Source organism: Psychroserpens damuponensis, from assembly GCF_000826655.1.
GTDB classification, from domain to species: Bacteria; Bacteroidota; Bacteroidia; order Flavobacteriales; family Flavobacteriaceae; genus Psychroserpens; species Psychroserpens damuponensis.
Window position 1 is genome coordinate 114,559 of record NZ_JXJO01000004.1, and the last position, 57,671, is coordinate 172,229.

50 protein-coding genes and 1 pseudogene (2 of these 51 only partly in view) are annotated in these 57,671 nt (G+C 32.7%); 22 read left to right on the plus strand and 29 right to left on the minus strand.

Annotation, left to right across the window (positions count from 1 at the left end):
* Positions 1-62 carry the 5' end (the start) of a UDP-N-acetylmuramate--L-alanine ligase gene (locus TD29_RS02895; RefSeq protein ID WP_040278782.1) on the minus strand. Its footprint begins 1,294 nt before the window's first position, so 62 of the gene's 1,356 nt are visible here — the first part of the coding sequence; its start codon is at positions 60-62; its stop codon lies off the left edge, out of view.
* An 81-nt stretch (positions 63-143) separates the two neighbouring features.
* Positions 144-1,097 carry a tetratricopeptide repeat protein gene (locus TD29_RS02900; RefSeq protein WP_040278783.1) on the minus strand — a complete coding sequence of 318 codons (954 nt, stop codon included), beginning with the start codon at positions 1,095-1,097 and terminating at the stop codon, positions 144-146.
* A 283-nt stretch (positions 1,098-1,380) separates the two neighbouring features.
* On the opposite strand from TD29_RS02900, the gene TD29_RS02905 reads away from it, so the two are divergent.
* Positions 1,381-7,812 carry an alpha-2-macroglobulin family protein gene (locus tag TD29_RS02905; protein ID WP_040278785.1) on the plus strand — a complete coding sequence of 2,144 codons (6,432 nt, stop codon included), beginning with the start codon at positions 1,381-1,383 and terminating at the stop codon, positions 7,810-7,812.
* 101 nt (positions 7,813-7,913) lie between these two features.
* On the opposite strand, the gene TD29_RS02910 is transcribed toward TD29_RS02905, so the two are convergent.
* The 8 genes from TD29_RS02910 to TD29_RS18155 form a co-directional block, all read right to left on the minus strand.
* Positions 7,914-8,657, minus strand: coding sequence for a LytR/AlgR family response regulator transcription factor (locus TD29_RS02910; RefSeq protein WP_040278786.1), 744 nt, complete (start codon positions 8,655-8,657; stop codon positions 7,914-7,916).
* A complete protein-coding gene (locus TD29_RS02915; RefSeq protein ID WP_040278787.1) occupies positions 8,654-9,718 on the minus strand; it encodes a sensor histidine kinase in 1,065 nt (354 codons plus the stop codon). Before TD29_RS02915 ends, TD29_RS02910 begins: the two co-directional genes overlap by 4 nt.
* Before the next feature lie 37 nt (positions 9,719-9,755).
* On the minus strand, positions 9,756-10,307 hold the full coding sequence (locus tag TD29_RS02920; protein ID WP_040278788.1) for an STM3941 family protein: 552 nt from the start codon (positions 10,305-10,307) through the stop codon (positions 9,756-9,758).
* 72 nt (positions 10,308-10,379) lie between these two features.
* Positions 10,380-10,895 (minus strand): hypothetical protein, encoded by a 516-nt coding sequence (locus TD29_RS02925; RefSeq protein ID WP_040278789.1) that lies wholly within the window; start codon positions 10,893-10,895, stop codon positions 10,380-10,382.
* 654 nt (positions 10,896-11,549) lie between these two features.
* Entirely contained in the window at positions 11,550-12,095 is a 546-nt protein-coding gene (locus TD29_RS02930; RefSeq protein ID WP_040278790.1) for a mycothiol transferase, read from the minus strand.
* 84 nt (positions 12,096-12,179) lie between these two features.
* Complete coding sequence (locus TD29_RS02935) at positions 12,180-12,704, minus strand: DUF4136 domain-containing protein (RefSeq protein ID WP_040278791.1); 525 nt, start codon at positions 12,702-12,704, stop codon at positions 12,180-12,182.
* 259 nt (positions 12,705-12,963) lie between these two features.
* Entirely contained in the window at positions 12,964-13,962 is a 999-nt protein-coding gene (gene obgE / locus TD29_RS02940) for a GTPase ObgE (protein WP_040278792.1), read from the minus strand.
* A gap of 38 nt (positions 13,963-14,000) precedes the next feature.
* Positions 14,001-15,110, minus strand: coding sequence for an adenylate kinase (locus tag TD29_RS18155; protein ID WP_084203382.1), 1,110 nt, complete (start codon positions 15,108-15,110; stop codon positions 14,001-14,003).
* 164 nt (positions 15,111-15,274) lie between these two features.
* On the opposite strand from TD29_RS18155, the gene TD29_RS02950 reads away from it, so the two are divergent.
* From TD29_RS02950 to TD29_RS02965, 4 genes are all read left to right on the plus strand, one after another.
* The gene (locus TD29_RS02950) at positions 15,275-16,429 is read left to right on the plus strand and encodes a 5-(carboxyamino)imidazole ribonucleotide synthase (RefSeq protein ID WP_040278793.1); all 1,155 of its coding nucleotides are present in this window, start codon (positions 15,275-15,277) and stop codon (positions 16,427-16,429) included.
* A 2-nt stretch (positions 16,430-16,431) separates the two neighbouring features.
* A complete protein-coding gene (gene purE / locus TD29_RS02955; RefSeq protein WP_040278794.1) occupies positions 16,432-16,914 on the plus strand; it encodes a 5-(carboxyamino)imidazole ribonucleotide mutase in 483 nt (160 codons plus the stop codon).
* A gap of 185 nt (positions 16,915-17,099) precedes the next feature.
* Positions 17,100-17,933, plus strand: coding sequence for a hypothetical protein (locus tag TD29_RS02960; protein WP_152611448.1), 834 nt, complete (start codon positions 17,100-17,102; stop codon positions 17,931-17,933).
* 2 nt (positions 17,934-17,935) lie between these two features.
* The gene (locus tag TD29_RS02965) at positions 17,936-19,972 is read left to right on the plus strand and encodes a M3 family metallopeptidase (protein ID WP_040278796.1); all 2,037 of its coding nucleotides are present in this window, start codon (positions 17,936-17,938) and stop codon (positions 19,970-19,972) included.
* 69 nt (positions 19,973-20,041) lie between these two features.
* On the opposite strand, the gene TD29_RS02970 is transcribed toward TD29_RS02965, so the two are convergent.
* Entirely contained in the window at positions 20,042-20,635 is a 594-nt protein-coding gene (locus tag TD29_RS02970) for a hypothetical protein (RefSeq protein WP_040278797.1), read from the minus strand.
* A gap of 190 nt (positions 20,636-20,825) precedes the next feature.
* Between TD29_RS02970 and TD29_RS02975 the strand changes: the two genes are divergently transcribed.
* The 9 genes and pseudogenes from TD29_RS02975 to TD29_RS03020 all read left to right on the plus strand — a co-directional run bounded on the left by TD29_RS02975 (position 20,826) and on the right by TD29_RS03020 (position 26,154).
* Positions 20,826-21,329, plus strand: a complete 504-nt coding sequence (locus tag TD29_RS02975) for a GbsR/MarR family transcriptional regulator (protein WP_040278798.1) — start codon at positions 20,826-20,828, stop codon at positions 21,327-21,329.
* Between the two features lie 55 nt (positions 21,330-21,384).
* Positions 21,385-21,663, plus strand: coding sequence for a hypothetical protein (locus tag TD29_RS02980; RefSeq protein WP_040278800.1), 279 nt, complete (start codon positions 21,385-21,387; stop codon positions 21,661-21,663).
* A gap of 41 nt (positions 21,664-21,704) precedes the next feature.
* Positions 21,705-22,058, plus strand: coding sequence for a hypothetical protein (locus TD29_RS02985; RefSeq protein ID WP_040278801.1), 354 nt, complete (start codon positions 21,705-21,707; stop codon positions 22,056-22,058).
* A 22-nt stretch (positions 22,059-22,080) separates the two neighbouring features.
* Positions 22,081-22,494, plus strand: a complete 414-nt coding sequence (locus TD29_RS02990) for a hypothetical protein (RefSeq protein ID WP_040278802.1) — start codon at positions 22,081-22,083, stop codon at positions 22,492-22,494.
* 370 nt (positions 22,495-22,864) lie between these two features.
* Positions 22,865-23,689 (plus strand): thiol-disulfide oxidoreductase DCC family protein, encoded by an 825-nt coding sequence (locus tag TD29_RS03000; protein WP_040278804.1) that lies wholly within the window; start codon positions 22,865-22,867, stop codon positions 23,687-23,689.
* Positions 23,689-24,591 (plus strand): TIGR01777 family oxidoreductase, encoded by a 903-nt coding sequence (locus TD29_RS03005; RefSeq protein ID WP_040278806.1) that lies wholly within the window; start codon positions 23,689-23,691, stop codon positions 24,589-24,591. Before TD29_RS03000 ends, TD29_RS03005 begins: the two co-directional genes overlap by 1 nt.
* A 124-nt stretch (positions 24,592-24,715) precedes the next feature.
* Positions 24,716-25,201: pseudogene (locus tag TD29_RS18760) on the plus strand (DUF2071 domain-containing protein).
* Between the two features lie 146 nt (positions 25,202-25,347).
* The gene (locus tag TD29_RS03015) at positions 25,348-25,899 is read left to right on the plus strand and encodes a sigma-70 family RNA polymerase sigma factor (RefSeq protein ID WP_040278807.1); all 552 of its coding nucleotides are present in this window, start codon (positions 25,348-25,350) and stop codon (positions 25,897-25,899) included.
* A gap of 3 nt (positions 25,900-25,902) precedes the next feature.
* Positions 25,903-26,154: a hypothetical protein gene (locus TD29_RS03020; protein WP_040278808.1), complete on the plus strand. Its 252-nt coding sequence runs from the start codon at positions 25,903-25,905 to the stop codon at positions 26,152-26,154.
* Here TD29_RS03020 and TD29_RS03025 read toward each other — a convergent pair.
* The gene (locus TD29_RS03025; RefSeq protein ID WP_316931847.1) at positions 26,137-26,754 is read right to left on the minus strand and encodes a UbiA prenyltransferase family protein; all 618 of its coding nucleotides are present in this window, start codon (positions 26,752-26,754) and stop codon (positions 26,137-26,139) included. The two genes, TD29_RS03020 and TD29_RS03025, sit on opposite strands and share 18 nt — an antisense overlap.
* 338 nt (positions 26,755-27,092) lie before the next feature.
* Here TD29_RS03025 and gcvP point away from each other — a divergent pair, with 338 nt between their 5' ends.
* On the plus strand, positions 27,093-29,945 hold the full coding sequence (gcvP, locus tag TD29_RS03030) for an aminomethyl-transferring glycine dehydrogenase (protein WP_040278812.1): 2,853 nt from the start codon (positions 27,093-27,095) through the stop codon (positions 29,943-29,945).
* A gap of 106 nt (positions 29,946-30,051) precedes the next feature.
* Positions 30,052-31,110, plus strand: a complete 1,059-nt coding sequence (locus TD29_RS03035; protein ID WP_040278813.1) for a 3-oxoacyl-ACP synthase III family protein — start codon at positions 30,052-30,054, stop codon at positions 31,108-31,110.
* Here the strand turns inward: TD29_RS03035 and TD29_RS03040 are convergent, their stop codons facing one another.
* Entirely contained in the window at positions 31,111-33,177 is a 2,067-nt protein-coding gene (locus TD29_RS03040) for a T9SS type B sorting domain-containing protein (protein ID WP_084203376.1), read from the minus strand.
* 172 nt (positions 33,178-33,349) lie between these two features.
* Here TD29_RS03040 and TD29_RS03045 point away from each other — a divergent pair, with 172 nt between their 5' ends.
* Both TD29_RS03045 and TD29_RS03050 read left to right on the plus strand, forming a co-directional pair.
* The gene (locus tag TD29_RS03045) at positions 33,350-33,877 is read left to right on the plus strand and encodes a methyltransferase domain-containing protein (protein ID WP_040278816.1); all 528 of its coding nucleotides are present in this window, start codon (positions 33,350-33,352) and stop codon (positions 33,875-33,877) included.
* A 58-nt stretch (positions 33,878-33,935) separates the two neighbouring features.
* Positions 33,936-34,793, plus strand: a complete 858-nt coding sequence (locus tag TD29_RS03050; RefSeq protein ID WP_040278817.1) for a glycosyltransferase family 2 protein — start codon at positions 33,936-33,938, stop codon at positions 34,791-34,793.
* A 50-nt stretch (positions 34,794-34,843) separates the two neighbouring features.
* On the opposite strand, the gene TD29_RS03055 is transcribed toward TD29_RS03050, so the two are convergent.
* Together TD29_RS03055 and pafA are read right to left on the minus strand one after the other, a co-directional pair.
* Positions 34,844-35,653, minus strand: coding sequence for a DNA/RNA non-specific endonuclease (locus TD29_RS03055; protein WP_040278818.1), 810 nt, complete (start codon positions 35,651-35,653; stop codon positions 34,844-34,846).
* Positions 35,653-37,305, minus strand: a complete 1,653-nt coding sequence (pafA, locus tag TD29_RS03060) for an alkaline phosphatase PafA (protein ID WP_040278820.1) — start codon at positions 37,303-37,305, stop codon at positions 35,653-35,655. The genes TD29_RS03055 and pafA overlap by 1 nt, the downstream gene beginning before the upstream one ends.
* A gap of 190 nt (positions 37,306-37,495) precedes the next feature.
* Between pafA and TD29_RS03065 the strand changes: the two genes are divergently transcribed.
* Together TD29_RS03065 and TD29_RS03070 are read left to right on the plus strand one after the other, a co-directional pair.
* Positions 37,496-38,236 carry an MlaE family ABC transporter permease gene (locus TD29_RS03065; protein ID WP_040278821.1) on the plus strand — a complete coding sequence of 247 codons (741 nt, stop codon included), beginning with the start codon at positions 37,496-37,498 and terminating at the stop codon, positions 38,234-38,236.
* The gene (locus tag TD29_RS03070; protein WP_040278822.1) at positions 38,233-39,000 is read left to right on the plus strand and encodes an ABC transporter ATP-binding protein; all 768 of its coding nucleotides are present in this window, start codon (positions 38,233-38,235) and stop codon (positions 38,998-39,000) included. The genes TD29_RS03065 and TD29_RS03070 overlap by 4 nt, the downstream gene beginning before the upstream one ends.
* Here TD29_RS03070 and TD29_RS03075 read toward each other — a convergent pair.
* The 8 genes from TD29_RS03075 to TD29_RS03110 all read right to left on the minus strand — a co-directional run bounded on the left by TD29_RS03075 (position 38,997) and on the right by TD29_RS03110 (position 51,034).
* Complete coding sequence (locus TD29_RS03075; RefSeq protein ID WP_052466956.1) at positions 38,997-40,490, minus strand: DUF389 domain-containing protein; 1,494 nt, start codon at positions 40,488-40,490, stop codon at positions 38,997-38,999. The two genes, TD29_RS03070 and TD29_RS03075, sit on opposite strands and share 4 nt — an antisense overlap.
* A 3-nt stretch (positions 40,491-40,493) precedes the next feature.
* Positions 40,494-41,576, minus strand: a complete 1,083-nt coding sequence (locus tag TD29_RS03080) for a mannose-1-phosphate guanylyltransferase (protein WP_040278824.1) — start codon at positions 41,574-41,576, stop codon at positions 40,494-40,496.
* Positions 41,577-41,599: 23 nt separating this feature from the next.
* On the minus strand, positions 41,600-42,208 hold the full coding sequence (locus TD29_RS03085) for a SprT-like domain-containing protein (protein WP_040278825.1): 609 nt from the start codon (positions 42,206-42,208) through the stop codon (positions 41,600-41,602).
* A gap of 8 nt (positions 42,209-42,216) precedes the next feature.
* Positions 42,217-46,299: an FG-GAP-like repeat-containing protein gene (locus tag TD29_RS03090; protein ID WP_084203377.1), complete on the minus strand. Its 4,083-nt coding sequence runs from the start codon at positions 46,297-46,299 to the stop codon at positions 42,217-42,219.
* 180 nt (positions 46,300-46,479) lie between these two features.
* Positions 46,480-47,010, minus strand: coding sequence for a RidA family protein (locus TD29_RS03095; protein WP_040278826.1), 531 nt, complete (start codon positions 47,008-47,010; stop codon positions 46,480-46,482).
* A 280-nt stretch (positions 47,011-47,290) separates the two neighbouring features.
* A complete protein-coding gene (locus tag TD29_RS03100) occupies positions 47,291-48,037 on the minus strand; it encodes a hypothetical protein (RefSeq protein WP_040278827.1) in 747 nt (248 codons plus the stop codon).
* Between the two features lie 469 nt (positions 48,038-48,506).
* Positions 48,507-49,487, minus strand: a complete 981-nt coding sequence (locus TD29_RS03105; protein ID WP_040278828.1) for a PLP-dependent cysteine synthase family protein — start codon at positions 49,485-49,487, stop codon at positions 48,507-48,509.
* Positions 49,488-49,795: 308 nt separating this feature from the next.
* Positions 49,796-51,034, minus strand: a complete 1,239-nt coding sequence (locus tag TD29_RS03110; protein ID WP_040278830.1) for an ABC transporter permease — start codon at positions 51,032-51,034, stop codon at positions 49,796-49,798.
* Positions 51,035-51,043: 9 nt separating this feature from the next.
* Here TD29_RS03110 and TD29_RS03115 point away from each other — a divergent pair, with 9 nt between their 5' ends.
* A complete protein-coding gene (locus TD29_RS03115; protein ID WP_040278831.1) occupies positions 51,044-52,318 on the plus strand; it encodes an exo-beta-N-acetylmuramidase NamZ family protein in 1,275 nt (424 codons plus the stop codon).
* A 137-nt stretch (positions 52,319-52,455) separates the two neighbouring features.
* Here the strand turns inward: TD29_RS03115 and TD29_RS03120 are convergent, their stop codons facing one another.
* The 6 genes from TD29_RS03120 to TD29_RS03145 form a co-directional block, all read right to left on the minus strand.
* On the minus strand, positions 52,456-53,115 hold the full coding sequence (locus tag TD29_RS03120; RefSeq protein ID WP_040278832.1) for a hypothetical protein: 660 nt from the start codon (positions 53,113-53,115) through the stop codon (positions 52,456-52,458).
* Positions 53,116-53,412: 297 nt separating this feature from the next.
* On the minus strand, positions 53,413-54,285 hold the full coding sequence (locus TD29_RS03125) for a glycerophosphodiester phosphodiesterase family protein (RefSeq protein ID WP_040278833.1): 873 nt from the start codon (positions 54,283-54,285) through the stop codon (positions 53,413-53,415).
* Positions 54,285-55,124, minus strand: a complete 840-nt coding sequence (locus tag TD29_RS03130; protein ID WP_040278834.1) for a sterol desaturase family protein — start codon at positions 55,122-55,124, stop codon at positions 54,285-54,287. The genes TD29_RS03125 and TD29_RS03130 overlap by 1 nt, the downstream gene beginning before the upstream one ends.
* Positions 55,125-55,127: 3 nt before the next feature.
* Complete coding sequence (locus tag TD29_RS03135) at positions 55,128-55,574, minus strand: hypothetical protein (RefSeq protein ID WP_040278835.1); 447 nt, start codon at positions 55,572-55,574, stop codon at positions 55,128-55,130.
* 42 nt (positions 55,575-55,616) lie between these two features.
* Entirely contained in the window at positions 55,617-56,516 is a 900-nt protein-coding gene (locus TD29_RS03140; protein ID WP_152611449.1) for a hypothetical protein, read from the minus strand.
* A 7-nt stretch (positions 56,517-56,523) separates the two neighbouring features.
* Positions 56,524-57,018: a YkgJ family cysteine cluster protein gene (locus tag TD29_RS03145; protein ID WP_040278838.1), complete on the minus strand. Its 495-nt coding sequence runs from the start codon at positions 57,016-57,018 to the stop codon at positions 56,524-56,526.
* A 56-nt stretch (positions 57,019-57,074) separates the two neighbouring features.
* Between TD29_RS03145 and TD29_RS03150 the strand changes: the two genes are divergently transcribed.
* Positions 57,075-57,671: the 5' portion of a class I SAM-dependent methyltransferase gene (locus TD29_RS03150; RefSeq protein WP_040278840.1), read on the plus strand. It continues 108 nt past the right edge of the window; 597 of the gene's 705 nt are visible here — the first part of the coding sequence; the start codon lies at positions 57,075-57,077; the stop codon falls past the right edge of the window.

The following is a 57,671-nucleotide window of genomic DNA, read 5'->3' on the forward strand; positions in this document are numbered from 1 at the left end:
TGAAGTGCTAAGGCGAGATTGTGCATAGCGCTTCCACCAATAGCTATAAAATGTACGTTCATGTGTTGAGTTTTCTAGACGTTCAAATATACTAATTGAAGCGTGAAGTATAAAGTGTAAATCGATAAGTTTTAATGAGAAGTTTACAAGGTTTGGATAGTTGATTTTTCGGTTTTAAAAACATCAATATCTGGTAAATCTGTAATTGCTTTATTGATCCATTCTAAAGCATCTTCTTTATTGTTTTTGTATTTATAAATCTGAGCCAATCTATAATAAGCCCAAGCCTTAGGAACACCATCTTTGGCCGAGTAATTTTCAATATAAACCAGCAAACACTGCTCACCTTTTTCTAATTCAATATTATACTCTGCACACACTTTTCCTATTTGATAATGCATCGCATTTCGTTGGTGCTTTTCTCCCGAAGCTTCTAAATTACCTATGGCTTTAGTGGGCTGTTTTTCTTTTTCGTATAAGTTGGTCAATTTATCGTAACAGGTTAATGAACCACCAGTTTCTATGGCTAATTTATAATATTTCTCGGCTAATTCTGGTTCATCATCATATTCATAAATGTAGCCTTTTGCCAAATAGCCATCAACTTTTGAGAGTGCTTCTAATTCATTGGCATATTTAAACGATTTACTTTTACTGCCGCCAACAATGCCTGGCAATTGCATATATAGTTCTACCAAAGCCCATCGTGTATCAATATGTTTAGGATCTAATTCGGCAGCTTTTAAAAAAGCGTCTTTTACATCTCCAATAATACCAAGTGCTTTAAATTTACTTACACTTAAGGCTTTCATCCCTAAAGCGCCTCCATATTTGTAATGAAAATTAGCATGGTTAGGCTTCCATTCTACTAATTTTTCATACTGAACAATAGCTTCATCCCATTTTTTTTGATGACCATAAGCATCGCCAAACAGCTCCACACCTTCTATATCATTTGGATGATTTGTAACGTATTTTGAAAGTACTTGTTCTGCCTTTTTAAACTCTTTAGTATCTATGAGTTTTTTGGCATCATCTAATGAGGTTTGTCCTAATGCTAAAACAGGAATTAGAAATAGAAAAATAAAATATTTCATGTGTCTTTAATAATTGTTTTTTTTTAAAATTATACAAGCTATTTAGCAATACTCAAATATTAATCGATTGCTATTTAAAGCACGCTTGTGCTGTAAACCTACTTACGCAAAAAAGATACCAAAAGATTTTAAATTTTAAAATGGTATTGTTTTTGATTTTCAAAACGTAAAGATAACTCGTTTACTATTAAAATTGTTAACTTCACTCAACCAAACAAAACAATCACTCAATTATTGTTTTCTGCGGAAGAATAAAGGAATAATTTTCCAAAAATTTTAAATTATGAAGCCAATTATAAGCGCACTAATGATATTATTATTTGCAAATTTCTCTAATGCACAACCTGATGACTATGCCAAATTATGGCAAGAAGTTGAAGCATTTGAACAACAAGGTTTACCAAAATCTGCATTGAAAATTGTAAAGGCTATTGAGAAAAAAGCAAAAGCGAGCAATAATGCTCCTCAGGAAGTTAAGACGTTACTTTTCCGAAGTAAATATGCGCTCATACTTGAAGATGAGGCGCAATTTAAAATTATTAGTGAGTTTAAAGATGCAATTGCCAAGAGTGAATCACCAACAAAAAATGTATTACAAAACATGCTAGCCACTTTATATTGGCAGTATTTTACACGAAATAGATGGAAATTTTATAATCGCACTAAAATAAGTGCTTCAGAAATTTCAAACAAAGACGTAGATTTTAGAACTTGGGATTTACAAACCTTGTTTGAGGAAATCCACAAAAACTATAAGCAGTCGCTACAAAACGGACTCATACTACAGCAAACAAAATTAGATGATTTTGAAGCGATTATCTCCTCGCAAACCGATTCTAAAATTTACCGACCTACACTTTTTGATCTCTTATCACATCACGCTTTAAATTTCTATAAAACCTCTGAAACAAACATCACGAGGCCTGCTTATAAATTTGAAATTGACAACCCAAAACTTATTGGAAACGCAAGTGATTTTGCTTTGATGCAGTTGACATCTAAAGACACTTTGTCATTACAATTTAATGCTTTAAAAATATATCAAAATTTAATAAAATTTCATTTAAAAGACGAATCTCCACAGGCTCTTGCAGATGTCAATCTAGACCGTTTAACATTTATTACGCAACATGCTATTTTTGACAATAAAGAAGAATTATTACTAGAAACCTTAAACCAAGAAAGTAAAAAATGGAATGCTGCCAATAACAATGTTGCAGCTTTATACGATTACGAAATTGCTAAAGTCTACCAAGCACAAGGACAAACCTACCAACCAAAAACTAACGAAACTCATCGTTGGAAACTTAAAGAAGCTATGACACTCTGTGATGCTGTTTTAGCAAAATACCCAAAGAGTAAAGGTGCGCAAAAATGTGCTATTTTAAAATCTCAAATTTTAGCACAATCCCTTCAAATATTTACTGAAGACGTATTACCAATTAATGAGCATGCCTTGTCTTTAATTACCTATAAAAATAGCAATGACATTAATTTTAAAATTGGAACGGTTAGCGATGCTGATTTAAAAACCCTTCGCACCTACAATCAAACAGATGAAAAATTGGAGATTTTAAATAACATGAAAGCCATAGAAAGCTGGACATCTCATTTAAAAGACGACAATGATTACCAACAACATCGTACAGAGATTGCACTCCCAAAATTAAAAAACGGACGCTATATTATTTATGGTCAAGTACAAAACGAGAATAAAACCTTTGCGTTTAAGGAAATTCAGGTATCTAACTTAGCCTATATTCAAAAAGAACACAAAGGAAATGTTATTTATCAAATTATAGATCGAACAAACGGTAAGCCAATTTCTGATGCTAAAATCACTTTAGAATACATCAAAAATTATAACGACAATTACAAAACAGATCATTATACAACTAATAATAATGGAGAATTTGTTGTAAAAAGAGCTAACTACAATCGATCTAAAATGATCCTCAAAATTAAAGCAAACAACGATACTGCTTATTTTGACAATTTATATCTTAACCGTTATTATAACTACGGAAATGATAAAACTAACTATCCGTTAAATAAAGGATTTATTTTTACCGACAGAAGTATTTACAGACCAGGACAACCCTTATATTTTAAAGGCATTGTCATGACTACAAGTGAGAACAAAACCGAGATCCTCACCAATACAAAAGTTGACGTTACATTATACAATACAAATGGTGAAGACGTTAAATCTTTAGAACTAACTACAAATGAATTTGGATCTGTATCGGGAGAATTTATCATCCCAAATAATGGTTTAACAGGTAATTTCTCAATAAGGCTTAAAGGCGATAATAATTTAAATGCCTATCAATCTATTTCGGTAGAAGAATATAAGCGACCAAAGTTTGAAGCCAAATTTACACCTGTCACAAAGACCTATAAAGTTAACGATACAGTGACTGTTAACGGAAATGCGCTCGCCTATGCTGGCAGTAATATTACAGATGCTAAAGTTGTATATCGTGTACACCGAAATGTGCAATATCCAAGATGGTACTATTGGTACAGACCACATTTTAATATAGAACCTCAAGAAATAACACATGGTGAAACGACTACTGATGCAGATGGCAAATTTAAAATCGATTTTAAAGCCATTCCAGATGCAGCGCAAGACAAATCGGCCTTACCTACATTTAGTTATGACATCACAGCAGATATCACAGATATTAATGGAGAGACAAGAAGCGCAACCACAACAGTAAATGTAGGCTACCATGCCTTAACTGCACAAATTATAATTGCTAATCAATTAGATAAAGAAGATAATAAGCAGACGTTTTCCGTAGATACAAGAAATCTAAATGGTGAGTTTGTTCCTGCAAAAGGAAACATTAAAATTTATAAATTGAATGCACCAAATACCGTTTTGAGAAGGCGTCCTTGGACAGCTCCAGATTATCAAGAATTTACAAAAGAACAGTTTAAAACGCTGTTTCTAAATGAAGCCTACACCAATGAACATGACAGTAAAAACTGGGACAAAGGTGCACTTGTTTATGATGAAGATTTTAATACTGAAACTTCTAAAGAACTCCAACTAGGCAAAATTAAACGTTGGGAATCTGGCGCATACATTGTGGTTTTAAAAAGCAAGGATCGTTTTGGTCAAACGGTTAAAGATGAAGCTCAAACTATCGTATATAGTGACAATGATAAGACTTTAGCAGATAATCAATTGTTTAATATTACTACTAATAAGAGTTCTTACGGAATTAATGATACTGTAGAACTTGTTATAGGTTCTTCTGCGGAAGGGTTATTTCTTACGCTAGAAATTGAAAAAAATCATGAGATAATTAGCAAGCAAATAATTGAGCTCAATAACGACAAAAAAACGATAAAAATCCCAGTATCTGAAAACGATTTAGGTGGTTTTGCTGTGCATTACAGTTATGCATTTAAAAACAGTTTTAAAAGCGGAAGACTCAATATCAACGTGCCATATCCAAAAACAGATTTAGACATAGAAACACAAACGTTTAGAGATAAATTACAACCAGGAACCGATGAAACTTGGCGTTTTAAAATCAAAGGACCTAAAGGAGATAAAGTTGCTGCAGAATTGCTAGCAAGCATGTATGATGCCTCTTTAGATCAGTTTAAATCTCATAATTGGTCGTTTGAGCCTATCTCACAACCATCTTACTATTCGTCATATCGATTAAACTCTGGGAGAAGTTTTATGATGAATCAGTTTGTTGTTGATAATCTTCTAAGACAATCTCGTAACTATAGTGTTCAAAAATATGATGCACTAAATTTCTTTCAGGTTAATTTTAATGATTATTACTACGGAAGACAACAATACCTTTGGAGAGTTAGGAATTCATCACCATCAACATTTACAAGTAAATACATAAAATCACAAAAAACAGGTATTGTTAAAGGACTAATTAAGGGTTCTGATGGAATACCTGTACCTGGAGTTTCTTTAATTGTTAACGACAATGGTGATACCGCTTATTCTGATTTTGATGGCGAATTTTCTATAAATGTGAAAAAAGGAGATATCATCAAACTTAGCTTTGTTGGTCTTAAAGGTTTAGAAATAAAAATCTCAAATGACAATTACTTTGATATCATTCTTTATGAAGATCTAAATTCTTTGGAACCAGTGAGACTTTCATCGTATCATGGATTAGGAAATCAAAGAAATGTTGCGAGTGCTTTGGTTTCACATTCTCCAGAATCTATAGTACTCGATGAAAATGAAGATTATCTTAGAACAAATTTCGATAAAGCTGATGATAGAAATTTCAGAGATGGAGACTCTCGTTCACAAAAAGAAAATGTAGAACAAGCCAAAGAAAAACAAAACTTCGACGACGTCAAAATCCGTAAGAACCTTCAAGAGACTGCTTTCTTTTTTCCGCAGTTACAAACAGATAAAGATGGCAATGTAAGTTTTAGTTTCACCACACCTGAGGCGTTGACTAAATGGAAATTACAACTTTTAGCACATACAAAAACCTTAGAAAGTGCAACTACTACTTTAGAGACTGTAACTCAAAAAGAGTTGATGGTCATCCCAAATGCACCTCGATTTTTACGAGAAGGTGATAATATTAGCATCAGTACTAAAATTGCAAATCTTACTGAAACAGAACTTAATGGTGTAGCAGTGCTTCAGTTATTTGATGCGATTACTGGTGAGTCTATTGACCAGAAATTGTCTAACAGCGACAATGAATTAGATTTTAATGTTTCAGCAAAAGGAAATACAAACATTACTTGGAATCTTGATATTCCATACGATGTAGATGCAGTACAATACAAAATCATAGCAAAAGCAGGTAATTTTAGTGATGGTGAGCAAAATGCATTGCCTGTGTTAAGCAATCGCATGTTAGTGACCGAAACCATACCAATGTGGATTAAGAGTAACGAAACACGAACGTTTACTTTAGATAAGTTGGCAACAACAACATCAACAACATTGAAGCATCATAAGTTAACTCTAGAAATGACTTCAAATCCTGCTTGGTATGCTGTACAAGCCTTGCCTTATTTGATGGAATATCCTTATGAGTGTAATGAGCAAACGTTTAGTCGTTACTATGCCAATGCCTTGGCAAGTCATATTGCAAATAGCAACCCTAGAATTCAAGAGGTGTTTAATCAATGGCGAAATACAGATGCATTATTGTCTAATCTAGAAAAAAATCAAGACTTAAAATCTATTCTCATACAAGAGACACCTTGGTTGCGTGATGCGCAAAGCGAAACGGAACAGAAAAAACGTATCGCACTCTTATTCGATTTAAACAAAATGAATAATGAATTAGAGGCTACAATGCGTAAACTTAAAAACGGACAAATGAGTAATGGTGCTTGGTCTTGGTTTAATGGTGGACGACCAAACCGTTACATCACGCAGCATATTATTACTGGGTTTGGACATTTAGATAAGCTCAATGTTACTCAGAGCTATAGCGAATCCGCTATGATTGAAAAAGCAATCTCATATCTAGATGCTGAGTTCGTTCAAGAATATAAAGACATTAAAAAGTATAATCCGGAAGCCGATTTAAACAAAGATCACCTTAGCTACACCCAACTGCACTATTTGTATATGCGCAGCTTTTTTCCGCAGATAAAAAAATCGAAAGAGGTAGAAGCTATCACAGATTATTACCAAACACAAATTCAAAAATACTGGTCGAGCAGGTCGTTATACGCAAAAGGATTAATGACTTTAGTGCTTCATAGAATGGATGACAAAAGTACATCTGCCAAAATTTTAGAATCGTTAAAAGAAACGAGTATTACTTCGGAAGAATTAGGTATGTATTGGAAATCAAACACAAATTCATGGTATTGGTACCAAGCTCCTATTGAAACGCAAGCTTTGTTGATAGAGACGTTTAGTGAGGCAGGAAGTATCATTCAGAGCGAAGCGAAGAATCTCGAAGATATAGATAACCTCAAAATCTGGTTACTCAAAAACAAGCAAACCAACCGTTGGAAAACAACCAAAGCCACAACCGAAGCTGTGTATGCATTATTACTTCAAGGTAGCGATTGGCTGAGCGTTACAGATATGGTCGATATTGTGTTGGGAAGCCAACACATTGACGCTTCAAAATTAGAAGATGTCAAGGTTGAAGCTGGAACAGGATATTTTAAAACGAGTTGGAGTTCTTCGGAAATTGAACCAGACATGGCAACCGTTAAACTCACCAAAAAAGGTGATGGCATTGCTTGGGGAAGTTTATACTGGCAATATTTTGAGAATCTAGATAAAATAACGTCTGCAGAAACGCCTTTAAAATTGAGTAAGACACTCTTTAAGAAAACAAATACAGATACTGGTGAGCAAATCACAGAAATCACTGCAAACACCAATTTAAACGTTGGAGATTTAGTGCGTGTTCGTATAGAATTACGTAGTGATCGTGCTATGGAATTTGTGCATATGAAAGATATGCGAGCTGCAGGATTAGAACCAGTTAATGTAATGTCGCAATACAAATACCAAGATGGTTTGGGCTATTATGAAGCTACCAAAGATGCCTCAACAAACTTCTTTTTTGACTATTTACCAAAAGGCGTTTATGTGTTTGAATATGATTTAAGAGTGAATAATGCTGGAGACATGAGTAATGGGATTACGACGATCCAGAGCATGTATGCACCAGAATTTAGTAGTCATAGTGAAGGTGTGAGAATTTCAGTAGACAGTGAGAAATAGACTATGTTTGGTGTTTGGTGTTTGGTGTTTGGTGTTTGGTTAATAAATGATATCAATATAGCATTTGACTAAAATTAAAACATTTTTGAAAACTACTTGAATTAAAAACTCAGCTGCTCTTTAAATAGATAAGATTGTCGTCTGGAGATTTCAATTTCTTCTCCAGATTGCATTTCTATTTTTAATTTTCCGTTGAACCAAGACACCACTTTTTTAACGTGATGAATGTTTATGATTTGTTGACGGTTGGCTCTAAAAAACACATCTGATGGCAACTTCTCTTCAATTTGAGCCAACGACTTATAAATTAAAGGTGTATTGTTATCAAAAAAGACACGTGTATAATTGCCAACAATTTCAAAAAGAGTAATATTTTGAACTTTAACCAACCAGCACTTTTCACCATCCTTAATAAAAATTTGCTTATCGAGATTTAAGACATCTACTTTTGTTTCGACTTCGGAAATTTTAGGTGTTACATTTTTTATTGCATTTTCAATTACCTTTTCTATGCTCTTTGAAAATCGTTTTTGATTAATTGGTTTTAATAAATAATCAAAGGCATTATACTCAAAAGATTTTATAGCGTATTCATCAAAAGCCGTAGTAAAAATGGTAATTGGGACCTCATCTAGCATTTCTAAGAGTTCAAATCCGTTCTTTTCTGGCATATTAATATCTAAAAACAACAAATCTGGTTGAGTTTCATTGATAAGCATGAAACCGTCATCTACATTTTCTGCTTCACCTAACAACTCAATTTCCTTATGTGTTTTTATCAATTCCTTTAACTCATTACGAGCCAAACGAGAATCTTCAACAATTACAGCTTTTAAAGTGATCATGATAATGGGATTTTTATAGTCGCAATGACTTGATTCTCTATTTCTGTTAAACTAAATGTGGCTCGCTTTAGATATAATAAATCTAAGCGTTGTTCGATGTTTTTTAATCCTAATTGAGTGGAGTTTTCAGGTTTGTTAATAACTCCAGTATTTATGACTTCTATTATTAAAAATTCTGAAACTACCTTAGTCGTTAAAACAACGTTACCACCACTTTTTAATTTTGATATACCATGCTTAATCGCATTTTCCACTAACATTTGGATAATCATAGGTGGAATTTGCTTGGTCAGTGACTCGTCATCAATATGAGTTTCAAAATGCAAACGATCTTCAAACTGAATTTTAGAAATCTCGATATAATTATCAATCATTTCTAGCTCGTCTTCAAGCGCTATAGAACTCACATCATTTTTTGTAAGTGAATACCGTAACGTTTCAGATAGACTAGTAAGCATATTTCTTGCCTTGTCAACATCTTCTAGCATTAATCCTCTAATATTATTTAAGCTATTAAACATAAAATGTGGATTAATTTGCCCTTTTAGTGTATTAAGCTGAGACTCTTTTAAACTCGTCTCCAACTTAAGCCTTGTCTCTCTACTAACATTAAGTTGAATAAGCCCTTTTATAGCAACATAAAACACAGTCCAAATCATAAAATAAATACCATAATTTAAGAAAAAAATGACATGATTTTGTAAACTTTGAGACTCGTGTTGCAGCGCATCTGCTCTTTCATAAATATAGGTGTAGGTTATATGATTATAACTTAAAAAAGCTATAAAGAAAAAAGTGGTAAAAAGTAATAACAGCCAGATAATATTAAAACCGTCAATCAATTTTAAATTATCGAATTTTATAAACTTAGTTAAAAAGAATTTCAATACATGCGTAATGAGTATAGAGAGCAGTGTGATGACACAAAAATCAAGCACTATTTGCCATATTTCTAATTTTAGTAAATTCCCTCCATACCAATATGAAAATGCAGAAACAATACTAAAGAAAGACCACACTACAATTTGAATGATCCAATAATATATTGTTTTTTTTGGCATTTGCTTTATTTATAAGTTGATGTTGCTAAATTTAAATTTAGAATTTAAGCTTTTTGTGACGATTAAATTCTGTTTGTAATAACTGTTCGAGTTCTCCTATATTATATTTCAAAGTGGTAGCAGTTATAGCAATTGGAGTTCCGCATAATTTCAAATTAGACCTCATTAATTTTGCTTTCATTTTAGATTCTGCTCTTTTAATATAGGTCTCAGGATTTAAAACATTAATGAGAATAAATTTAGTAGACGTCACTTGTTTAAGTTCAATTTCAGAAATATCATTCCAGTTAATAAAACCAATACTTGAGGCATTAGTATTACCTGTTACGCCTTGTGAATCAATAATTAAACCTAATTTTTCATCATATATTTTTCGTATGGCATAAATCCCTATTGCACCAAAAAACAGAATACAAATCACACCTATTCCTTGAATAACTAAAGGGTTTCTAAGAAACTTAATTGAAAAATCTTTATAAAGATCTGAAAACACAATTAGAAAACAACCAGCCAGAACAAATATAGCGACTCCTATAGTTTTAATGATTAATTTATTTTTACTCAGTGGTATTTTAATTGGATTATTCATAATTTAAAGATTGTGTTAGGCATTAAGTAACTTTTCACAACGTAACTGTAAATGTATTCTTTGCTGTTTTTATTATGAAATATCAACTAGTTCTTTTTCTATATCGTCTTCTAAAGACATAATCAGTTTATCTACTTTTTTAAATGCTAACTCTCCTAATAGACCAACTAATCCTAAACCTAAGAATACCACAACAATCCCTAAAATATTAGAATCAAAATAGATTGCTGCATAAGGTACTAAAGTTAATGCCCAAAAAGACATAAAATACATTTCGTATTTCTTGCGTTTTGCAATATAGCTTTTAAATTTTGAGACACTTGATATTAAAGAGGTGTGCGTATATGACTTTTGCTTAAAATGTTTTATAGATAAAAAATTATTAAGAAAAAATAGTAACGCTAAAGCCCCAACCAAGAGCGACATGACAACCACAATATTTTCTTTAAAATTATATACATGCGCAAGCGAAAAACCGATTAAAAGTGCCGACGAAAATTGTGCCATTTTAGCTCCTGTTAATAAGCTATTAAATTTAACTATTTGATTTTGAAATGTATCCTTTGATTTTGTTTTTGAACTCTTCATAATTGTTGTTTTTTTTAATTGTTATTTAGATTTAACTTAATATAATGTCAACAATAAGTTGAACTACTACTTTCACTAAATTGATCATGATCTTTATGTTTTTTTTATGTGTTAATGAGTCATCTCTATTAATTGACATGATAAAGATATACTGTAAATAGACCTTAAAAGCTAAAAATATGACGAGTGGTAAATAGAATATGCTAAGCGGAAAACAAGTATATCAATTGTATTAGGTGTTATGTTTTAAACCACAAATTGACAAAACAACATGTAGAGTAAATCAATTTGTTTAATAACATTACGCATCAATTACCCAAATGTATTTATGGTTCTAAGAATTTCACTCTGACTATTCGTTTTGGTCTTTGAACTAAATAAATTAGTTGTATTTACACTAGCACCAGAAGGTATAAGTGATGAAGATATGGCTTATTTAGAGCCCTTTTATCATTAATTGCAATGAGTGTATCTGCAATCGTCGTTTTTTTTATGTCGTTTTAGATCAAGCATACATTGCAAGATCAAAAGTACAATTAGCTCTCAATATTACAGTTATATACGGTTATAGAGACCAATTTAAATCTTTAACTAATACCAAATTTTTTGAAAAAAGACTAAATAAAAAAGCCTCAATATGAGGCTTTTTTTTTATTACAATCGTTTTGTAATCAATGCTAATTGTCCCATGTGGTTGGCTTGATGTTCCATAACATGAAACCAAGCCCATTGATTACTCATATTTCCATTCATTTCTTTAAACCATGCATCATCTTTTGTTTTAAGTAAATCCTTTGTTTTTTCTCTCACGTCATCATAAATTTTCATATAATATGAAATGGGCTTATCCTTAAATTCGTTTCTTCCTTTTTCTCCAAGATTTAGAGCAGTTTCCCATTTTTTGGCTTCCGCTTTATTAAATCCTCTACCTTCAAATGTATAAACTTGATAATAAGCTTCGGTTGCTGCGAGATGGTAAATTATAGCTCCAGGACTATTAGCGTTCTCATCTAGAAGAAAATCTGTGCCGTTTTGATCTAAATTAGCGACATGTCGTTCTACTCTAGATTTTAGATTATCTAACATGGATATCATTTGACCAATATCGTTAGAGTAGCCTTTAGGTACTGCAATCTCATTTTGTGCAAATGTGATGTTGCTTAAAAGAATAATTATAATAACTAATGCTAGTTTTTTCATGATTGGTGTTTTAAATTCATTTTAAAAATAAAACATTTACCATCTCAAAAGCATTTCATTAACAACAACTTAACTCTAAATAAATTATTTTTTTTCAGGAGGAAAACCTTCTAATACTTTAGTTACAAGCGCTATAAATTGAGCTTCACGTTTTTCGGGAGATGCATTTGGTTTATAGTTAGATTCTGAAATGGCTTGCCAAAAGAGTTGGTCATTACTATTATCAACAAACTCAAAAACAATTTCTCTACCCATTTTAGCCTGTCCTATTGGAAGTCCAATTGAAATTCCGCCACCTACATTTCTACCAGAACCTCCAACACCTACTCCAACATTGTTATTTCGTTGTTGCTGAAATTCGCTAGATTGAATATCTATCAAAAAATCTGGAGTTTGTGATAGCGAATACCCTTTACTTTGCATGGCATCATCTAAGGCTTTGAATAAACGTTTTGAGTCTAATTCACTCATGCCTGTTTTCACATCTGAGAAATAGTTGTAGGTTTTGTATTGCGTGAAATCTCGTGTTTTTTCGTAATCATAATCAACTCGTATTGAAGAACAAGAAGTCAATAATATGACTATAAATAATAGATATAAATTTTTCATTGCTTATTTTATTTTAAAAGTAGCAAAAATTATTCCATGAAATAACTTTTACGACATAAACGCATTAAGCCTGTCATTGTTGTGAAGGTACGTCCTTAAAAACGACATAAGTCACGATAATAATCATAACTTCACGAAAAAAGAGAGGCATACTTCTTTTTAGTTTTCTACGGAAAAAGAAATGCGAAAAAAATGTAGCTAATTAAATTGTCATTCAGAAAGAGGTACGAGTGAAGAATCTTTCTGAATGACAACAATATTAATCATTCAACATCTTCCAAAGTTGATCCTTCAATTCCATAATCCCTTTTTGAGCTACAGAGGATATAAACATGTATGGTATTGGTAGTTCTTTGTCTAACTGTGCTTTCATTTCGGCTTGCAATTCATCATCTAACATATCGCTTTTAGAAATGGCAATCATACGTTCTTTATCCAACATTTCAGGATTGTAACGTTTGAGTTCATCCAACAAAATATCGTATTGCTTACGAATATCTTTAGCATCTGCAGGAATTAAGAATAGTAAAATGGAGTTACGCTCAATATGACGTAAAAAGTAATGGCCAAGACCTTTACCTTCGGCAGCACCTTCAATAATTCCAGGAATATCTGCCATCACAAAGGTTTGGTAATCACGATATTCTACAATACCTAAATTTGGTTTAAGTGTTGTAAACTCATAATCTGCAATTTTAGGTTTTGCAGACGTAATCACAGATAATAATGTTGATTTTCCAGCATTTGGAAAACCTACTAAGCCAACATCTGCAAGAATTTTAAGTTCTAAGGTGACACGTTTTTCTTCTAAATCTTCTCCTGGTTGTGCATAACGAGGCGTTTGATTTCGAGAGTTTTTAAAATGCCAGTTCCCTAAACCTCCACGTCCACCTTGAGCAACAATTTGCTCTTCACCATCAAAGGTGATTTCAAAAAGTGTTTCATCGGTTTCGGTATCTTTTACAACGGTTCCTAAAGGCACATCAAGGTAAACATCTTCTCCATCTGCTCCTGTACTTCTACTTTTACTTCCGTGAGAGCCGTGTCCTGCTCGTGCGTGACGTTTAAACTTTAAATGCAATAGTGTCCAAAGGTTAGAATTTCCGCGGATAATAATATGTCCTCCACGTCCACCATCTCCTCCATCTGGACCACCTTTTTCAATGTATTTTTCGCGATGTAAGTGTGCAGAGCCTTGTCCTCCTTTTCCAGAAGATACTTGCATTTTTACGTAGTCAACGAAGTTTCCTTCTGTCATAATCTTGTATTATCTAAATTCGTTTACTTAAAAACCACTTACAGTTTATCAATCACTGTATTTAGGCGTTTTGTGATATCACTAACACTACCAACACCATCTACTCCAAAATACTTATCTTGTTTAGAGTAAAAATCTTTTAAAATAGCAGTTTCGTTATAATATACTTTAATTCTATTTCTAATAATTGATTCATCAGAGTCATCTTTTCGTCCGCTGGTTTTTCCACGTTCTAAAAGACGTTGTACCAAAACTTCATCTTCAACCTCTAAAGCAATCATTGCATTGACTTTAGAATCTTTGGCATCCATGATTTTATCTAGTGCTTCTGCTTGAGCTTCATTTCTTGGGAAACCATCAAATATAAATCCGTTAGCATCGGCATTTTTATCTACTTCTGCACTTAGCATATCTATGGTAACTTGATCTGGCACTAATGCACCTTTATCAATATAAGATTTTGCTAACATACCTAAAGCAGTATTGTTTTTCATATTAAATCTAAATACATCTCCAGTTGAGATATGCACTAGGTTATAGGTTTCCTTTAAAAAATTAGCTTGTGTTCCTTTTCCTGCACCTGGAGGTCCAAATAGGACTAAGTTAGTCATGTGTTGTGTTGTTTTTAGTTGATAAATAGCTGGTAAATCTCTACCTAAATTATTGTAATCTAAACCGTAGCCTACAATAAACTTGTTTGGAATTTCTATACCAACATAATGTAATTTAAAATCTTTTTTATAGGCTTCTGGTTTGTAGAATAAGGTGGCAATTTTTAAGTCATCAACATTTTCATTTTTAAAAATACGATGTACTTCTTCTAAGGTATTTCCTGAATCAATAATATCTTCGAGAATTACTACTTTTCTACCCGTTAAATCTTGTGTTAAACCAATAAGTCTTTGAATATCTTCGGTTGATTTTAAACCTTCATACGATGCCAACTTTATAAAAGTGACTTCACAAGGTTTTGGATATTTTTTCACAAAATCACTAACAAACATAAATGACCCATTTAAAATCCCAATAAACACAGGGATTTCATCTTTTAAGTCATGTGCAATTTCATCAACTAAACGCTGCACAGTTGCGTCCAATTCTTGTTCAGAAATGAATGGTTTAAAGTATAAGTCGTGTAGTTTAATCACCTGATTTTGATTTTCAAGTGCCAAAGATAAGCATTTGATTTACGTTTGCCGATTTTTCAATTTAGGATTTTAGAATATTGTTTTATAATTAGTGTATTTTTGTGTTATTAAAGTACATTTTAATATAAAAAAACAGTCGTTTTTAATAGAAATTACCCAACTTTATGAACTATTTTTCTTCAAATTTCAAACTCGGTATCCTTGGTGGTGGGCAACTTGGCAAAATGATGTTGTACACGACTAGAAAATACGATATCACAACACATGTTATGGATTCTAGTGATGAAGCGCCATGTAAAATAGCGTGTAATCAATTTACTTTAGGTGATTTAATGGATTTTGATGCGGTTTATAATTTTGGAAAGCAGGTAGATCTGCTCACTTTTGAGATTGAAAACGTTAATGTGGCTGCGCTTGAAGCATTAGAAAAAGAAGGTGTAAAGGTCTATCCATCATCAAAAAACCTGAGAATCATTCAAAATAAAGCCACTCAAAAATTATTTTATCACGATCACAATATACCAACATCAAATTTTACGCGTTTTGCTTACCTATCGGAAATTGAAGATGCCATTGGCAATGGTGGATTAAGTTTTCCTTTTGTTTGGAAAGCGGCACAATTTGGATATGATGGTAATGGCGTAAAAATGGTGAGACAGCTTTCAGATTTGGAAGGTTTACCAAAAGGAGAATGTATTGCTGAAGATTTAGTGCCTTTTAAAAATGAATTGGCCGTTATTGTAGCAAGAAACCCAAAAGGAGAAGTTAAAACGTATCCAGTGGTAGAAATGGAATTTCATCCTGAGGCCAACCAAGTCGAGTATGTAATTTGTCCGGCTCGTATTGACCAAGCTGTTGCTGAAAAAGCGAGAGCTGTAGCGCTTAAAGTTTCCGAAGCATTTAAACATGTAGGACTTTTAGCTGTGGAGATGTTTCAAACCGAAAATGATGAGATTTTAGTAAATGAAGTTGCGCCTAGACCACATAACTCTGGTCACCAAACGATTGAAGCAAATTACACCTCTCAGTTTGAACAGCACATACGTGCTATTTTGAATCTTCCGTTAGGAAAAACCGAAAGTACGGTTGGTGGTATAATGGTTAATTTAGTAGGTGCCGAAGGTCATACTGGAGATGTTGTGTATGAAAATATTGAACACATCATGAGCCTTGAAGGTGTAACGCCTCATATCTACGGAAAAAAACAAACACGACCGTTTCGTAAAATGGGACATGTGACCATTGTAAATGAAACTATTAGTGAGGCAAGACGCATTGCCGAAACAGTAAAGACAACCATAAAAGTTATAAGTAAATAAGTATGAATAAAGTAGCAGTAATCATGGGAAGCACAAGTGATCTTCCTGTTATGCAAGATGCCATTGACATCTTAAAAGAATTTAACATTGAGGTAGAAGTTGATATTGTATCAGCACATAGAACACCTGAAAAATTATTCGATTTTAGTAAAAATGCTCATTCTAGAGGAATCAATGTCATTATTGCTGGTGCAGGTGGTGCAGCCCACTTACCAGGAATGGTAGCTTCATTGTCACCTTTACCTGTAATTGGTGTGCCAGTAAAAAGCAGCAATTCTATTGATGGTTGGGATTCGGTATTGTCTATTTTACAAATGCCAGGAGGTGTTCCTGTAGCAACTGTAGCTTTAAATGGTGGTAAAAATGCTGGAATTTTAGCTGCTCAAATAATTGGTGCTTTAAATGAAGACGTACGCAAAACTATAATAGATTATAAAGAAAGTTTAAAATCTAAGGTAATAGAATCGGCTAAAAATTTAGCTTAATTTAATGCAAAAAAAAGTCTCGCTTTTACACGAGACTTTAGTGCTATTAATCAATATTACTAAACTTTTTTTATCAAAAATATTCAATAACTGTGCAAAGATAATTAATATTTGACACGAATTTCTTAAGGTTTAGTTAATGGTTTTCAAATACTTATGAACAACTTAAACAAATTTTAAAACAAATGAAATTAATTGTCTCTATAATTTTTATGTCTTTGACGCTTAATGTTTTTGGGCAAATTCCTGTGGAGCAATATAAATTTGAAATCTCTCAACTTAAAACAGAAACAGATTTTGATACGTACTGGAAAAAGTTATTAGATATAGATCAAATTACTTATATGCAACACACACATGATCCCATTAAAGGAGATTCTATTTCTGTTGACAATATGATTAGAACGGCACTCATTTTTGAAACAGATGGAAACAGTAGTTATAAACCCAATAATACAGTCCCTATTTTAAATTTAAGTCATAATTATATTGCAAAATCTAATTTAGCATTTTGGCCAATAATCATGCAAGTTAGAGAGGTTGGAGGAATTATCGATAGCTTTGGAGGCCAATTTCCTGCGTACCCACTTGAAAGTATATCATCAAATTTTTATGATTATTCTCTTTTTAATCAAGACGACAAATATGACCACCTACTAAATATTTTAAACACAAGAACCTATAAAACGGTGAGCCATGAACTCAACGAGATCTATAAAAATCAATTGAAGCTACAGCAACTTAAAATCATAGCGTCTATAGGTAAATGGACGAATAAACGATTTAAAGATAGAGAGTCACAAGGCTATTTTGAATTTGTAACATTAAGTGATACTAACCTATATATAAAGAGAAAACATAGACTCTTGAAATTAATTCTTTTATCTTCGGAAAATGGAACAGAAACCTACAAAATAGATCAAGAACCATTTGGCTGGACCTACACATTAACTAACGGAACACTATGCTTAGTTGATGACTTAAAAAACATATTAATTACATATAATACGCATAAATAAAGATGAATATTTTAAATTCTACATTCGATACACCATATCATACAGCTCCTTTTTCAAAAATTAAAAATGAGGATTATATGCCTGCCTTTTTAAAAGCAATAGAAAAGGCAAGAGCAGAAATTGATGCGATAACATCGTCTCTAGACACACCTACATTTAAAAACACGATTGAAGCCTTAGATTTTTCGGGAGAACAATTAGACCGTATCTCAAGCATCTTTTTTAACCTTAATAGTGCCGAAACGAATGATGACATTCAAAAAATAGCACAACAAGTATCTCCTCTACTCTCTGAGTTTGGAAATGATATCACTTTAAATGAAGAGTTATTTAAACGTGTAAAATTTGTGTATGATCAAAAGCCAACTTTAAATTTAACGACAGAACAACACACACTTCTCGATAAAAAATATAAAAGCTTTTCTAGAAATGGTGCTAATCTTTCCGAAGATAAAAAAACACGCCTTAGAGAAATTGACAAACAACTAAGTCAATTAAAACTTAAATTTGGTGAAAATGTTCTAGCCGAAACTAATGCATTTGAAATGCACCTTACCAATGAAAGTGATTTGGCAGGATTGCCAGAAGGCGCCAAAGAAGCCGCACAACAATTAGCAGAATCTAAAGACAAAACTGGTTGGATCATTACTTTAGACTATCCTAGTTATATACCATTTATGACATATGCTGATAATCGCCAACTTCGTAAAAAACTTGCTATTGCTGCTGGAGCCAAAGCGTTTAAAGGTGATGAATTTGACAACCAAGACAACGTGTTGCAAATTGCAAAACTACGTTATGAACGTGCTAATTTATTAGGGTATAAAACGCATGCGCATTTTGTGCTAGAAGAACGAATGGCAAAAACACCTCAAACGGTTGAGAATTTTTTAAACGAACTGTTGGAGAAAGCAAAACCTGCAGCTCAAAAAGAATTTAAACATTTAGAGCAGTTTGCTAAAGACCTGGATGGTATTGATAGATTAGAAAAATGGGATGGCTCCTACTACTCCGAGAAACTGAAGCAAAAACTGTTTAGTTTAGATGACGAGCAACTAAAACCATACTTTAAATTAGAAAATGTAATTGATGGTGTATTTACAATTGCTGAGCGTTTATTTGATTTAAAATTTGAAGAAATTGATACTATAGATAAATATCACAATGATGTTTTAACGTATAAGGTTACAGACCATAAAGGTAATTTGGTTTCTATTTTTTATGCCGATTTTTTCCCAAGACCAGGTAAACGTAATGGTGCTTGGATGACGGTTTACAAACCTCAATCAATTAAAAATGGTGTAAATGACAGACCACATATTTCTAATGTATGTAATTTTACTAAACCAACAAAAAGCAAACCTTCACTGCTAACGTTTAATGAAGTGACCACTTTATTTCATGAGTTTGGCCATGGCTTACATGGAATGCTTGCTAATACAACCTACCCTAGTTTATCTGGTACAAGTGTGTTTTGGGATTTTGTAGAATTACCAAGTCAAGTGTTAGAAAACTGGTGCTATGAAAAAGAAGCACTTGAGTTATTTGCAACGCATTATGAAACAGGAGAAGTGATCCCAATGGAATTAATAGAAAAAATTAAAGCCTCTGCAACCTTTCATGAAGGCATGCAAACCTTGCGTCAAATTAGTTTTGGGCTTTTAGATATGTCATGGCACGGACAAGACCCAACTGCAATCACCAATGTAAAAGCACATGAGTTAGAAGCTTTTGATGGCACAAAACTCTATCCTGATGTGGCAGAGAATTGTATGAGTACAGCATTTTCGCATATTTTTCAAGGTGGTTATAGTTCTGGATATTATAGTTACAAATGGGCAGAAGTTTTAGATGCAGATGCCTTTGAATACTTTTTAGAAAAAGGTGTTTTTAGTAAAGAGGTCGCTCAAAAATTCAAAGATAATGTGCTATCTCAAGGTGGAACTGAAGATCCTATGACCTTGTATAAACGCTTTAGAGGACAAGAACCAAAACCTGATGCCTTATTAAAACGTGCTGGATTGATGGTAAAAAAGTAAAGGCAACAGCCTTTACTTAAGCAGTTAAGTTTGATGTAGTATAGATTAAAATTGTAGCGTAAAATCTATTTACTTTTTTCTATTAAACCAAAAATCTATTAACGCAATATATTGACCTAAAACCACTTTATTAATATTTTTATCATTGCAATTGTTGTAACTGTGGTCTGGTGCATAATATTTATAAGAGTTGACTTTGCCATCTTGTATAATTGCAAAATTATATCCTGTCGCATCAGAGATCATACAAACAGGAGGTCCTGTTGCTGAGATTGTCTTAAAATTGTGTTGAGAGTATTTTAAAAAATTAAGAGTTGTAGACGCGTTTAGCTTATTTACCACTTGCTGTTTTTGCTCAGTAGTTAATTCTATTTTGGTTAATGTGTCTTTTAATGCTTTCTTTTTTCTTAAATAGGACTTCGGAAATTTTCTATTGTACAAAATAACATCTCCACTGTCCTTGAAAATATAATAACTTTTATGATCATATGCAGACCAACCACCTGTTAAATGCAGGATAACTCCAATATCATTTTTAGATAGAGTTATAGGAAATTCAAAGTCTTGACTTACGGTTTCACTTAGGTTTAAAGTGGGAAGCTCTTGAGAAAACATAAAAAAACAAGAAAAAGATATTAATAAGCTAAATAAGGCTGTTTTCATGGTATAACATTTGAAAATCGAATGTAACTAAAAAAAAATTGTCTGTAAAACATTTAATGTAAACGCCTGAAATAACTGAGGAGGTTACATTTCTGTAAGTAAGCAAAAATAATTTACACAAAATAAACTTTCAATAATTATTGAAAGTTTAAAATATTTAATATATTTGTCATGTTAAATACATATAACAGTGAATTACGACGACGCTAAAATGAAATTTGTAAGTACTTGGGGAAGCCTAGGCTCACTTTGGGGAATTAATAAAGCTATGGCACAAATACAAGCCTTGCTTTTTATTTCAATAAAACCCTTGTCTATGGAAGACATTATGGCAGATTTACATATTTCTCGTGGTAATACAAGTATGAATTTACGACAGTTAATGGATTGGGGAATTGTTACTAAAGAAATTATTCCTGGTGAGCGTAAAGAATATTTCACCACAGAAAAAGACGTGCAAGAATTAGCTAGAATCATAGCGAAAGAACGAAGTCGTAGAGAAATTCAACCCGTTATTAAAGTTTTAAAAGAGGTCTCCTCTATTACAGATGATGGAACTGAAAAAACCAAAGAACTCATTAAACAAACCAAAGCATTGCACGATTTAACGCAAACTGCAGATGATATGATTAATAAATTAGTAAATCAAAAGCAAAACTGGATTACTAAGTCAGTACTAAAACTATTTAAATAAAAAAATTTAAACCTAACTTTCAATTATTTCTGAAAGTTCTATAACACCATAAACTATGAAAACTATATTACAAATCTCAAAAGTTATTAATATTCTCGCTTTGTGCTGCTTAATTGGTCTCGCTTATGGGCTAGTTTTAACAGGAGCTCTTCAAGTATTAGCTGCAATTTTATTTTTTATTGCATTTCCGAAGGAAAAATTAATCTACATCTATTTCGCTGTTGTAGGCTTATTTTTTCTAATCTGGGAAGGCAATCCATTTGGGTGGCAATTTGTAATTATAGTAGGCTTAATGATCCTTTTAACGTATACCATTCACACCAAAAAAATTTAAAATCAACTTTCAATATTTTCTGAAAGTTTAAAACACCAATAATGAATTACAACATCCTTACTTATAGCATATACTTACCAATCATCGCTGTGATTATGGTAAAAGTTGGGTGGATGTTTTATACACATGGCGAAATTTTTTTAATGCATTTATATAAAAATGATGACACCATTGTAAAACCAATTAACAACCTATTACTTATTGGTTACTACCTCACAAATCTGGGTTATGCGATTATCACACTTGCTTTTTGGGAACAAGTAAATAATCTGCCACAAATGCTAAATACCTTAAGCGAACATTTAGGAATCATAATCATTGGTTTAGCAGTATTGCACTACAATAATGTACTCTGCCTTAATTATCTCGTAAAATCAAAACACTCAAAAAAATAAATCAAAAACTAAATATTATATCATGGAAAATTCTAAAATCATCATCGGTTACCTTGTTTATCTACCAATCGTAATTATCCTCACGATTTACGTTTCAAAAATGCTATTTAAAAACGGAAAGTACTTTATGCTAGACATTTTTAAAGGTCAAGAAGATATTGCATTGGCAACTAATAAACTCTTTGAAATTGGTTTCTACCTCATCAATATTGGTTGGGCTTTACTCATACTTAAAATTAGTTATCACAGTGCTTCGGAAATGAGCTCACAAACCTTAATCGAGATTTTGAGTAAAAAAATTGGCGGCTTTTCTATCTACTTAGGTGTCATGCTTTTCATCAATTTATTCTTCTTTTTTAGAGGTCGTCGTAAATCTAAACAGAGCTTAAAAAAAGTGACAAAGACACCTGTTTATGATGTAAGGGATGAACAGTAGAAAATGAACTTGAACTTGAACTTGAAATCGAAAACATGAAAATTTTACATTATAGCAACGTTATTTTTTATCTAGCAACTATAATTGCCTACTTATCAGAAGATAGTGCTCTACTTGGACTAACCTTTCAGTTTTTCTTCGGTATCATTCAACTCTCATATTTTTTAATATGTCGAGGCAGAGCAAACTCTGAGAAGATTAAAAGCCATTTGAATTTATACATTGCTTTAGTAGGAATGATAATATTAACTCTTGCTCTATTATTTAAGATTATGCATTTTGAAAACTCTGTGACACTAATAGTTATGACTTTCATACCAATGTCGATAGCAGCTTACTTCGTTTATATCACTTATCTAATCCAAAAACAATGAAAACACTAGAACACCACACCTTGCTATATGATGAGAATTGTCCGTTATGTCAAGTCTACACCTCTGGTTTTATAAAAACTGGAATGTTAGATCAAAACGGCAGACAACCATACAGTTCACTCTCTAATGACAATCTAGATTTCATTGACCTTGAACGTGCTTCAAATGAAATCGCTTTAGTAGACAACAAAAACAAAACTGTGATTTATGGCATTGATAGTTTGCTGAAAGTTCTCGGATATAGATTTCCAATTATTGAAAACATCGGTCAACTAAAACCGGTAAAGGTTGTTTTAAAAAAACTCTATTCGTTTATATCATATAACCGTAAAGTGATTATTCCAAGTGAAGGTAACACAACAAAAAAACTACAATGTATACCAAGTTTTAATGTAAAGTATCGTTTGTTATATATACTATTTGCAGCAATCGTCACCATGTTTACGTTGTTTCATTTTTCTAAAAACATCACACAATTACCACACGGAACGCTTTTAAGAGAAGGCATCATTACCATTGGCCAATTACTGTTTCAAGGTGTGCTAATTTATAAATTAGATACAAAGACGATTCTTAATTACTTCGGAAATGTGATGACCATTTCACTTATGGGCAGTTTGCTATTAGTACCTTTATTAATTATAAATTCTAGTTTTCAAATTTCAAAAACGACACTTTTAATTGGTTTTGGCATCACAATTATTATCATGTTTTTAGAGCATAAGAGAAGAGTGAAATTACTAAAATTACCAAGCTACTTAACATACACTTGGGTACTTTACAGAGTCCTTATTTTATTAACCATTTTAATACTAAAATAATGAATACAATAACAATAGCTGGAGGTAGCGGATTTTTAGGTCAAGTTCTAGAAAACTACTTTACAAAAAAAGGCCATACAGTATATATTTTAACCAGAACCGTAAAACGAGATAATGACATCTATTGGAATGCCAAAGATCTAGATAAATGGACTAACATTCTAGAACAAAGCGATGTGCTCATTAATCTCACAGGGAAATCTGTAGATTGTCGATATACAAACGACAACAAAAAGCACATTTTAGATTCTCGAGTAGATTCTACACATGCTCTAGGGTTGGCAATTAATTTATGTGATAATCCGCCAAAAGTGTGGTTTAACTCCTCTACCGCAACAATATACAGACATTCAACAGATAAACAAATGACCGAAAAAACTGGTGAGATTGGAGACGATTTTTCTATGAATATCGCTAAATCCTGGGAACAAGCATTTTACTCCATCACCAACCCAAAAACTAGAAAAATTGCGTTACGCACATCAATCGTAATGGGAAAACATGGAGGCGCAACAGAACCTTTAAAACACCTCACCAAATTTGGTTTAGGAGGCAAACAAGCGTCAGGTTTTCAAAAAGTAAGTTGGATTCATGAGCTCGATTTTGCAAGAGCCATAGACTTTTTAATTGCGCATAATAGTCTTGATGGCAATTTTAATCTAGCCGTACCAAAGCCCACAAACAATATCACATTAATGAAAGCTTTTAGAAAAGTGATGAACGTTCCTTTTGGCATTTCGCAACCCAAATGGCTTATAAAATTAGGAGCCAAACTAATAGGCACAGAACCAGAATTGGTTTTAAAAAGTAGAAATGTAATTCCGGAGCGCTTACTAAACAACAACTTCAAATTCTTACATACAAATATTGAAATTGCCTTAGATGACCTTATAAATTCTTAACATGAATTTTATAAAAGCCCATTAAAAAAATCTCATCCTTATTAATTATGAAATTTACCCAAATCTATTACAATCCTAAGTGCCATTAGGCACAAAACTAGAGAGTTTTAATGGCAACTATAACGTGAGTATCGTTGGATTCATGTTTATGAACACCAAAGAATTGAGTGTAAAATTACCAAATCACATCAATTTTGAAGACGTGAACCTCAGGTTTTATGTTAAACGACATGGAAAACGTGGTGTTGTTTTCATCAAAGAAATTGCGCCTAAGCCATTAATAACTTTAGTAGCTAATTCTATATATCATGAGTATTATTTTACTGCGGAAATGAAACATCTATGGACACAAAGTGACCTTTCAAAAACATTTGAATACTAATGGAAATTCAATAATAAATGGCAATCTATAGCTATAGAAACAGGCGCTAAGTTTACTGCAATGGCAGATTACTCTATTGCACAATGTATAACAGAACATTATTTTGGCTACACAAAACATAAAAACAAAACCTACAAACATGAGGTGGTACATCCATATTGGCGACAGTTAAAAGTGACGAATCATATGATAAATATAGATTTGAAGCTAAATATGGACACCGTTTAAACACTTAAATACTCTAGCACCTACATCTATAATTCTTGCAGAAGGGTCTGAGGTTAGTGTCAAGAACAAAAGAACCCTATAAATGTATTATTAGATTAACTAACAAATTTACATTATTTTTGAGGTAAATTTTTTCAATACTATAGATGCCAAAACATGTTATAGATCCTAATCAATGGATTAAATTATATTCTGATTATCTATTTAACTACACCATAACGCGTGTTAATGATAGAGAGATTGCTCAAGATTTAGTTCAGGACACATTTGTGGCTGGATTAAAATCTATGAAAAATTTTAAAGGAGAAGCGAGTGAACGTACTTGGCTCATTTCGATATTAAAAAGAAAAATTATAGATCATTACCGTAAAATCAATTCTAAAAAAGGGAAAGCCGAAGTTAGAATGTCTTACAACAGTGATGAAAATGAAGGTGATTGGCTTGAAGAGCGTGTTGCAGATCCTTTTGATAAAACTGCTGAAGACTCTATAGAAAACTCAGAATTAGGTGCTGCAATTCATGATTGTATTAGTAAATTACCAGAGAAACAAGCTAATGTTTTTAAAATGAAAACATTATTAAATTACGAAACTGAAGCTATTTGTAATGAATTAGAAATTACTGCGTCTAACCTTTGGGTAATCATACATAGAGCAAGAACCGCTATGGCTGCCTGTATGGAAAAAAATTGGTTTTAAATTATGAGTAAACTAAAATTAAGTTGTCAAGAAGCAAGTCATATTTGCGACAAAAATCAGTATAAAGAGGCTAACTTTAGAGAAAAAGTTATACTTACTATACATCTAATTTACTGTCGAGCTTGCCGCAAATACACAAGTAGAAACAGCAAATTATCAAAGTTAGTAAGCAATCCTAAAGTAAAAACTATGGATGTCTCTGCTAAAGAAAAATTAAACGCTGCATTTCAAAAAGAATTAGCTAATCACCAGTAAAATCCCTAGCCACACTATGGGTAAACTTTCTACCCAAAATGCACTATAATATTTGTGTTGGTTTTGTTTTGAAAACACTAAAAACAATAGTGTAATTAAAGAAACTATTATCGTGCTTATTAAAACGTTAATAGCTACATCATCTTTGAAGTAGTTCAACAAAGAAAATACAAGTAGTAACAACAAGCCGACAATTTTAGTCTGCTTTACTCCTATTTTCTGCGGAATCGTTGCCAATTTTAAATTATCAAAGTTTAAATCTCTAATCTCAAAAGGCAACATTAATACCAATACATAAAGAAAACGCTGTAATGCTGTTATTAGGATGTCATCCATAATATCAACATGATTATTTAGTAATGGCAAAAAAACAGTAACACCAGACCAAATTAATGCAATGATATAGACTTTGAGGCCTGCTATACTTCGTAGGTTTTTTTGTTGATCTAAAAATATTTTTTTAGGTAAAATAGGTATCGCATATAAAAAAGTAGCTAAACCAAAAACACCAATATAAATTAAGGTTTCAAACTCAAGTTTAGATGCAAAATAACACATGAGCATAAAACTAAATCCTGAAAATACCTGAATTGTTTTCAACCACTTTGCTAAACTACGATGATGAAATTTTGCTAAGCCAAAATACTTCACAAAATTATACCCAGTTATAGTAGCGAAAAAAACAAAAAAAAGTATGTTTTTATCATATGCAATATCAAACTGCAGCAATGTGATCCACGACAAAGCAAACACTGCTAAAGCAACATGGATACTACTATTAATATAAAAATCAAAAAGAGATTTTAAGACACGCATTATACAAAAATAGGCAAACTGTTAATAACCCATTATTTTGGTTGAAAAGTTTCAATTTCATTAACAAAATACCCTCAATATTTCATTAATTTTGCAAAACAAAACACAACTCAAATAACTTCATGAATACAGCAGATTTTTCACTACGTCATATTGGTCCAAGAGAAACAGATCAAAAATTAATGCTTGATGCCATTGGTGTTGATAGTTTAGAACAACTTATTTTTGAAACGATACCAGATGATATTCGTTTAAATAAACACTTAGACTTAGAGTCAGCTATGAGTGAATTTGAATATTCGTCACATATCAATGAATTATCTAAACTCAATAAAATTTATAAAACCTATATAGGCTTAGGATATCATCCCACGATTTTACCAGCAGTTATACAACGTAACATCCTAGAAAATCCAGGTTGGTATACAGCGTACACACCTTATCAAGCAGAAATTGCTCAAGGTCGTTTAGAAGCCTTATTAAATTTTCAAACCATGGTTATTGACCTTACAGGAATGGAAATTGCTAACGCATCGCTTTTAGATGAAAGTACAGCTGCTGCAGAAGCTATGGGAATGCTTTTCGCGATTAGATCAAGAGATCAAAAGAAAAGAAATGTCAATAAGTTTTTTGTTTCAGATTTAGTATTACCACAAACAATAGACCTTTTAGAAACTAGAGCAAATCCTATTGGTATTGAACTTATCATTGGAAACGAAGCAGAATATAACCTTTCTGATGAGTATTTTGGAGCCTTACTACAATATCCAGGTAAAAACGGACAAATCACAGACATTAAATCATTTATTGAAAAAGCAAATGCAGAACACATAAAAGTCGCTGTTGCTGCAGATATTTTAAGCTTAGTAAAACTAGAGGCTCCAGGTAAATTTGGAGCAGACGTAGTTGTTGGTACTACGCAGCGTTTTGGAATCCCAATGGGTTATGGCGGACCACATGCAGCTTATTTTGCAACTAAAGAAGCCTACAAACGTGATGTGCCTGGACGAATTATTGGTGTTACAAAAGATGTAAATGATAATCGTGCTTTACGCATGGCTTTACAAACACGCGAGCAACATATAAAAAGAGATAAAGCAACCTCTAACATTTGTACTGCCCAAGTATTATTAGCCGTGATGGCAGGAATGTACGCTGTATATCATGGCCCTAAAGGTTTAACACATATTGCAGACACAATAAAAGATGCAACATCTACACTAGCAAACGCCCTAGAAAAACTAGAATTGGAGCAAGTGAACTCACATTACTTTGATACGATACAAATTAAAGCAGATGCGGTAAAAACAAAGTATGAAGCCGAAAAAAGAGAAGTTAATTTTCACTATCCTGACACCAATACGGTGACAATTTCTATAAATGAAACTACTTCAATTTCAGATTTAAACGAAATTATAGACATTTTTGAAAGCGTTACAGAAAAGACTACAGATAGAATTGAAACGAGATCTGAGAATACAACAATTCCCGAGCATTTAAAACGTAAGTCCGATTTTTTAACGGTTGCTGTTTTTAATACACATCACTCTGAGACCGAATTAATGCGTTATATAAAAACCTTAGAACGTAAGGATTTAGCATTAAATCACTCTATGATTTCATTAGGTTCTTGTACAATGAAATTAAATGCTGCTGCCGAAATGTTACCATTAAGCACACCAAATTGGGGAAGTATTCATCCATTTGTTCCATTAGATCAACCTATAGGCTACAAATTGATGTTAAATGCTTTAGAAAACCAATTAACAGAAATTACTGGTTTCGCAGCCACGTCATTACAACCAAATTCTGGAGCGCAAGGAGAATTTGCAGGTTTAATGGTTATTAAAGCTTACCACGAATCTCGTGGAGACCACCATAGAAACATTTGCTTAATTCCTTCTTCTGCTCACGGAACAAATCCAGCAAGTGCAGTAATGGCAGGCATGAAAGTTGTAGTTACAAAAGCCTCAGAAAATGGAAATATTGATGTAGACGATCTACGTGAAAAAGCAGAATTACACAAAGATAATTTATCGGCATTGATGGTTACTTATCCATCTACGCATGGCGTTTATGAATCTGCTATTAAAGATATTACTAAAATTATTCATGATAATGGCGGACAAGTTTACATGGATGGTGCCAATATGAACGCACAAGTTGGATTAACAAATCCAGGAAATATTGGAGCAGATGTGTGCCACCTTAATTTACACAAAACATTCGCGATACCTCATGGAGGAGGTGGACCTGGAGTTGGGCCAATTTGCGTTGCAGAGCAATTAGTTCCTTTTTTACCAGGTAATCCAATTGTAAAAACTGGCGGTCACCAATCTATTACTGCAATTTCGGCAGCACCTTATGGTTCGGCATTAGCTTGTTTAATTTCATATGGTTATATTAAAATGTTAGGCCATAAAGGACTTAAAAAAGCTACAGAAATTGCCATATTAAACGCTAACTATATAAAAGAACGTTTAAAAGATCATTATCCAACGTTATATTCAGGAGAAAAAGGAAGAGCAGCACACGAAATGATAATTGACTGTCGTAATTTCAAAGCTAATGGTATTGAAGTCGTAGATATCGCAAAGCGATTAATGGATTATGGCTTTCATGCGCCAACTGTTTCATTTCCAGTTGCCGGAACAATGATGATAGAACCTACTGAAAGTGAGAGCAAACAAGAAATGGATCGTTTTTGTGATGCAATGATTTCTATTAAAAAAGAAATTGATAGTGTGAGTAAAGAAGATGCAAATAACACACTAAAAAACGCACCACATACCTTAGAGATGATCACTGCAGACGACTGGAATTTACCTTATACACGTCAGCAAGCAGCATTCCCATTGGAGTTTGTTAGGGATAATAAATTTTGGCCTAGCGTTCGTCGTGTTGATGACGCTTACGGTGATCGAAACCTTATTTGTTCTTGTGCTCCTATTGAAGCTTATATGGAAGAAGCATAATTAAACAAATTTGAACATCGTATAATTTGATTTTTTGAAAATTAACGTTTAATTTAATGTTAGTATATTGCCATGTTTGATTATGTCTTAAAGGAAACCCTAATTTATGAGTATTAAAATAACTGGAACTGGAAGTTTTATCCCTAGTAGAATTGAGAAAAATGAAGATTTTTTTAATCACGAATTTTTAAATGCCGATGGTTCTACTATAAATAGCACAAATGAAGTTATTGTTGAGAAATTCAAAGCCATTACAGGAATTCAAGAAAGACGTTATATAAAACCAGAATTATTAAACTCTGATATTGCGTTTTTTGCTGCAGAAAAAGCTATTACAGATGCAAAAATAGATAAGGAAACCTTAGATTACATCATTGTTGCACACAATTATGGTGACGTAAAACACGATGCAGAACAAAGTGATACTGTACCAAGCATTGCCTCTAGAGTAAAACATTTACTAAAAATTTCAAACCCAAAATGTGTAGGCTACGACCTATTATTTGGTTGTCCAGGTTGGATTGAAGGCGTGATACAAGCCAAAGCCTTTATTGCTTCTGGTATTGCAAAACGCTGTTTAGTGATTGGTACCGAAACCTTATCTCGAGTGGTTGACAAACATGATCGTGACTCCATGATTTACAGTGATGGTGCTGGAGCTGTAATCGTGGAAGAATCTTTAGAAGATGGTGGCATTATTGCGCACGAATCTGCAACTTACGCTTTAGACGAAGCACATTTTATATTCTTTGGAGAAACTAATAAACCTGAAACTACAGATCAACGTCGTTATATTAAAATGTATGGTCGTAAAATTTATGAATTTGCGCTAACTAATGTACCTCTAGCTTTAAAATCATGTTTGGATAAAAGTGGCTATAATATAAAAGACGTTAAAAAGATATTGATACATCAAGCTAATGAAAAAATGGATGAAGCGATTGTAAAACGTTTTTATAAACTTTACAATATGGATATGCCAAAAGGAATCATGCCAATGACCATAAATACACTTGGTAACTCAAGCGTAGCCACAGTTCCTACATTATACAACATGATTTTAAAAGGCGAACTTAAAGACCAAACCATCCATAAAGGTGATGTTGTTTTATTTGCAAGTGTTGGTGCAGGTATGAATATTAATGCGATGGTTTACAAACAGTAATTATCTTTTTAGACTAAAGTGTGATCTAAATTCTAATGGAGTGCCTTTAGAATTTCTGTATTCTACTAAATACCAATAATCACTTGATGGCATTTTAGAACCATTATAAGTTCCATCCCACCTACTATCGTTATTATTTAACGTTCTTAGCAGTTTTCCATATCTATCAAAAATAAATAGGGTATAGATACATTCATTAGATAATTGTTCTAAATACCAAGTATCCTTAAATCCATCTCCATTTGGAGTGAAGAACTTTCTAATTTTAAAACAATCGAATGAATTAAGACAACTTAATTCTAAAATTCCTAAATCTGCAATACAGTCATTAGCAACATCTAACAATTTGATATTTGAGTATATACCTGAACTCAAACCTGAAACTATAAAGAATCCATTATCGTTTGTTATTTGTGTAATTGTTTCATTAGAACCAATATTATAGGTTAAGGTATATTCTGTATTAGGAATTAGATTATAGATTACGATTTCTCCATCATCTATACCACAATCTGATAAATTTGTAAACGAAATCGATGCAGATAATGACGAAGACGTTAATTCTATGTCTCCAAGAGTATCTGTACAATCTGTAGCATCTTCTGTAACTGTAATCGCGCTGTAAATTCCTGCTGCTAAATTTGAAATTGTAATGTTTCCGTTTGCTTCGGAAACTTCTGAACGTGTTACTAAGGTGCCTTCAAAATTATAAGTTATGGTGTAGGTTGCATTTCCGCTTAAACCCGAAATGATGATTTCTCCATCATCTGTGCTACAATCTGATAAATTTGTAAACGAAATCGATGCAGATAATGACGAAGACGTTAATTCTATGTCACCAAGAGTATCTGTACAATCTGTAGCATCTTCTGTAACTGTAATCGTACTGTAAACTCCTGCTGCTAAATTTGAAATTGTAATGTTTCCGTTGGCTTCGGAAACTTCTGAACGTGTTACTAAGTTGCCTTCAAAATTATAAGTTATGGTGTAAATTGCATTTCCGCTTAAACCCGAAATGATGATTTCTCCATCATCTGTGCTACAATCTGATAAATTTGTAAACGAAATGGATGCAGATAATGACGAAGACGTTAATTCTATGTCTCCAAGAGTATCTGTACAATCTGTAGCATCTTCTGTAACTGTAATCGTACTGTAAACTCCTGCTGCTAAATTTGAAATTGTAATGTTTCCGTTTGCTTCGGAAACTTCTGAACGTGTTACTAAGGTGCCTTCAAAATTATAAGTTATGGTGTAGGTTGCATTTCCGCTTAAACCCGAAATGATGATTTCTCCATCATCTGTGCTACAATCTGTTGGATTATCAGTATCAATAATGCTATAATTTATTCCCAATAACTCATACACATCATCATCTGTAAGCTCTCTATTCCAATATCTAAAATCATCTATAGTTCCTTTAAAATAATCTGCGGAATTGGTTAAACTTCTGTCGTGTCTGCCGATAACTCCTGACAAATTAGAATATTGCAATTGACCACCTGAACCTGAATAATTACCTCCATTTTCAACACAGTCAATATATATTTTCATGCTTTGTGCTGAGTTTATAACAATTGTAATGTGGTGCCATTCATTAGGTTGAATTATTCCATTACTAGTATATGTTCGCCTAGAATTACCATTATAAGAATTTGAGCCGTCACCATAACTAATTTGATATTTCCCAGTACTACTTTGAATGTTCATATATGCACCAGTATTTACATTTTCCTCAAAAGAAGTATTAAATACGGTAGAATTTTCATAAGTTAAATCATCGTACTTTACCCAAAAGGCGAAAGAAACTGGTAAATTTGGTTTAAGTTCTATGATATTAGGTAAATTAATAAAATCATTAACTCCATCAAAATAAACAGCTGAATTAGGGTTTCCAAACCTGTCGTCACCAAATGTAGTTCCAAAAACAGTTCCATCGTAATTATTACCACTGCTATCAATAACATCTCCATTAAAAGGATAGTAAATTAACAAGTCATCTGAAAGATTTTGGCTATACGATTTACTTAAAACTAAAAGTGTGAAAAGAACCAATACTATCCTCATAGTAATTAAAAGAGTTTTACAGAATTTATGGATGCTTTTCTAAAATAAAAATAATTATCAACAATTAAACTGTAAACCACAAATGGTGTTATTATATTTGATCCAAAAATGTATAATAATTTAATTCTAAACTAATATATCACTAAATTTCTCGTTCCTGAAGAAAAGTAACATGTACGAAAACACATTCCCAAACAAACGATTTAAACACACGGTTGAGTTTTTAAAACAACATGTCAACACCTCACAATCTATATTAGATTTGGGTGTTGAAAATCCGTTGTCTGAGATTTTAAAATCACAAGGTTTCTCAGTTGAAAACACTTCAGGAATTGATTTAGACATAAATACTTCGGAAATTGAAAATTCTCAAACAGATGTTGTCACGGCATTTGAAATTTTTGAACATCTTCTCTCGCCTTTTACGGTATTACAATCTATCAAAGCAGATAAATTAGTAGCAAGTATCCCAATGCGACTGTGGTTTTCTTCAGCTTATAGAAGTAAAACAGATATGCGTGATAGACATTATCATGAATTTGAAGATTGGCAATTTGATTGGCTTTTAGAAAAAGCAGGATGGAAAATAATGGCTTCAGAAAAATGGACCAACCCAACCAAAAAAATCGGCATTAGACCTATTTTGAGATGGTTTACACCACGATATTATATTATTTATGCTGAACGAATTTCAGAATAAAAATTCGGTTTCTTTTTTGAATTATTAAAGTTTAACTTTGAACTTTAAATTACTACTATTGAACTTCTACATCATCATTCCTGCACATAACGAAGAAGATTGCATTGCTCAAACTTTAGAGTCTTTGGTGAATCAATCGTTACCTGCAAAACAAATTGTAGTTGTGAATGATAATTCTACTGATGATACGCAACAAATTGTAGAAAACTATGTCAATCAATATGCAAATATTTCGATTGTAAATTCAGTTTCTTCTAACAAGCATCTTCCTGGTTCAAAAATTATCAACGCATTTTACAAAGGTTTTGAAACCCTAGACCAAAACTATGATGTGATATGCAAATTTGATGCAGATTTAATATTTCCGAAGAACTACTTAGAGCAATTAGAATCTCATTTTCATCAAAATGAATACTTAGGTATGGTCGCTGGATTTTGCTATATAGAAAAAAGCAACAAATGGGTTTTAGAGAATCTCACACGAAAAGATCATATTAGAGGTGCGCTTAAAGCTTATAGAAAACAATGCTTTTTAGACATTGGAAAACTCAAACCATCAATGGGTTGGGATACGGTTGATGAGTTATTGGCAAAATATTACAATTGGGACTTATTAACCGACGAATCTCTACACGTTAAACATTTAAAGCCAACAGGAGTTAGCTATAACAAAGCATCAAAACACATGCAAGGTGAAGCGATGTACAAAATGCGTTACGGATTTACAATAACTCTAATTTCGGCATTGAAACTAGCCTACAAAAAGAAAAGCTTTATGCTTTTTAAGAATTATATGGCTGGTTATTTTAAGGCTAACAAGCAAAATATTACACAGTTAGTGACTGAAGAGCAAGGTCAATTTATTAGGAAATTGCGTTGGGATGGAATGAAAGGAAAATTGAAAAATTCTAACTAATATTATTTTGATAATGAGATCCTGAAACAAGTTCAGGATGAGGTTTATCTTCAGTTAAAACTCCAATATTTATAGCTACTAGAAGCCTCTAATCTATCCTCTAAACTATCCTCTAATTCTGCAAAAAAGTCAATACCAGTTAGCGCTTCAACCTTGTCAACCGATACCACAAATTTATAAAGCGGTTGTTTAGAATTCTCATGAGGCATTAAAAAAGCAATCATTTTAGTTTTACCAGTATTATTATCAATGAGCACTTTATAGAATTGATTAGGAACACTTACTTCTTCTTCACCTATGGTTTTCATATTTCCTTTTAAAATACCACCTGTGATCACAAAAACACCATCATATTTACTTGCCCAATATCTTACTTTTTGCTCAAGCGAATTCCAAACTCCTGCATTAAAATTATGTTGTTGCGGACTAATATTACTTGTTAAAAAAGTCTCATCATGTGCTTTTTGACTGTACTTTCTATCGCCTGCAGGACATAAATGTCCGCGATCATATCCAGATTTTTTATAGTTTTTCCAATGTGCTGCTCCAGTTTTTACAGCTTTATCAATTTCAAAATATGGCCTTTTAAAATTGGTACTAGATAAATGTGATTTTTTCAGCTCATAAGCTACCCATTCTGGTTGTTCATGAGGTTCACTGTATGATAATGAGTAGCCTTCATGATGCACAATTTGCCCAGTTGTACTTGTTGGTAAAAAGTATTCGTTGGTATTCGTTTTTACGTTTGCTCCCTCTTCAATAATCTCGTTAGTTTCTTCTACTTTAAGAAAATGTTCGTAACCATAAACTCCAAAAATGATGAGAATTGCTATTACAGAATAGAGTGTTTTTTTAGTCATTACTTCTGGATTACAAATCCTAAAGGTCGTCCTGTTGCTGCATTAGGAAAACTAATCCCTAAAAGTGCAGAGATTGTTGGAGCAATATCTGGAATTACTGTTTTATCATACGTTTCTCCTTTATTAATCCCTTTTCCGAAGAACAATAAAGGAACATGTGTATCGTAATTTAAACCGCTTCCATGTGTAGAACCTGTTTTACCATAAGAAATATATGCAGGATCTGCTACTAAAATAATATCTCCAGATCGTTTTTGGTTATACCCATTTTGCAATAAGGATTCGATACCAGTTGTAAAGTTAGAAGTAGTCATGGTATGAGCCGAAAACACTTTTTCTACATGTGCATAATTAATTAACTCATTAACCATTGTTTCTTGCACGTCATTAATATTCAAACCGAGGCTATCAATATATTTTCGGTTTAAAAATATTTGATCATTACTAACGTTCTCAATAAAATCTGAGGATTTAAATTTTGTATTTAGATAATCTGTAAAACGTGTTCTAGTTTCTTTATTGTTTAAATAACCAGATGGGATTTTCATAGATTGTAAAAACGATGGCACCTCTACAGCACCATGATCTGCAGTTAGGAAAACGGTATAATTACCTTCTCCAACTTGCGAATCTAAGAATTTTAAAAATCGTTCTATATCTTTATCTAAGCGTATGTAAGTATCTTCAATTTCTTTAGAGCTAACTCCAAAATTATGACCTACATAATCGGTTGATGAATAACTTAGGGTTAGTACATCTGTAATATCATCTTGTCCTAATTGCTCACCTTTTATGGCTGCTATAGCAAAATCTGTAGTTAGAGAATTTCCGTAGGGAGTCGCTTTTAAGATATCAAACCCACGATTATTAGCTGCTAATTGTTCTAAATCATAAGGAAATGTTGCTTTGTCTTTACCTTTAAAACCGCCTTCAAATGTATTTTCGTCGGTGCCGCTTTCTGTATAAGTTTCAATATCGTAATACGTATCCCAAACTTTCAAATAAGATTCTGCGGTATTTGACGTATTAAATTCTGAAACCCATTTTGGGAGTTCATTTCTATAAAATGTGCTCGTTATCCAAACACCTTCTTCTCTTCCATGAAACCAATATGCAGCATTTGCGGTATGACCTGCAGGTAAAATTGCACCTCTATCTTTTAGAGAAATCCCTATTGTTTTTCCATGCATTTGGGTAAATAATCGGTTCTCATCTGCGAAGCTTGTTGTTTTCATTCTATGAGGAGACATTTGGCCTGCGTCATCTTGAGTTCCAACAGATGACACATTAGAATCTCCTGCACAGTAAACCATGCTTTTAATTTCTTTATCATACCAATTATTACCAATAATACCATGATTTTTTGGTGTAGTACCTGTATAAACTGAAGCATGTCCTGGACCTGTATAGGTTGGGATATAATTAAAATGGTTGTTCTTGCAGTTAAAACCTTGGTTTATCATACGTTTAAAGCCGCCATCACTATATTTATTTTCAAATCTTGTGAGATAATCATAACGCATTTGATCTACAACTATTCCAACTACTAATTTTGGATTAGTGTCTTCTATTTTTTCTTCGGAAATAGGCTTTTGAGCATTACATGATGTTATTATCATTAGCACAAAAAGGCACTTAATTACTATTTTCATAAGCTTATTTGGATTGTTTTATTGATCTCGTTAGGACCCATTTTTTGAGAATTAGTTCTTTATAAATACACCTCATAAACGACTGATTGGTTTATAAGATTCAAAAATACTGAATTTAGTTTATCATCTTTTTACTTTAACGTTAAATAAGTGTCTCTAATTTTTTACTTTTACCATAACAAATTTTACTATGTCATACCTTCATAATATTGGTGCTTATTTTATAATGATTGCCGAAATGTTTCCTAAACCTACCAAATGGTCTGTTATGCGTACGTTGATATTAAAAGATATTGACGATTTAATAATTGGATCTTTAGGTATCGTTGCATTTATATCGTTTTTTGTTGGAGGTGTTGTTACTATTCAAACGGCATTAAATATTGACAACCCATTAATCCCAAAGTATCTTATTGGTTTTGCTACAAGGCAATCTATAATTTTAGAATTTGCACCTACTTTTATTTCTATAATTATGGCTGGTAAAGTAGGTTCGTTTATAACATCTAGTATTGGTACCATGCGAGTTACAGAGCAAATTGATGCTTTAGAAGTTATGGGTATAAATGCTCTAAACTACCTTGTGTTTCCTAAATTTATTGCCTTGATGCTATATCCTTTTGTTATTTCTATTGCTATGTTTTTAGGAATTTTAGGCGGAATGGCTGCCGTTATATTTGGTGGTTTTGGGACTTTAGAGGATTTTATTACAGGTATTCAAATGGATTTTATTCCTTTTCATATCATTTACGCGTTTATTAAAACATTTGTATTTGCTTTTCTATTAGCAACAATACCTTCGTTTTATGGATTTTATATGAAAGGTGGAGCGCTTGAAGTTGGTAAAGCGAGTACAAAATCATTTGTTTGGACAAGTGTTGTTATTATACTTCTTAACTATATATTAACTCAACTCCTACTTAGCAAATGATAGAAGTCAAAGACATACATAAATCATTTGGTGATGCTCATATTTTAAAGGGTATAACCACAACTTTTGAAAAAGGAAAAACGAGTTTAGTTATAGGACAAAGTGGTTCTGGAAAAACGGTATTTCTTAAATGCCTTCTAGGTCTTTTTTCTCCTGAAAAAGGAGAAATCCTTTACGATGACAAACCTTACTCTAATCTCACAGATGACGAAAAACGTAACCTTAGAGCAGAAATAGGCATGGTATTTCAAGGGAGTGCACTTTTTGATTCCATGACCATATTAGAAAATGTGATGTTTCCTTTACGTATGTTTACTAAACAAAGTAAGAGCGAAATGGAAGAACGCGCAGATTTTGTTTTAAAACGTGTAAATCTAGAGAATGCGCATCATAAAATGCCAAGTGAAGCTTCTGGAGGAATGCAAAAACGTGTTGCTATTGCTAGAGCTATTGTAAATAAACCTAAGTATTTATTTTGTGATGAGCCCAACTCTGGTCTAGATCCTAAAACATCAATTGTAATTGATAATTTAATTCAAGAAATTACTGACGAGTACAACATCACAACTGTAATCAACTCGCATGACATGAACTCTGTTATGGAAATTGGTGAAAAAATTGTATTCTTAAAAGACGGACTCAAAGCATGGGAAGGCTCAAATAAAACCATCTTTAAAACCGATAATGAAGTGGTAACAGATTTTGTATACTCTTCAGAATTATTTAAAAAAGTACGTCAAATGTATTTAGAAGAAAAAGGTTAATTTCTTCTAATCATTACTGTATCTACTTTTAATTCATTTTTAAGCCAAACCTGTAAATCTCGCTCTTTAGCTAGAACTACACTATCGTCTAATGAAACTTTCCACCTCACATTTGCTATAGAAACGGTATCAATATTTATAAAATCCTTTGACTCTAACATTTTGGAATACCCAAAATACTCTAAATCACTAAATCTCAATTTGGTATCACGAGACAAATTAGTAAATGAAACTGTGTTAGATGTTGTGTTTTTTGATTCAATCTGCTTGTTTAAAAGAGTAATACTGCTTTTCAAATCTTCAACCTGTTCTTGTAGTCCAGTAATAATAAGATCTTTTTGATCTAGGTCTCGAATAGCTCTATCATAAGCATCAGAGATTTTATCAATACCTCTACTCTTATTACCTTTAATGTCTAATTCAAAGTCTTTTATTTTATCATATTTTTTTATTTCATTTTTCAAATCTGCAATAGTTGCGTCAGACACTTCACCATTAAAGTATAAGGAAATTGTATGCTCTTCCCAATGTGGAATTGCATCCTGAAACCAAAGCTCACGATTAGACTCAACCTCATCATTAATAAACGAATTATAATCATTTTCTAAGCCACTATCTTTAAGGACTTTTAAAAATGTAATTGTAGGATAAATCATTACAACAATGGCAACAAGAGCCGCAAATCTAGCTGTTCTTCTTCGCTTAGCCGAATTAGCGTATTTAAGCATAGGAAACCTTAATAGCTTTAACACTATAAAGGTTGCTAATGCAATGAAAATAGTATTTATGGTAAATAAATTCATGGCTCCTAAAAAGTAAGCCCAATTTCCAATTGCCAAGCCATAACCAGCTGTACAAAGTGGAGGCATTAATGCTGTTGCAATGGCAACACCAAATATTACAGAGGCGATTGTTCCTTTTTTGGTTCGGGCAATAATTAGCGCTAATCCACCAAAAAATGCAATCAATACATCTCTAATATCTGGACTAACACGTCCTAGGAGTTCTGATGTATCGTTACTTAAAGGAAAGAAATAGAAAAACAAAAATGCTGTTAACAAACTCAGCACAATCATTGTGATTAAGTTTATTAATGACCTCTTTAGGGTATCAATATCATTAATGGCAATGGATAAACCAACACCTAATATTGGTCCCATAAGCGGAGAAATTAACATGGCTCCAATAACAACTGCAGGAGAATCTGCGTTTAATCCAACCGAAGCCACCATTATAGAACAAACTAAAATCCAAGCGGTTGCACCTTTAAAAGGCACATCTCCTTTTATAGCTTGTATCGTCGCATCACGATCAGTATCGTCTCTAAAGTCTAAAAGTTCATTTAAAAAAGTGGTAATACTTTTCCATAAACCTTGAGCATCTTTTTTAACAGCCTCCTTTTTTTCTTCTACAGCATTCTCTTTATTCATCTCATTAGTAGACTGCTGATTTACTTTTTCAGAAAAATTGAATTTATTCTCTTCACTCATATTTTAACCATAATTCTCCCCAAATTTAGTTTTAACATTTTGGAGGACTTTTTTAATATCTTGTTCTTTTGCCTTTGGAAAGATAAGCAAAACTTCGTCTTTATCAACAATAATATAATCTTGTAATCCGTCTACAACAACAACTTTATCTGCTTGTGTTCTTATCATATTACCAGACGCATCTTCGGTAAGCGTTTTAGCATTTACTACAGCATTTCCTTCAGGATCTTTATCTAATTTATCATATAAACTTCCCCAAGTACCAAGATCGTTCCAATCAAATGTAGCAGGAATTACGAATACATTTTGAGATTGTTCCATGAGTGCATAATCTACAGAAATGTTTTCAGCCTTTCCATAATTATCTTTTATAAAATCGTCCTCAAATTCGGTATTATAGACGGCAATTCCAGATTCAAAAAGACTAAATAATTCAGGTTGATTTGTTTTAAAAGCCTTTACCACACTTTTTGCGCTCCACATAAAAATGCCAGCATTCCATAAAAAATTCCCTTGATCTATAAAGGTTTTAGCTGTTTCATAATCTGGTTTCTCTCTAAATTGATGAACCGGCTTAATATTGTCTTTAGAAGATTTATCATACTCAATATATCCATAACCTGTATTAGGAAACGTTGGTTGTATTCCTAATGTCATTAAAGCATCATTTTTTGAGCAATAATCAAAGGCTTGCTTCACATTAGCGGTAAAGGCATCTTCATCCTCAATCCAGTGATCACTAGGAGCCACAATCATTACCGCATCTTCATTTTCTTTTTGGATTTTTAAGGCAGCATATAAAATACAAGGTGCAGTATTTCGCATATCTGGTTCTAAAACCACTTGACGTTTAGTCACTTCTGGTAACTGTTGAAAAACCAAATCATTATAGCGCTCATTTGTTAAAATGAAAATGTTTTCTTTTGGGATAACATTTGCTAATCTATTAAACGTTTTTTGGATTAAAGTATCACCTGTTCCTAACATATCATGAAATTGCTTAGGAAAATCCTGCGTACTTACTGGCCAAAATCTAGACCCTACTCCACCTGCCATTAATATGGCGTAATTGTTTTTATTTTGCATAAGTTTAGTTTCTATTTAAGTTTTTAAACGTCGCCCAAGCTAAGTAAATCAACCTCTACATTAGCATTAAACAAATATATTTTGCCTGATTTAAGCTCAACACATTCATAGCGTGTTCTTCTTTTTTTGCCTTTTTCGAATACTCTTCCGTTGTATATTTTAAAAGCTTGACCCAAAGGTACTTCAAATATATAAGTTTTATTGTTGGGTTCGTCGAATTGCTTTAATGCGTAGGCGAGATTAACATCTGTATCGCTGGATGCTTTTGGGTTTTTAAAATGTTGTGCCAGTAATGGTAAAATTTCCGAAGGAAAAATATCTGGATTTATAAATGGCAACATGATATGCTGAAATGTGCGTTTCCATTCTAATCCGTGAGGTTTGATGGATCTTCCGTAGTTTTTATAAGCTTCAAAATGTGCAATTTCGTGAATCAATGTGATTAGAAACCTATAAGAATTTAAATTAGAATTTACGGTGATTTGGTGATTTCCGTTAGGCAAACGTCTATAATCTCCGTGTCTAGTTTTGCGTTCGCTTTTTATTTTGACGGTTAATTTATCATCATATAGTAGTTCTGTAATTTTTGGGATAGCCTTTTCAGGAATATACTCTAAAAGTGTGCTGTGCATATAAATAATTAACTCTTAATAATTAAAAGTTGTGATGTTGCATTAATATTTAAAAAATACAATCCTGCTGCGGTTGCATTAGGTAAGACGACTTTAGTTACACGACCAAACTCATTAAATTCTGTCTTGAGAATAGCAACTTGTCTGCCTCTAATATCAAAGATAGTAATATTGTCATCATGATTAGAATTTGTAATAAACACTTCTTTATTGATGACAGGATTAGGATATACAATTTGTTTATTAGTTTCGAAAGTTGTTACATTTCCGTAGAAATAAGGAACCGCAAACGCAAATGCATCGTTTCCTACTTTTTCTCCAATTAATCGTCCGGGAATATCATCGGCAGGTGGATGAATGCCTCCCCAAATACGAGACAAACTCGTTTGATCAGAAGCATCTCTATAAGTTGCCCATTGCAATTTCACATCTACAGAAGGACCTTGTTCAAACACTAAAAATTCATTTTTATTGGCGGTAAATTCACCTAAACCTCCCGGAAAAAAAGCACTTCCGGTTATTTTTGTTAATACTTCTGAAGCTGCTCTAGAGTATGTTGAGTGGCCAGAAACGTAACCTGCAAAAGGAGGTGTAACAAATGTTGGCCTTTGGTATGGCCACCAATTTTCGGCGAGAATCCAACCTACTCCTGCTTCATCAATAGATTCATCTTCAATATAATCTGGACCTCGCCAAGTGTATAATTTTATTTTCATGACGTTAACACCTTCGTCCCCAACTAAAGGATCGTTTTCGTCAACAATCTCAACGTAACCTTCAACTAAAGGTATTCCTGCAACATTATAATTACTTAGCGTTTCATTTGTACTTTGACCTAAAAGTGCCATATTTCTAATTGCTGAAATTGGCCTCACATAATCATACCATCCTTTAATACTCCATGCCGAGATTGCCGAATCATGCATTGCACCTCCCAAAATAAAGTAAGACTTTACATCCCATTCTAGATCATCGAGCAGTTCTCCTTCGCCTTCAAATTTCTTTTCTAATTGTGGATGCTCATTCACATAATTTAAAATTGTAAACCAGTGTCCTGGAGGCGTTTCAGAGTCTGGTCCATCTGCCCAAAACTCTGCCAACACTCGAGCATAATCACCTCTAGGTACAATTTGCGACTCATAAGCCTGACCAGTGATTGGATTTAAAGCATGACCTTCACCAATATCACCTCCTTCTATGATGTTATAAAAATTTGGGTAGTCATCGTAACTTGTTGGAAACTGTGTAATATCTGTATTTCCAATTGAAGATGGTGAAATATCCCATAGTACGTTATCACTAGGATCTAAATGCGATCCCCAAATAGAAACCATAGAAAACCCTAATTTATATGCATTGCTAGATGCATCAGTGTTAGTTAGATTTAAATATGGAGGATCACTAGGATCGTTATAAACCTTATATAAATCCCCTTCTCTACTATACGTTACTTGATCTTCTATAGTCATTGCAAATGGATGAACATTTCCCCATTCTGGACTTAAAAACTCAACAACTGAACCTTCTATTAAATTTCCACTTTGATCAATGTATGTATCCAAACTTAATGCTTGCCAACGGTTAGGATCGTTCATTAAGGTTGTGGTTACAATGGCTGGTGCTAATGGTTCATTAATTGTGCTGTAATACGCATTATTAAAAGACTCTAACTCTCTTGATCCATCTCCATTTCCGTAGTTAATCATCGTCTCTGCAACAAAATTTCCTAAAGCTGCTGCATTACCAAATTGGTATAATGTAGAGACTGTATTTGTGGTCTCATAACCTAATTGCTCCATGACTAAATCAAAGAGTTGTTGTGAGGCTTCGGCATTTGGAGAATTTTGAAAGCGGTAAGTGAGCAAACGGTACATGGCATAACTTATAGCTTTACGTCTAGAGTCTTCAATACTCTCTATTGGAGTAAATTCTAACATTTCCGTAGAAAAATTATTAACCGTATTACCAAGAAGGTAGGGATTTGCTTCGTCATCATAAATTGCCCAAATATCATACATGGCAACACTTGTATGAAATAAGTTTCGTGCATGAACGGTTGGTCTAGCAAAATCATTTCTAATGGCTTCGAGTAAGACTTCGTTCCATAATCTTGCGATAGACACATCATCTGGCAATTCGCTGGCACTTAATTGTACAGTATAGTTTTGAAATTGGCTATAACAATTACCATTATGTTCTCTTACACTTATGGTTCCTGTTTCATTTAAACCCCATTTTACAGATATTGTATTGGTATTTTGACCATTAATAATCTCTCCATCAGTGACAGACCAATTTGCTGTTGATCCAATTGCAATGGGATACGTGTATGTTTCTATTCTGAAAAAACCAGAACTCGACGCTCCTGAAATTTCATTAGCATCTAGATAGATACAAGATCCATCATCTATGGTTGCTTCTGGATTATAGGAACACGAAAACGGATCTAGGCATCCATAAATTTTCTGGCTTGGCAAAATGTTTAAAACTGAATAACCTTGACCTTCTATTGCTAAAATGGTTGTATTAACATCTAAATTTTCATGAATTTCAACAAGGCCAGATGGCCATTTAATTTCTAGATTATCAATTTGTATATCATCAGACAATCCAAAATGAACAGCTTGCAAGCTCTGCGATAAAAAGCCAACTCCTGTATAATGTCTCACATAACTACGTTCGCTTGTACGCAATGTTAATTTTGCACCAATAGCATCTCTATTAGATACAACACCTTGAAGGTTAACTTTAAACCAATGCAAGGTGCTTACTACGTCAAAATTGAGTAATTTATTTTCGTATAAAATAGATTGTTGATCTGAGTTGGAAATATAAACATCTAAATCACCATCATTATCATAATCCCAATCTATGGCTTCTACACTAACGGTAAGATCGTTAAAACTTAATGCCTGAGAAATATCGTCAAAGCCAGAGGAACCATCAGCATATAAATTTTTATAATACACATTATTTTGGGTGCTGATATCTTGAAATTCAAATCCGTTAACAATGATTAAATCTTCATCTGTATCGAGATCAAAATCTGCAAAACGTGTTCCCCAAGACCAACCGGTTTGAGTTAGATTATTAAGTGTATTTGAATTAAAAAAATGATTAGTACCATCATTTTCTAGAAGGTCATTCATTTCTATACCTGTAATAAAAAAGTCTAAATTTTCATCGAGATTAAAATCGCCCACAGCAATTCCCATGTCATCAATCATATTATCTAAACCATATAATTGCGCTTGATCAACAAATGAATTCCCATCTTGATTAACGAATAAGCTATTAGGTTGATTAAAATCGTTAGACACATATAAATCCATCCAGCCGTCATTATTAATATCAAATGGCACAGCCATAAAACTAGCATTGTTACCTGAATCTTGCATGTTTGTTACACTTGTAACATTAGTAAACGTTCCGTTTGTATTATTTAAATAAAGGGAGTTGGTATCACAAGCATTCCAATCGTTTACATAGAGATCTAAAAAACCATCATTATTATAATCAAACCAAGTTGCTCCTGTGTGTCTACACTCACTAAATTGAGTTAGTCCTGCACCTTCAGTAACTTCGGTAAAAGTACCATTTTGGTTAATAAAGAGTTGAAGTTTATTTGAATGTGTAAACACTAAATCGGGAAAACCATCATTATTATAATCTCCCCAAGACACACCATGTTTGAGACCTTTGAGTCCATAGAAATCATCAATTTCATCAATAACAGGATGTAAATTAGTTAAACCTACAAGTTCTGTTACATCGGTAAACGTGCCATTGTTATTATTTCTATAGAGTTTACTTTTGGTGCTCTCATCACTTTCTACATCTTGAGCCCAAGCTACAACGAATATATCTAAGTCGTTGTCATTATCAAAATCTGCAACGGCAACACCATTATTATTTTCTAAATTCCCTAATCCTGCAGCAACTTGTACTTGCTCAAATATTTGAGCTTTTACAGATGTAGTCATAGCTAAAATAATTAGCAATATCACACATCGTAAATGTTGGCATGGTACTCCTGATGTCACTTTGATTTTTTTATAATGATAAATATTAGACGTTGTTAATAAACGCATCTTTGCGATTATTACATCATACGAATTTTTACAAGCTTCATATCATGTTGTTGCGCAAGTACAGTTGTGTTATTAAGTAACTAATTTAACAAAAAAAAACGAATGAAATCTTTTGCAGGAAAGTTAGTAATTAAGTTAGAACTTGCAATAGATTATATACCTTGTTGTGCGTTCGTAAATTTATTCCGGTTTATGTACTTCAAGTTCAATTTCAACCATAAATTCTGGTAATGCTAACCCTTTAACTTCTAGCCAAGAGCCAGTTGGAAATTCGTTTTTATAAATTTCAGCACGATATGCTGATTTTTCCAGCATTTGTGCCATGTTAGTTGTAAAAATATCTTCTTTTATTACATCATCAAACGTGCAACCATAGTGTTTTAATATTTTTTCCAAATCGGCATAACAGTTTTTCATTTGCTGTTCGATATCTCCAATAGCCGTTGGATTTCCTGCATCATCCATACTTACTGCTCCAGAAATTTTAATATTATTTCCAATTTTCACAGCGTGGGAATATCCATATGCTTTTTCTAGCTCTGGTCGCAACAGAAAATATTCAGGCTGTTCGGATTCAACTAGTACTACTTTTGTTTCTTCTTTTGTTTCTTCCTTCGTTTCTTCTTTTTGCTTTTCCTCACAGCCGTGTAATCCAAAAAATAATACGCAAAGCGTTGCGAGTAAAGTCAATCGATTGATTATTGTTCTCATAATTTTTATTGTTTAGTTTGTTAAATGATTGGTTTTTTTGTGATCACATTTTTATAATGACGTTATTTTTTTCTTTATGACGCAGAACTTAGTGACTTCAAAACATTTATACTTAAATACATTGAAAACATAAACAGTGCACAACAAATTAAATTTAACATAAAGCTTAAATAACTGATAACTATATTATTATAAAAGTAAAAAAAAAAAAAAGAATCCCATTAAAGTATGGGATTCCTAAAAAAAATATAGAGGCTTTTATAACAAACTGTAATTACGTTTAATTTAATCCTGAAATACCATTTACAGAAAGTGTATTGATTGTGGTAGTACCAGATGCAACAAAATCGGCTGTTGCTGGTGTACCAGATTGATATGTGAATTGATATGATGTCAGTAATTTTCTACCATCCATATCAGTACCTCCTGCAACCCATACATAAATCCAAACCACATCTCCATTGTTGAGAGGCGCATTAGGAACTTTTTTAGCAATACTATTTAATGTCATTTTTTTACCACATCCTGCTGTTAATGTACCACTCCATAACCAATTATTCCAATCATTATAGTTATGTTTTGGTTGTATTTCTCCACCATCATACCACATGGCAGTAAATTGACAATTGGCAGCCAATTTATTTTTTAAACTTATTGCTGAAATTTCACCACCCATTAAATTAGCACGACGTGCAAAATCTAAACTTGGAGCAGTTTCATTTTTCAACTCAGTTGTAATTTCGGTGCTTGGAGTTATGGTTCCTGAAGGTGATTCTAATGCCTTTTGAGTTAATTCGTCATGTTGTTGTTTTCCTAATTCGGGAATACAGCTAAGTGCAGCATGAGCCCAAACAGGAGAAGCTTTCATCAATTGTGTAGTTACAACTTCAAGCCCAAGTTCATCTACAGCAGTATTAAAAATATCTTGAAAATCTTTTTTTTGGTCAGCGATTATTTCAGCTGTTTTGGTAGCGCCTAATTTTTTAGCTAACTCGATACCGCGAATTCGTTCTTTGTTATAATCCATTATTTCTAATCTTTTAATTTTTATCCCTACTCTATTCACTTCGGTTTTTCAGGATCCACCATTGTAAATAAACTGCTAGTAGCTACTCAATTAAATCATTAGTTTAATTACCATACAAAGATCCTATAAAACAGTAATATGTATTAAAGTAGATGTACCCAAATATTAAAAACAAGTATAATTACTTAGTCCAAGTGAATTTTAACGTATCTATTATAACTAGTTGATAATATGATATTTAAAACACAAGTAAAGTTGATTAAATTAAAAAAACATACATTTTTATCTTTAAATGAGATATAATATCTTCGGAAAATAAACTCACAAAAACACGTTAAAAGCAACATGTAAAGCAGCTAATTATTAAAGGTAATGACTGCAAATTTCTAAGTAATTTACTATACATATTGGCCAATAAAAAAGAGCAATCTTTTGAATTGCTCTTTATATACATTGTTATAATACGTTTTTATTCAATATAACCCATCTCGCGCATCCAATCATTATTATACATTTTTCCAACATAACGACTTCCATGATCATGAAACAACACGACAACAACATCATCTTTTGTAAAATGTTCTTTTAATTGCAATAGGCCTTTGATAGCAGCTCCTGCACTGTTACCTAAAAACATACCTTCTTCTAAGGCTAATTTTTGAGTGTATACTGCTGCGTCCTTATCGGTTACTTTAGTGAAACCATCAATGATAGAAAAATCTACATTTTCTGGTAATATATCTTCTCCAATACCTTCTGTAACGTAAGGGTAAATTTCTTTTTCGTCAAAAACACCTGTTTCATGGTATTTTTTAAAGACACTACCATACGTATCAATTCCCCAAACTTTCACATCAGGATTTTGTTCTTTTAGGTATTTACCAACACCAGAAATTGTTCCTCCAGTACCAACACCAACAACAAAATGAGTGACTTTTCCATCGGTTTGTTTCCAAATTTCTGGACCAGTACTTTCGTAATGTGCTTTGGCATTACTTGGGTTATCATATTGGTTAACGTACCATGAGTTTGGTGTTTCTTCTCCTAAACGTTTAGAAACTGAGTAGTACGATCTAGGATCTGTTGGTTCTACATCTGTAGGACAAACAACAACCTCAGCTCCATGTGCTCTTAAGACATCTGTTTTTTCTTTAGATTGCTTATCACTAATTACGAAAATACATTTGTAGCCTTTTACAATGGCTGCTAAAGCCAATCCCATACCTGTATTTCCAGAGGTTCCTTCAATGATGGTTCCACCTGGTTTTAATCGTCCGTCAGCCTCTGCATCCTCAATCATTTTTAAAGCCATACGGTCTTTTGTTGAGTTTCCTGGATTGAAGGTTTCATACTTTGACAATACCAAACATGGTAAGTCGGCAGTTAATTTATTAAGTTTTACTAAAGGTGTATTTCCAATAGTTTCAAGAATATTTTTAGCGTATTGCATCGTCCTAATTTTATGATGACAAAAATAAGTAAAACTAAAGTTTTGCAACTATTTTCTTCGGAAATCTTATACGTCAACATCCTTAGTAACCTTACTTAGAAAAACTTGGCTTACCGACTACACTTTGGGAAAATAGCAAAAGCCTTAGCTTTGAGTTAAGGATGGTAGTGACATCCTTTTTTGAGGTGAATGAGCTTGCGAAATGACACTAAAAAAAAGATATAACGGACAGCCTGACGTTTTATCACCAGAACGTGATAAAAGGTAACTCCCAACTCAACAAAACTTAAATCACCATTTTTTATAAATTACTCAAAGCGAATGGCCTTAACAGGAGATATTTTTGAGATAATAACCGATGGAATTAATAACATTAAAAAACAAGCAACAAATGTCCCTATGTTGAGTAAAATAATATAATCTAAACCAATATGCACAGGAATTATAGATACGTAATATTGCTCTGGGTCTGGAAACTTTAGTAGTTCAAATTGCTGCTGAGCAAATAATAAAGCCAAACCAATGCTATTTCCCCAAAGTAAACCCAAGCCAATTAAATAGGTTGCGTTGTACAAAAATACTTTTCTAATACTCCAATTGCTACTTCCTAATGCTTTTAAAATACCAATCATTTGGGTACGTTCTAAAATTAGAACGAGTAAGGCTGTGATCATATTAATTCCTGCTACGATAATCATGATGGCGATTATCCCATAGGTATTATTATCAAATATTTTAATCCATTCAAAGGTGGTATAAAACTTTTCTTCTATGGTTTGTGTGTCTAAGTGTGATGGTGTATTATCACGTATTTGTTGTTCTTTTTCTAATAGTTGGGTAAAATCTTTGAGATAGACTTCAAAGTTTCCTACTTCGGTTTTTTCCCATTTATTCATACGTTGAATATGACTTAAATCACCAATCATGAAGTTTTTATCAATATCTTGAAATCCGGAGTTGAAAATTCCAACCACGTTAAATTTCCGTTGAAAAGGAATATCATCAATACTCTCTTTTCCAAACATAGTTTCAAAAGTATCTCCAACTTTAAATTGTAATCTATTAGCTAAATAGCTCGAAATTACCACATCGTTACTGAGTTTCCCTTGGTAGGCTGGCAACACACCATCTACTAAAAAATCTTTGAGGTAAGACCAATCATAATCGGCACCAACACCTTTAAGTACAATGCCTTCAAAATCGGTTTCTGTTCTAATAATCCCAAATTTAGTAGCAACTCCTTGAATATGTTTAATATCTTCAACGGCATTAAATTGTGGATAAAATGCTTGATCTAGAGAAATTGGTACGATGGATTCGTTAGAATCGTTAGTGTCATAATTATTGATGGTGATATGACCATTAAATGCTACAACCTTTTCTCTCACTTTTTTTTGAAGTCCTAAACCTGTAGCAATAGCAATAAGCATAACAACAATACCAATAGCAATTGCAGCAATACCAATTTTTATTATTGGTGCCGAAACACTACTTTTATACGCTTTACTACCAATAATGCGTTTAGCTATAAAAAACTCGTAATTCAAAATTATTATATGCGTTTATCGAAGTTCAAAAATAGGGTTTTCCCGATAATTATTCTGTTTGTTTTGGTTCTCATTTCTTGTGGCTCAAAAACAAAGGATCATACTGCTCAAAATAATGACATCCTGAATTCTAAAAACACATTAGAGGAGGATCAATTTAATGATGATATTATAGTTGCTGCAAACCTAATTGACACGTATTTACCTTTATTAAAAGGAAAGCGTGTTGGTATTATTGCAAATCAAACTAGTGTTATTTTCTCGAGTAAAGAAGCTCAAGGCACTATTACTTTTACTCATATTGTAGATAGCTTATTACAAAGAGACGTTAACATCAAAAAAGTATTTGCGCCTGAGCATGGATTTAGAGGTCAAGCAGATGCAGGCGAAATCGTAAAAGATGGTATTGATACCAAAACCAATTTACCTATTGTATCACTCTACGGAAAAAACAAAAAACCATCTCTTAAACAATTAGCAGATTTAGATGTCGTGATTTTTGATATTCAAGATGTTGGAGCACGTTTTTACACGTATATTTCTAGTTTACATTATGTGATGGAAGCTTGTGCTGAGGCTAAAATCCCTGTTATTATATTAGATAGACCAAACCCAAATGGAAATTATATTGATGGCCCTATTTTAGAACTTGAGCATAAAAGTTTTGTTGGGATGCACCCAATACCTGTTGTTCATGGGATGACCATTGGTGAATATGCAAAAATGATAAATGGCGAAGGTTGGTTAGAAAATAAGATTACATGCGACCTTACGATTATTGAAATGCAAAATTACTCGCATGACAAAGCTTATAGTTTACCAATAAAACCGTCTCCTAATTTACCAAACGACAAATCTATAAACCTCTATCCTAGCCTTTGCTTTTTTGAAGGTACTAATGTTAATGCAGGTCGTGGCACCTCTAAGCAATTTCAAATTTATGGAAGTCCGTATTTAGATAAAACGGTGTATAACTTTAAATATATACCAATGCCAAATGAAGGTGCTAAATATCCAAAACATGATGGTGTGTTGTGTTATGGTGAGGATTTAAGCAAAGGTGAAAATCTTAATCAAATAGACTTGAGTTATTTGATTAACGCGTATCAAAACTCAATAGACAAAAAAGTATTTTTTAATGATTTCTTTTCTAAACTTGCTGGCACAAAAGCTTTGCGACTGCAGATTGAATCTGGTGTTTCTGAGAAAGAAATTCGTGAAACTTGGGCTGATGGATTAGAGAATTTTCGAAGTAAAAGGGATAAGTATTTACTTTATGAATAGATTCTATTTGAAGCGCAGAATCACAAATTAAATTTAAAGCTTGAAATTGATTTACCTTTTCAAAAAATAAAAAAAACAATTTACGGTTAATCAAACCGAAGTCGTATTCGCGCGAGTTAGTTAAATTATGATAATTATTAATCAAGGTACGGCTTACCGTTGGGTCTAAGGTTTGTTCGTCTGTACTCTGCTCGTGTTTGAACTTTTGAACGATCTTGTTCAGAGAGATCATAAGTCTTTGATACTTTGTCTTCAAAAGCCGCATAGGCTTTGTCAGTATTATTATTTGCGATGCTCCTAGACACATTATCTATGTCTAAACCTAAATCAATATTAGTCGAGATACTTGCGACATCATTTACATCTAATTCTACATCTGCAAGAGCAGCTACAGCCATATCAGATTCAAAAGGAGCAACGTAATCAAACGGTAATAATCTATCTATTTGAAACACAATAATTTTATCTGCTTGATAAAACATTACAGTATATTTACCTAAAGGCAATTCTTCTAAAGAAATTTTTGCGCTTTTTACTGCTGGTTTAAAGTCAAACACTTTTTCGGTAGTATTACTTATAAAACGAACTTTTTTAAATAAATATTTGTTTTCTAAGAGTAGAGAATCTTGATTATCTGATAGATTATGATCGAGCTCATAAGCCAACGGATTGATGTTTTTTTTAATTAAAGTAAATGTTTCTTCCTGAGCAAATGCGTTGTTATTACTTATAAGAAATGAAATAACTATGACGCATAGGCGAATTAATGATAGGTCTAGGTTAGTTAACTTGTTCATGATTGGGGCCATTTAAAGATTAAACTCGGTATATATCCAACCTCATTTTGAGGTTATGGATTTATTTATGTCATGCACTACAATTAAACTCTAGTTTTACCTAGAACCTCAACATTAGTACACCACAAACTTAAAGGCATTTTGTATGCTTTGTTAATAACTTAGATGTATTAATAAAAAGAAACGATGAACGGATTCATGTTACAAATAAAATAGACCAATAACACGTTTAAAAGAAATTCACTAAACACACAACGTCATTAAGTCGCTAAAAATGAACACTTAAACGATAGGTTTTTATTTTTTATTGATATTTAATTGAATAATTCTATCTGGAAAGTCTGAGATTATACCATCAACATTTAGATCGTACATGAGATTAATATCATCAATTTCATTTACAGTCCATGGAATAATTTTGAAACCATCATTTTGAAGTTTTAAAACGGTTTCTTTATCTAGGAGTTTAAAATACGGACTAATAATCTCTGGCTTATAAGAGAGTGTTTGAAGTTTGGTATCTATAAACTCATTTTCATCAACAAGTAATGCAGTTTGAAGTTGCGGATTTTGCAGTTTGGTTTCTTCTAAAGCTCTCATATCAAAAGATTGCATAATCGTTCTTTCACTTATACCTTTAGTTTCAACAATATCAAGAACTAACTTTACAAACGCTTTAACGCTTGGTGAATAGATGCCATCATACTCTGGCATACTTTTAATTTCTATATTATAAAAGATTGTATTTTCCGATTCACGTTCGGCTAAATCAATGATTTCTTTCAATAATGGTTTATATACTTTTTCGTTTTTCTGAAATGGGAATCTTGGGTGCTTTTTGCTACCACAGTCATATAATTTAATGCTATCATATGGCATTTGGTACAAATTGAATGATTTTTCAAGGTTTGGAGTTATCTCATTTCCGAAGAGATCTAAAGCAATTTCATGATTCATAAAAGGCTCATGAGATACAACAACTTTATGATCTTTTGAAATGGCTAAATCTAACTCTAAGGTATGTACTTTTAGCTCTAAAGCCTTTTTAAATGCTGGCAAAGAATTTTCGGGATGTAAACCTCTACAGCCTCTATGACCTTGAATATCCATTGCTTTTTGCGACTTACAGTTATATAAGAGAATGAAGCTTAAAATCCAAATATAGCGCATTACTCTTGTGGTTTAAGGGTCGTTGGATTGCGGTATTTATGAAATGGTTGTTTAAGCAGTACACTTAGTTTACCATTAGCTTCTTCATCATAAAATGTATCTACACCATAAATAATAGTATTTCTATCTAAGGTCATAAATGTTCCAAATAGACGATCCCAAATGGAGAAGATGTTTCCGTAGTTAGAATCTGTATAAGGCAACTTATAATGATGATGCACTTTATGCATGTCTGGAGACACCAATATGTAACTTATAATTGTATCTACTTTTTTTGGTAATTTAATATTAGCATGTGTAAACTGTGTTGCTACTAAAGATAATGATTGGTATAAAAACACAATAGCAATTGGAGCTCCAACCACAAACACACCTAATAAAGTGAATGCAAAACGAATGATACTCTCTAAAGGATGATGTCTATTGGCTGTTGTTGTATCTACATTATGATCTGAGTGATGCACTAAATGTACCATCCATAGTGGTTTAACTTTGTGTTCTACATAGTGCGCAAGATAAGCTCCAAAAAAATCTAAAAATAACACACCAAGCAAAGCATAAGCCCAAAGTGGAAGATTAGGAATCCAGTTAATAATGCCAAAATTATTGACTTTGACCCAATCTGACGTGGCCACCAATGTAAATGCTAGTGCAAAGTTGACAATTATGGTTGTAAGCGTAAAGAACAAATTAGGAGCTGCATGTTTCCATTTTTTGTATTTAAAATTAAATAATGGTAGCGTTCCTTCAAGTAACCAAAATAATGTGAGTCCTCCTACAAGAATCAAACTTCTATGGAGCGTAGGTATCGTTTCAAAATAATTAATTACCTGTTCCATAATTTAGTGTTCATAAGTGGCTGTACCTAAATCTCGTACAATGTTATTACCCTCTTCAAGGTATGAATTAATAACTAAAGTTGTAGTTGTAAGCTCTAGAATTTCATGTTTTATATCAGGATTAATAAAATCTAAAACTGAAAGATTAGTCCCATCAACGATTAACTCTGCATTGGTTTCAGTATAGATAATGAAATTACCACTAACTCCAAAGGTGCCACTAAACTCATAAATATCTGGCTCTGGATCGTCACAATCTTGCGAACCAGAATATCGTGTTGAATAATTTTGATTAGCATCTAAAATGAGCCTGTTATACTCTTGGCATAAATCTACATGATACCATGTACCATAGAGTAAGTTTAGGTTTAAATTGGTATTGCTGCTATCATCATCAGAGCTGCATGTAAAACACAGTAATGCAACAACTATTAATAAGGCTTTTCTCATATTTTTTTTAAAAGATTGAATGTGACCCAGTGTCGCATAATATTATTGGTTAGATATTATAATCTGACTGGCTTTCTTCAAATTTACTAAAGAAAGTTTATTTCTCCACTCGCTTGCACTTTTTTCATCATTTAATAACAAATGAGCTGTAAAATATAAAAAGGCAATTTCTGAATCGTTAGCTTTTAGAATTTCAGGATCTAAGCGTTTAAGTTGTCTTAAAACCTTTCTAGGCTTATCTAGAATTAACTGTTGTTTCATTTTTTGGAGATCAATTTTATGAACGTATAAATTTGAATTCTCAATAGGCTCTTGATTTAAAAAATCTCGCGCTTCATCAAAATAGATATTAGATAATAATATCATTTCGTGTTTGGTCTCAGGCAGTACAAATGACGACATATCTACATAACCTGCTGCTAATCGAAATGCCGAATAGAAGTTTTTTGATTCTTTATACGCTACATATTCACCCTTTAACAACGATGTATTAAGCGCATATTTTAAAATAAACTCAGTTATATTTAGGTAATTATCATTTGGATTAACCTCTACATTTAAAATGTTGCCATTTACATCTAAAACCTTAATGGTATCATCATTAAACGTATTTATGTAGTCTGCGCTTCTTTCATCTCGTATCTCATTAAATAATTCAGTATAATTAGATTCACTGACGACTACTGGAATAAAATATTCCCAAAGCAAATTATTTACATACTCATTGGTAAACATATCTTCAATGAACACTTTTTTACCATTTTCAGCATTGATGATAACTGGTAGAGGATATAGCGTAGATTCTTCCCACATCATCAAAATCATCTTATCTTGTATTGTAGCTAGATCTTTCGCTGCCTTCAAAGACGTATTCCATTCTCTTATTTGAGCAAAACTAGAAACTGAAACAAAACATAATAGAATTACAATTAGTTTTTTCATAGTCACATTACAGTTTTATATTTTTTTTCATGGCTTCTACAATATTAAATGCTGCAGGACAAATGGCTACATTTTTTAATGTTAAGCTTGAAATTTGTTGAAATTTTTTCCGATCCGTATGCGGAAATTCTCTGCATGCCTTTGGTCTCACTTCATAAATAGAACAATAATTATCTGCCCCCAAAAACGTACAAGGTACCGATTGCAGTACATAATCATTCTCTTCATCTACTCTCAAGTATGTATCAATAAATTGTTGTTGCTTCATTTTGAAAAACTTGGCAATACGCTCAATATCTTTTGAGGTAAATAATGGTCCTGTTGTTTTACAACAATTGGCGCACTCTAAGCAATCTGTACGTTCAAATTCATCTTCATGCAGCTCTTGCATGATGTAGTCTAACTTTTTAGGCGGTTTTTTTTTAAGCTTTGTAAAGAAGGTTTTATTCTCCTTATGTTTATCTTTGGCGAGCTTTGGGAGATTATTAATGAAGTCTTGCATACTGTAAAAATAACACTTTTATGAGATGCTAAATCAAGTTTAACATCACAAAAATTATGAAAAAAGACCTTTTTGGTAAAGCCTTACTAGATTATTTAAACAATAATTATACCGAAGACCTTATCACCTCAACCAATATTTCTGGTGAAGATGAATTACCGTTACCCTATCTTTTCCGTAGTTATTCGGAAATGCCCAAACTAGAACAAAAGGCGTTACAATTAGCAAAAGGAACCATTTTAGATGTTGGTTGTGGCTCTGGAAGTCATAGTTTATATCTTCAAGAGAAAGGTCTCAACGTAAAAGCGATTGATATTTCTAAAGGCGCTGTAGAGGTTGCAAAAAAACGAGGTATATTTAATGTTGAACAAAAAGACATTCTCGAAGAAACTGAAACCTTTGACACGATTCTTTTATTGATGAATGGCACAGGAATTTTTCAAGAGGTCTCTCAAGTCTCTAAATATCTTAACCATATAAAATCGCTTTTAAAACCTGGAGGTCAAATTTTGATAGATTCTTCTGATATTGAATACATGTACCAAGATGATGATGGTGGATTATGGATAGATACCAACGCAAATTATTACGGAGAATTAGATTATTTTCTCAGTTATAAAGGTGACGAAGAAGATAAAATGAAATGGTTATAC

Excerpts from the sequence above, each read along its gene's own strand:
- TD29_RS02900 (WP_040278783.1), bottom strand. The coding sequence starts at position 1,097 with ATGAAATATTTTATTTTTCTATTTCTAATTCCTGTTTTAGCATTAGGA.
- TD29_RS02905 (WP_040278785.1), top strand. The coding sequence starts at position 1,381 with ATGAAGCCAATTATAAGCGCACTAATGATATTATTATTTGCAAATTTC.
- TD29_RS02910 (WP_040278786.1), bottom strand. The coding sequence starts at position 8,657 with ATGATCACTTTAAAAGCTGTAATTGTTGAAGATTCTCGTTTGGCTCGT.
- TD29_RS02915 (WP_040278787.1), bottom strand. The coding sequence starts at position 9,718 with ATGCCAAAAAAAACAATATATTATTGGATCATTCAAATTGTAGTGTGG.
- TD29_RS02920 (WP_040278788.1), bottom strand. The coding sequence starts at position 10,307 with ATGAATAATCCAATTAAAATACCACTGAGTAAAAATAAATTAATCATT.
- TD29_RS02925 (WP_040278789.1), bottom strand. The coding sequence starts at position 10,895 with ATGAAGAGTTCAAAAACAAAATCAAAGGATACATTTCAAAATCAAATA.
- TD29_RS02930 (WP_040278790.1), bottom strand. The coding sequence starts at position 12,095 with ATGAAAAAACTAGCATTAGTTATTATAATTATTCTTTTAAGCAACATC.
- TD29_RS02935 (WP_040278791.1), bottom strand. The coding sequence starts at position 12,704 with ATGAAAAATTTATATCTATTATTTATAGTCATATTATTGACTTCTTGT.
- obgE (WP_040278792.1), bottom strand. The coding sequence starts at position 13,962 with ATGACAGAAGGAAACTTCGTTGACTACGTAAAAATGCAAGTATCTTCT.
- TD29_RS02950 (WP_040278793.1), top strand. The coding sequence starts at position 15,275 with ATGAACTATTTTTCTTCAAATTTCAAACTCGGTATCCTTGGTGGTGGG.
- purE (WP_040278794.1), top strand. The coding sequence starts at position 16,432 with ATGAATAAAGTAGCAGTAATCATGGGAAGCACAAGTGATCTTCCTGTT.
- TD29_RS02960 (WP_152611448.1), top strand. The coding sequence starts at position 17,100 with ATGAAATTAATTGTCTCTATAATTTTTATGTCTTTGACGCTTAATGTT.
- TD29_RS02965 (WP_040278796.1), top strand. The coding sequence starts at position 17,936 with ATGAATATTTTAAATTCTACATTCGATACACCATATCATACAGCTCCT.
- TD29_RS02970 (WP_040278797.1), bottom strand. The coding sequence starts at position 20,635 with ATGAAAACAGCCTTATTTAGCTTATTAATATCTTTTTCTTGTTTTTTT.
- TD29_RS02980 (WP_040278800.1), top strand. The coding sequence starts at position 21,385 with ATGAAAACTATATTACAAATCTCAAAAGTTATTAATATTCTCGCTTTG.
- TD29_RS02985 (WP_040278801.1), top strand. The coding sequence starts at position 21,705 with ATGAATTACAACATCCTTACTTATAGCATATACTTACCAATCATCGCT.
- TD29_RS02990 (WP_040278802.1), top strand. The coding sequence starts at position 22,081 with ATGGAAAATTCTAAAATCATCATCGGTTACCTTGTTTATCTACCAATC.
- TD29_RS03000 (WP_040278804.1), top strand. The coding sequence starts at position 22,865 with ATGAAAACACTAGAACACCACACCTTGCTATATGATGAGAATTGTCCG.
- TD29_RS03005 (WP_040278806.1), top strand. The coding sequence starts at position 23,689 with ATGAATACAATAACAATAGCTGGAGGTAGCGGATTTTTAGGTCAAGTT.
- TD29_RS03015 (WP_040278807.1), top strand. The coding sequence starts at position 25,348 with ATGCCAAAACATGTTATAGATCCTAATCAATGGATTAAATTATATTCT.
- TD29_RS03020 (WP_040278808.1), top strand. The coding sequence starts at position 25,903 with ATGAGTAAACTAAAATTAAGTTGTCAAGAAGCAAGTCATATTTGCGAC.
- gcvP (WP_040278812.1), top strand. The coding sequence starts at position 27,093 with ATGAATACAGCAGATTTTTCACTACGTCATATTGGTCCAAGAGAAACA.
- TD29_RS03035 (WP_040278813.1), top strand. The coding sequence starts at position 30,052 with ATGAGTATTAAAATAACTGGAACTGGAAGTTTTATCCCTAGTAGAATT.
- TD29_RS03040 (WP_084203376.1), bottom strand. The coding sequence starts at position 33,177 with ATGAGGATAGTATTGGTTCTTTTCACACTTTTAGTTTTAAGTAAATCG.
- TD29_RS03045 (WP_040278816.1), top strand. The coding sequence starts at position 33,350 with ATGTACGAAAACACATTCCCAAACAAACGATTTAAACACACGGTTGAG.
- TD29_RS03055 (WP_040278818.1), bottom strand. The coding sequence starts at position 35,653 with ATGACTAAAAAAACACTCTATTCTGTAATAGCAATTCTCATCATTTTT.
- pafA (WP_040278820.1), bottom strand. The coding sequence starts at position 37,305 with ATGAAAATAGTAATTAAGTGCCTTTTTGTGCTAATGATAATAACATCA.
- TD29_RS03065 (WP_040278821.1), top strand. The coding sequence starts at position 37,496 with ATGTCATACCTTCATAATATTGGTGCTTATTTTATAATGATTGCCGAA.
- TD29_RS03070 (WP_040278822.1), top strand. The coding sequence starts at position 38,233 with ATGATAGAAGTCAAAGACATACATAAATCATTTGGTGATGCTCATATT.
- TD29_RS03075 (WP_052466956.1), bottom strand. The coding sequence starts at position 40,490 with ATGAGTGAAGAGAATAAATTCAATTTTTCTGAAAAAGTAAATCAGCAG.
- TD29_RS03080 (WP_040278824.1), bottom strand. The coding sequence starts at position 41,576 with ATGCAAAATAAAAACAATTACGCCATATTAATGGCAGGTGGAGTAGGG.
- TD29_RS03085 (WP_040278825.1), bottom strand. The coding sequence starts at position 42,208 with ATGCACAGCACACTTTTAGAGTATATTCCTGAAAAGGCTATCCCAAAA.
- TD29_RS03090 (WP_084203377.1), bottom strand. The coding sequence starts at position 46,299 with ATGCGTTTATTAACAACGTCTAATATTTATCATTATAAAAAAATCAAA.
- TD29_RS03095 (WP_040278826.1), bottom strand. The coding sequence starts at position 47,010 with ATGAGAACAATAATCAATCGATTGACTTTACTCGCAACGCTTTGCGTA.
- TD29_RS03100 (WP_040278827.1), bottom strand. The coding sequence starts at position 48,037 with ATGGATTATAACAAAGAACGAATTCGCGGTATCGAGTTAGCTAAAAAA.
- TD29_RS03105 (WP_040278828.1), bottom strand. The coding sequence starts at position 49,487 with ATGCAATACGCTAAAAATATTCTTGAAACTATTGGAAATACACCTTTA.
- TD29_RS03115 (WP_040278831.1), top strand. The coding sequence starts at position 51,044 with ATGCGTTTATCGAAGTTCAAAAATAGGGTTTTCCCGATAATTATTCTG.
- TD29_RS03120 (WP_040278832.1), bottom strand. The coding sequence starts at position 53,115 with ATGAACAAGTTAACTAACCTAGACCTATCATTAATTCGCCTATGCGTC.
- TD29_RS03125 (WP_040278833.1), bottom strand. The coding sequence starts at position 54,285 with ATGCGCTATATTTGGATTTTAAGCTTCATTCTCTTATATAACTGTAAG.
- TD29_RS03130 (WP_040278834.1), bottom strand. The coding sequence starts at position 55,124 with ATGGAACAGGTAATTAATTATTTTGAAACGATACCTACGCTCCATAGA.
- TD29_RS03135 (WP_040278835.1), bottom strand. The coding sequence starts at position 55,574 with ATGAGAAAAGCCTTATTAATAGTTGTTGCATTACTGTGTTTTACATGC.
- TD29_RS03140 (WP_152611449.1), bottom strand. The coding sequence starts at position 56,516 with ATGAAAAAACTAATTGTAATTCTATTATGTTTTGTTTCAGTTTCTAGT.
- TD29_RS03145 (WP_040278838.1), bottom strand. The coding sequence starts at position 57,018 with ATGCAAGACTTCATTAATAATCTCCCAAAGCTCGCCAAAGATAAACAT.